General features: G+C 34.7%; 59 protein-coding genes (2 of these 59 cut by a window edge). 51 read left to right on the top strand and 8 right to left on the bottom strand.

Annotation, left to right across the window (positions count from 1 at the left end):
* The 4 genes from C1Y58_RS11395 to C1Y58_RS11380 all read left to right on the top strand — a co-directional run.
* Positions 1-198 carry the 3' portion of a phosphotransferase family protein gene (locus C1Y58_RS11395; RefSeq protein WP_157950055.1) on the top strand. The gene continues 672 nt to the left of window position 1, outside the view, so only the last 198 of its 870 coding nucleotides appear in the window; its start codon lies off the left edge, out of view; its stop codon occupies positions 196-198.
* A gap of 194 nt (positions 199-392) precedes the next feature.
* Positions 393-2,135 carry an ABC transporter ATP-binding protein gene (locus C1Y58_RS11390; RefSeq protein WP_105616165.1) on the top strand — a complete coding sequence of 581 codons (1,743 nt, stop codon included), beginning with the start codon at positions 393-395 and terminating at the stop codon, positions 2,133-2,135.
* Positions 2,136-2,276: 141 nt separating this feature from the next.
* Positions 2,277-2,906 carry a class I SAM-dependent methyltransferase gene (locus C1Y58_RS11385; RefSeq protein WP_105616164.1) on the top strand — a complete coding sequence of 210 codons (630 nt, stop codon included), beginning with the start codon at positions 2,277-2,279 and terminating at the stop codon, positions 2,904-2,906.
* Positions 2,907-2,922: 16 nt separating this feature from the next.
* Positions 2,923-3,516, top strand: a complete 594-nt coding sequence (locus C1Y58_RS11380) for a zinc ribbon domain-containing protein (RefSeq protein WP_105616163.1) — start codon at positions 2,923-2,925, stop codon at positions 3,514-3,516.
* A 13-nt stretch (positions 3,517-3,529) separates the two neighbouring features.
* On the opposite strand, the gene C1Y58_RS11375 is transcribed toward C1Y58_RS11380, so the two are convergent.
* Complete coding sequence (locus C1Y58_RS11375) at positions 3,530-4,210, bottom strand: HesA/MoeB/ThiF family protein (RefSeq protein WP_105616162.1); 681 nt, start codon at positions 4,208-4,210, stop codon at positions 3,530-3,532.
* 208 nt (positions 4,211-4,418) lie between these two features.
* Between C1Y58_RS11375 and C1Y58_RS11370 the strand changes: the two genes are divergently transcribed.
* Positions 4,419-6,320, top strand: coding sequence for an ABC-F family ATP-binding cassette domain-containing protein (locus tag C1Y58_RS11370; protein WP_105616161.1), 1,902 nt, complete (start codon positions 4,419-4,421; stop codon positions 6,318-6,320).
* 151 nt (positions 6,321-6,471) lie between these two features.
* Here the strand turns inward: C1Y58_RS11370 and C1Y58_RS11365 are convergent, their stop codons facing one another.
* On the bottom strand, positions 6,472-7,545 hold the full coding sequence (locus C1Y58_RS11365; RefSeq protein ID WP_334293836.1) for an NAD(P)H-dependent flavin oxidoreductase: 1,074 nt from the start codon (positions 7,543-7,545) through the stop codon (positions 6,472-6,474).
* Positions 7,546-7,754: 209 nt separating this feature from the next.
* Between C1Y58_RS11365 and C1Y58_RS11360 the strand changes: the two genes are divergently transcribed.
* The 5 genes from C1Y58_RS11360 (at position 7,755) to C1Y58_RS11340 (ending at position 13,986) form a co-directional block, all read left to right on the top strand.
* On the top strand, positions 7,755-8,135 hold the full coding sequence (locus tag C1Y58_RS11360) for a zinc-ribbon domain-containing protein (protein ID WP_105616159.1): 381 nt from the start codon (positions 7,755-7,757) through the stop codon (positions 8,133-8,135).
* A 224-nt stretch (positions 8,136-8,359) separates the two neighbouring features.
* Positions 8,360-10,171 (top strand): translational GTPase TypA, encoded by a 1,812-nt coding sequence (gene typA / locus C1Y58_RS11355; RefSeq protein WP_105616158.1) that lies wholly within the window; start codon positions 8,360-8,362, stop codon positions 10,169-10,171.
* A 386-nt stretch (positions 10,172-10,557) separates the two neighbouring features.
* A complete protein-coding gene (locus C1Y58_RS11350) occupies positions 10,558-11,202 on the top strand; it encodes a bifunctional 2-keto-4-hydroxyglutarate aldolase/2-keto-3-deoxy-6-phosphogluconate aldolase (RefSeq protein WP_105616157.1) in 645 nt (214 codons plus the stop codon).
* A gap of 21 nt (positions 11,203-11,223) precedes the next feature.
* Positions 11,224-12,249 (top strand): sugar kinase, encoded by a 1,026-nt coding sequence (locus tag C1Y58_RS11345; RefSeq protein WP_105616156.1) that lies wholly within the window; start codon positions 11,224-11,226, stop codon positions 12,247-12,249.
* 207 nt (positions 12,250-12,456) lie between these two features.
* Positions 12,457-13,986 (top strand): MGH1-like glycoside hydrolase domain-containing protein, encoded by a 1,530-nt coding sequence (locus C1Y58_RS11340; RefSeq protein WP_207655740.1) that lies wholly within the window; start codon positions 12,457-12,459, stop codon positions 13,984-13,986.
* Positions 13,987-14,064: 78 nt separating this feature from the next.
* Here the strand turns inward: C1Y58_RS11340 and C1Y58_RS11335 are convergent, their stop codons facing one another.
* On the bottom strand, positions 14,065-14,895 hold the full coding sequence (locus C1Y58_RS11335; protein WP_105616154.1) for a helix-turn-helix domain-containing protein: 831 nt from the start codon (positions 14,893-14,895) through the stop codon (positions 14,065-14,067).
* A 203-nt stretch (positions 14,896-15,098) separates the two neighbouring features.
* Here C1Y58_RS11335 and C1Y58_RS11330 point away from each other — a divergent pair, with 203 nt between their 5' ends.
* From C1Y58_RS11330 to murA, 7 genes are all read left to right on the top strand, one after another.
* The gene (locus tag C1Y58_RS11330; protein ID WP_105616153.1) at positions 15,099-15,950 is read left to right on the top strand and encodes a sugar phosphate isomerase/epimerase family protein; all 852 of its coding nucleotides are present in this window, start codon (positions 15,099-15,101) and stop codon (positions 15,948-15,950) included.
* Positions 15,951-15,969: 19 nt separating this feature from the next.
* Positions 15,970-17,133, top strand: coding sequence for a Gfo/Idh/MocA family protein (locus C1Y58_RS11325; protein ID WP_105616152.1), 1,164 nt, complete (start codon positions 15,970-15,972; stop codon positions 17,131-17,133).
* A 63-nt stretch (positions 17,134-17,196) separates the two neighbouring features.
* Complete coding sequence (locus C1Y58_RS11320) at positions 17,197-18,195, top strand: Gfo/Idh/MocA family protein (RefSeq protein ID WP_105616151.1); 999 nt, start codon at positions 17,197-17,199, stop codon at positions 18,193-18,195.
* A gap of 32 nt (positions 18,196-18,227) precedes the next feature.
* Complete coding sequence (locus tag C1Y58_RS11315; protein WP_105616150.1) at positions 18,228-18,989, top strand: sugar phosphate isomerase/epimerase family protein; 762 nt, start codon at positions 18,228-18,230, stop codon at positions 18,987-18,989.
* A 172-nt stretch (positions 18,990-19,161) separates the two neighbouring features.
* Entirely contained in the window at positions 19,162-19,614 is a 453-nt protein-coding gene (locus tag C1Y58_RS11310) for an NfeD family protein (protein ID WP_242985382.1), read from the top strand.
* A gap of 19 nt (positions 19,615-19,633) precedes the next feature.
* A complete protein-coding gene (locus C1Y58_RS11305) occupies positions 19,634-20,596 on the top strand; it encodes an SPFH domain-containing protein (RefSeq protein ID WP_105616149.1) in 963 nt (320 codons plus the stop codon).
* 123 nt (positions 20,597-20,719) lie between these two features.
* The gene (gene murA, locus C1Y58_RS11300) at positions 20,720-21,976 is read left to right on the top strand and encodes a UDP-N-acetylglucosamine 1-carboxyvinyltransferase (RefSeq protein WP_157950054.1); all 1,257 of its coding nucleotides are present in this window, start codon (positions 20,720-20,722) and stop codon (positions 21,974-21,976) included.
* A 64-nt stretch (positions 21,977-22,040) separates the two neighbouring features.
* Here the strand turns inward: murA and C1Y58_RS11295 are convergent, their stop codons facing one another.
* On the bottom strand, positions 22,041-23,225 hold the full coding sequence (locus C1Y58_RS11295) for a glycosyltransferase family 4 protein (RefSeq protein WP_105616147.1): 1,185 nt from the start codon (positions 23,223-23,225) through the stop codon (positions 22,041-22,043).
* A gap of 585 nt (positions 23,226-23,810) precedes the next feature.
* On the opposite strand from C1Y58_RS11295, the gene C1Y58_RS11290 reads away from it, so the two are divergent.
* Together C1Y58_RS11290 and gltA are read left to right on the top strand one after the other, a co-directional pair.
* Positions 23,811-24,644: a sulfide/dihydroorotate dehydrogenase-like FAD/NAD-binding protein gene (locus tag C1Y58_RS11290; protein ID WP_105616146.1), complete on the top strand. Its 834-nt coding sequence runs from the start codon at positions 23,811-23,813 to the stop codon at positions 24,642-24,644.
* The gene (gene gltA, locus C1Y58_RS11285; protein ID WP_105616145.1) at positions 24,637-26,025 is read left to right on the top strand and encodes an NADPH-dependent glutamate synthase; all 1,389 of its coding nucleotides are present in this window, start codon (positions 24,637-24,639) and stop codon (positions 26,023-26,025) included. The genes C1Y58_RS11290 and gltA overlap by 8 nt, the downstream gene beginning before the upstream one ends.
* Positions 26,026-26,138: 113 nt before the next feature.
* Here the strand turns inward: gltA and C1Y58_RS11280 are convergent, their stop codons facing one another.
* Positions 26,139-27,524 (bottom strand): sulfatase family protein, encoded by a 1,386-nt coding sequence (locus C1Y58_RS11280; protein WP_105616144.1) that lies wholly within the window; start codon positions 27,522-27,524, stop codon positions 26,139-26,141.
* A 113-nt stretch (positions 27,525-27,637) separates the two neighbouring features.
* Between C1Y58_RS11280 and C1Y58_RS11275 the strand changes: the two genes are divergently transcribed.
* The 19 genes from C1Y58_RS11275 (at position 27,638) to C1Y58_RS11185 (ending at position 43,425) form a co-directional block, all read left to right on the top strand.
* Complete coding sequence (locus C1Y58_RS11275) at positions 27,638-28,474, top strand: helix-turn-helix transcriptional regulator (protein WP_105616143.1); 837 nt, start codon at positions 27,638-27,640, stop codon at positions 28,472-28,474.
* Between the two features lie 100 nt (positions 28,475-28,574).
* A complete protein-coding gene (locus tag C1Y58_RS11270; protein WP_105616142.1) occupies positions 28,575-29,990 on the top strand; it encodes a rhamnulokinase in 1,416 nt (471 codons plus the stop codon).
* Between the two features lie 76 nt (positions 29,991-30,066).
* Positions 30,067-30,825 carry a DeoR/GlpR family DNA-binding transcription regulator gene (locus C1Y58_RS11265; protein ID WP_105616141.1) on the top strand — a complete coding sequence of 253 codons (759 nt, stop codon included), beginning with the start codon at positions 30,067-30,069 and terminating at the stop codon, positions 30,823-30,825.
* A 242-nt stretch (positions 30,826-31,067) separates the two neighbouring features.
* Positions 31,068-31,853, top strand: coding sequence for a class II aldolase/adducin family protein (locus C1Y58_RS11260; RefSeq protein ID WP_105616140.1), 786 nt, complete (start codon positions 31,068-31,070; stop codon positions 31,851-31,853).
* Between the two features lie 19 nt (positions 31,854-31,872).
* A complete protein-coding gene (locus C1Y58_RS11255; protein WP_105616139.1) occupies positions 31,873-33,537 on the top strand; it encodes a propanediol/glycerol family dehydratase large subunit in 1,665 nt (554 codons plus the stop codon).
* A gap of 12 nt (positions 33,538-33,549) precedes the next feature.
* Positions 33,550-34,161: a propanediol/glycerol family dehydratase medium subunit gene (locus tag C1Y58_RS11250; RefSeq protein WP_105616138.1), complete on the top strand. Its 612-nt coding sequence runs from the start codon at positions 33,550-33,552 to the stop codon at positions 34,159-34,161.
* Entirely contained in the window at positions 34,158-34,556 is a 399-nt protein-coding gene (locus C1Y58_RS11245) for a diol dehydratase small subunit (RefSeq protein WP_170311578.1), read from the top strand. The genes C1Y58_RS11250 and C1Y58_RS11245 overlap by 4 nt, the downstream gene beginning before the upstream one ends.
* Positions 34,557-34,565: 9 nt before the next feature.
* Complete coding sequence (locus C1Y58_RS11240) at positions 34,566-36,383, top strand: diol dehydratase reactivase subunit alpha (RefSeq protein WP_105616137.1); 1,818 nt, start codon at positions 34,566-34,568, stop codon at positions 36,381-36,383.
* Position 36,384: 1 nt separating this feature from the next.
* Entirely contained in the window at positions 36,385-36,702 is a 318-nt protein-coding gene (locus C1Y58_RS11235) for a glycerol dehydratase reactivase beta/small subunit family protein (RefSeq protein WP_157950053.1), read from the top strand.
* Between the two features lie 10 nt (positions 36,703-36,712).
* Positions 36,713-37,687, top strand: a complete 975-nt coding sequence (locus C1Y58_RS11230; RefSeq protein WP_105616135.1) for a cob(I)yrinic acid a,c-diamide adenosyltransferase — start codon at positions 36,713-36,715, stop codon at positions 37,685-37,687.
* Complete coding sequence (locus tag C1Y58_RS11225) at positions 37,687-39,090, top strand: aldehyde dehydrogenase family protein (protein WP_105616134.1); 1,404 nt, start codon at positions 37,687-37,689, stop codon at positions 39,088-39,090. The genes C1Y58_RS11230 and C1Y58_RS11225 overlap by 1 nt, the downstream gene beginning before the upstream one ends.
* Positions 39,091-39,126: 36 nt before the next feature.
* A complete protein-coding gene (locus C1Y58_RS11220) occupies positions 39,127-40,341 on the top strand; it encodes a zinc-dependent alcohol dehydrogenase (RefSeq protein WP_105616133.1) in 1,215 nt (404 codons plus the stop codon).
* A gap of 60 nt (positions 40,342-40,401) precedes the next feature.
* A complete protein-coding gene (locus C1Y58_RS11215) occupies positions 40,402-40,710 on the top strand; it encodes a BMC domain-containing protein (RefSeq protein WP_105616132.1) in 309 nt (102 codons plus the stop codon).
* Positions 40,711-40,747: 37 nt separating this feature from the next.
* Positions 40,748-41,026, top strand: coding sequence for a BMC domain-containing protein (locus C1Y58_RS11210; protein ID WP_105616131.1), 279 nt, complete (start codon positions 40,748-40,750; stop codon positions 41,024-41,026).
* Between the two features lie 11 nt (positions 41,027-41,037).
* On the top strand, positions 41,038-41,316 hold the full coding sequence (locus C1Y58_RS11205) for a BMC domain-containing protein (protein ID WP_105616130.1): 279 nt from the start codon (positions 41,038-41,040) through the stop codon (positions 41,314-41,316).
* A gap of 143 nt (positions 41,317-41,459) precedes the next feature.
* Positions 41,460-41,732 (top strand): BMC domain-containing protein, encoded by a 273-nt coding sequence (locus tag C1Y58_RS11200; RefSeq protein ID WP_105616487.1) that lies wholly within the window; start codon positions 41,460-41,462, stop codon positions 41,730-41,732.
* A 43-nt stretch (positions 41,733-41,775) separates the two neighbouring features.
* A complete protein-coding gene (locus C1Y58_RS11195) occupies positions 41,776-42,423 on the top strand; it encodes a phosphate propanoyltransferase (protein ID WP_105616129.1) in 648 nt (215 codons plus the stop codon).
* Positions 42,424-42,580: 157 nt separating this feature from the next.
* On the top strand, positions 42,581-42,847 hold the full coding sequence (locus C1Y58_RS11190; RefSeq protein ID WP_105616128.1) for a EutN/CcmL family microcompartment protein: 267 nt from the start codon (positions 42,581-42,583) through the stop codon (positions 42,845-42,847).
* A gap of 26 nt (positions 42,848-42,873) precedes the next feature.
* Complete coding sequence (locus C1Y58_RS11185; RefSeq protein ID WP_105616127.1) at positions 42,874-43,425, top strand: BMC domain-containing protein; 552 nt, start codon at positions 42,874-42,876, stop codon at positions 43,423-43,425.
* Between the two features lie 87 nt (positions 43,426-43,512).
* Here C1Y58_RS11185 and C1Y58_RS11180 read toward each other — a convergent pair whose 3' ends face one another.
* The 3 genes from C1Y58_RS11180 to C1Y58_RS11170 form a co-directional block, all read right to left on the bottom strand.
* On the bottom strand, positions 43,513-44,733 hold the full coding sequence (locus C1Y58_RS11180; RefSeq protein ID WP_105616126.1) for a NupC/NupG family nucleoside CNT transporter: 1,221 nt from the start codon (positions 44,731-44,733) through the stop codon (positions 43,513-43,515).
* A 105-nt stretch (positions 44,734-44,838) separates the two neighbouring features.
* Entirely contained in the window at positions 44,839-46,593 is a 1,755-nt protein-coding gene (locus C1Y58_RS11175) for a S41 family peptidase (protein WP_105616125.1), read from the bottom strand.
* Between the two features lie 124 nt (positions 46,594-46,717).
* Complete coding sequence (locus C1Y58_RS11170; protein WP_105616124.1) at positions 46,718-47,437, bottom strand: MBL fold metallo-hydrolase; 720 nt, start codon at positions 47,435-47,437, stop codon at positions 46,718-46,720.
* 130 nt (positions 47,438-47,567) lie between these two features.
* Here C1Y58_RS11170 and C1Y58_RS11165 point away from each other — a divergent pair, with 130 nt between their 5' ends.
* The 13 genes from C1Y58_RS11165 to C1Y58_RS11105 all read left to right on the top strand — a co-directional run.
* Positions 47,568-48,218, top strand: a complete 651-nt coding sequence (locus tag C1Y58_RS11165) for a hypothetical protein (RefSeq protein WP_105616123.1) — start codon at positions 47,568-47,570, stop codon at positions 48,216-48,218.
* 186 nt (positions 48,219-48,404) lie between these two features.
* Positions 48,405-48,797, top strand: a complete 393-nt coding sequence (locus C1Y58_RS11160) for a YjdF family protein (RefSeq protein ID WP_105616122.1) — start codon at positions 48,405-48,407, stop codon at positions 48,795-48,797.
* A gap of 60 nt (positions 48,798-48,857) precedes the next feature.
* The gene (locus C1Y58_RS11155; RefSeq protein ID WP_105616121.1) at positions 48,858-50,336 is read left to right on the top strand and encodes a S41 family peptidase; all 1,479 of its coding nucleotides are present in this window, start codon (positions 48,858-48,860) and stop codon (positions 50,334-50,336) included.
* A 22-nt stretch (positions 50,337-50,358) separates the two neighbouring features.
* Positions 50,359-50,820 (top strand): GNAT family N-acetyltransferase, encoded by a 462-nt coding sequence (locus C1Y58_RS11150; RefSeq protein WP_105616120.1) that lies wholly within the window; start codon positions 50,359-50,361, stop codon positions 50,818-50,820.
* Positions 50,821-50,855: 35 nt separating this feature from the next.
* Positions 50,856-51,695 carry a PhzF family phenazine biosynthesis protein gene (locus C1Y58_RS11145; RefSeq protein ID WP_105616119.1) on the top strand — a complete coding sequence of 280 codons (840 nt, stop codon included), beginning with the start codon at positions 50,856-50,858 and terminating at the stop codon, positions 51,693-51,695.
* A 52-nt stretch (positions 51,696-51,747) separates the two neighbouring features.
* On the top strand, positions 51,748-52,272 hold the full coding sequence (locus C1Y58_RS11140) for a cysteine hydrolase family protein (RefSeq protein WP_105616118.1): 525 nt from the start codon (positions 51,748-51,750) through the stop codon (positions 52,270-52,272).
* Between the two features lie 32 nt (positions 52,273-52,304).
* Complete coding sequence (locus tag C1Y58_RS11135; protein ID WP_105616117.1) at positions 52,305-52,781, top strand: ASCH domain-containing protein; 477 nt, start codon at positions 52,305-52,307, stop codon at positions 52,779-52,781.
* Complete coding sequence (locus C1Y58_RS11130) at positions 52,778-53,356, top strand: DJ-1/PfpI family protein (RefSeq protein WP_105616116.1); 579 nt, start codon at positions 52,778-52,780, stop codon at positions 53,354-53,356. Before C1Y58_RS11135 ends, C1Y58_RS11130 begins: the two co-directional genes overlap by 4 nt.
* A gap of 73 nt (positions 53,357-53,429) precedes the next feature.
* A complete protein-coding gene (locus C1Y58_RS11125; protein WP_242985390.1) occupies positions 53,430-54,155 on the top strand; it encodes a class I SAM-dependent methyltransferase in 726 nt (241 codons plus the stop codon).
* A 46-nt stretch (positions 54,156-54,201) separates the two neighbouring features.
* Positions 54,202-55,254 carry a hypothetical protein gene (locus C1Y58_RS11120; protein WP_105616115.1) on the top strand — a complete coding sequence of 351 codons (1,053 nt, stop codon included), beginning with the start codon at positions 54,202-54,204 and terminating at the stop codon, positions 55,252-55,254.
* A 153-nt stretch (positions 55,255-55,407) separates the two neighbouring features.
* Positions 55,408-56,385, top strand: a complete 978-nt coding sequence (locus tag C1Y58_RS11115) for a substrate-binding domain-containing protein (protein ID WP_157950052.1) — start codon at positions 55,408-55,410, stop codon at positions 56,383-56,385.
* Between the two features lie 63 nt (positions 56,386-56,448).
* The gene (locus tag C1Y58_RS11110; protein ID WP_105616113.1) at positions 56,449-57,006 is read left to right on the top strand and encodes a DUF3267 domain-containing protein; all 558 of its coding nucleotides are present in this window, start codon (positions 56,449-56,451) and stop codon (positions 57,004-57,006) included.
* A gap of 39 nt (positions 57,007-57,045) precedes the next feature.
* Positions 57,046-57,671, top strand: the 5' portion of a protein-coding gene (locus C1Y58_RS11105) for a GNAT family N-acetyltransferase (protein ID WP_105616112.1). It continues 172 nt past the right edge of the window; 626 of the gene's 798 nt are visible here — the first part of the coding sequence; its start codon is at positions 57,046-57,048; its stop codon lies beyond the right edge, outside the window.

Here is a 57,671-nt window from a genome sequence, read left to right as displayed (position 1 = left end):
GATATTGCTTCTATGATAGGACCCTTTGGCTATGGTGAAGATTTTATCCATAAGATGATTGACATATATCCTCAGATTACAAAATACCTTAAGAGAGCTAAGTTTTATGCGGGTACATTTGCCTTGCAGGAAGCATTGTTTGGTATTCAACATAATGATCAAAGTGCATTTAATGATGGGATAGCTTATTATAGATAATTTTAATCTATAGTAACATAAACATATTTATTTCGTGATAACAAAATATTATGGGGATGGAGAGATGTTATGAAAAAACGATTAAACAAATTGTGATCTTGACACGTTGTAAGGTGGAAGTCTTCAAGATTCTACCGAGGACCTCCTTAAGAAATTTGTATGAATGAACATATAAATTTTAGGAGGAAAGAAATATGATATATTTATTTAAAATAGCATGGAAATATGCAGAAAAAGAACGTTGGAAGTTAGCAGTCAGCTATGTATTGCATACGATATCATTTTGTGGTCAATTGCTTCAACCATATGCCTTTGGCCAATTCATTAACACACTGCAATTACATGGACTTAACCAACTATCAAGAGCCTACCAATGGATTGGTATCTACTTAATAGGTTTTTTTATTTTTCAATTATTTCATCATTCAGCTAGATATTTCGAGATGACAAGTGCTTTAAATAATCAAAAGCGCTTTGTTGGAAGTATGTATAAAAAAGTGTATAAGTTACCAATGAAATGGCATATAGATAACCATTCAGGCGAAACAGTTAATCGTATTAATATAGCAGGGCAAGCAGTTAGAGATTTCTGTTTTAGTCAGTATAAATATTTAGAGAATATATTTATGTCATTAGGTCCTATCATTATGCTAATGATTATTTCCTGGGAGATTGCCTTAATCAGTTTAGTGCTTACAAGCATCAATTTATTAATAGCAGCACGCATGAACAAAGCTATTCATCCAATATTAGGACGTATCAATGAATCCTTTCATAAGCTTACGGCACAGCTCATTGACTTTGTTGGTAATATAAAGACAATTATCATGTTTCATCTAGGTAAGAGTACAAAAGAAGAGATAGATAAGAAGTTCAACAGGTATTATAAAGAATTCATGAATGAGTTTAGAATCAATCAACCCAGATGCTTTATTATTGCTTTTGGTGGAATTTTAACAGAGGTTGTAGTGATCCTCTTCTACATCAATAGTCACCGCTCTATTAATGAAGTGATTATGATTGGATCTTTAGTGATTATAGTTAATTATTTCAAACAGATGCGAGAAGCATTCTTTGAAATGACAAGTAACTTCTATGAGACTTTACGATGGAAAGCTGCTATACAATCTGTTAATCCTATTCTAGAAGCTTCCGAAACTCAACGATTGACTAAGAAACAAGATGATGTAAATACTTGGGAGATCTTAAGTTTTCAAAATCTTAACTACATCTATGAAAATAGTAAAAGGGGAATTAAGGGTTTAGATTTTAATATTCATAAAGGTGAAAAAATAGCAATTGTTGGCTTAAGTGGATCAGGAAAAAGTACGTTATTGAGTATCTTATCAGGTCTTTTTCAAGCAGATGATAATTACATCATTGAGAATAAAGGCAAGAGAATTGATTTAGGAACTCTAACAGAATCCACACTAATGATAGCTCAAAATCAAGAGATTTTTGAAAATACTCTTCTCTATAACATCACATTTGGTTATGATGCATCACAAGAAAAGCTTAATGAAGTAATAGAACTTGTGCAACTTCAAGATGTCATTAAGCGATTACCAGAAGGGATTCATACCGATGTACGTGAAAGAGGTGTCAATCTATCAGGTGGAGAAGGACAACGCTTAGCATTAGCTAGAGGATTATATTTTGCTAAGGATAAGCAAATTATTCTGCTTGATGAGGCAACAAGTCATCTAGATGCTAGTAATGAGAAGAAAATCATTGAAGGATTATTCAAGAAATATAAAGAGCGTTGCGTACTTGCCACAATGCACCGTTTAAATGTATTAGATCTCTTTGATAGCATATGGGTTATGGAAGAAGGTCAAATAGTTCAGCAAGGATCATTTGAGAAACTTAAGAATATTGAGGGACCATTTCATGATTTATGGAATGCATATAAAAGTAAGAATGAAATAATGAAATAATAATAAACCTCTGCTTTACTCCTTCTGGGTGAAGCAGAGGTTTTCTTATCCTAGTATAGGAAAGTTGATAAACTTTAAAGAGTGTTGTATACTGTGATAAATTGGCTATTTTTAATTACATGATTTATAGGGGGAAATATCATGAGTGAATATTGGAATAAGCGATTTGAAAATGGTGGAAGAGTTTGGGGTGACGAGCCCAGTTACTCAGCCTATGTAGCGGAAAAACTTTTTAAAAAAGAAGGGATAAAGAGTGTTCTCATTCCTGGTTCTGGATATGGAAGACATTCGAACTTTTTTTATAAGAAAGGTTTTCAGGTTGAGGGAGTTGAGATATCTAAAGAAGCTATTCGTTTAGCTACTGAAACAAATGACAAGATTCACTATTACCATGGTTCTATATTGGACTTGGATAATCAGAAAAAGTATGATGCTATCTATTGTTTTAATGTATTACATCTTTTTTTCGAAGAGCAGCGTCGATTGTTTATTGAGAAATGTGAATCTATGTTGAATGATAATGGTGTTGTATTTTTTACTGGATTTAGTGATCAAGAAGAAAGTTATGGCAAAGGACAGGAGTTCGAAAAGAACACTTTTGAACATAAAAAAGGAAAGCCCATACATTATTATACTGAAGATGATATGAGGAAAGAATTCAAGAGATTTGATATACGAGATACTGGTCTACTTCATGAACCAGAAAATCATGGTGAAGGTGAGCATGTACATATACTAAGATATATCTATGCAGCAAAAATGAGCTATTAGAAGAGAGGGCGATTTCATGGTATGTCCGAACTGCGGAGAGAAGATAGATATCCATTCAAGAAACTGTAAATTCTGTGGTACCTTTATTGCTAAAACTCATGAACTTAGTAGTCGATCAAAAACTATATCAAATGTATTCCCAACTATGGACACAGAAGAAATTAAGATTTGTCCTGAGTGCAGTGAAGTGAATAAATCACATGCCGTTTTATGTCAATATTGTCAAGCAAACTTAAGTCATATTGACATAGTGGAAAAAGATAGTAGTTACATTATAAAAAGTGCTGTAAAGGACATTAGAAAAGACAAAACAAGAAAAATCATTAATTGGTCTTTAAGCATACTATTACTATGTTTATACGTATTTGCACTTATTTATGGTACAAGCCATTCCACAAGTACCGACTTCATGCAGCTTTATTTTGGAGCAGTTATTACAGGGAGTTTTGGTTTACTCAATCTATTTGTACCAGAGCTATTTTTTTATCTGAAACACGGTCTTTGGATTGATAATGCGGAACCTTCGGATTTCTATTTGAGTTATGCAAGATTTGGTGGATATATATTTGTTGTTGTAAGTATTGGTGTACTTATACTAAGTATTTTATAAACTAACGCCATCCCTATCTCAAATCAATAATTGTACATCGATTACTTAGTAAATCCATGTGCATTATTTGATGACGTAGGTACTGGCCTTTACCAGTGATAACTTTAATAGCTTCTGAAACCTGCACAGAAGCGGCAAAAGCGGGACTAAAAGCAGGGTTGCCCATGGATTGAACATTAGTATCATCAGCTTTTTCATAAAGAATGTTTAATGTACGATCGCCAGGATAAATTGTACTCACCTGTGCACACCAACCGTTTATGGCACCATGAATCAAAGGTATATCTATTTTTTCACAAGTATCCTGTATTAATAATTTTGTACTTATACGATCAACAGCATCGATGACTAGATGATGTTGCTGCAATAATTCAATACTATTATCTTTGGTTAGTATTTTGTGAAGATAATGTACTTTTATATCTGAGTTGATCAAATGAACCCTTTCTGATGCAACAACTGCTTTAGACCTCGATAAATTAGATTCTAAAGAAAGTAATTGACGATTTAAATTATTTTTCTCAAAAACATCACCGTCAATGAGTGTTAAATGACCAATACCTATTCGTGCAAGCATTTCAATAAGGTAGCCACCAAGACCACCACATCCTACAACACAGATTTTTGCCTCTTGCAGGTTCTTAAAATCTTCTTGAGAAACAGCTGGATAATTACGTATAAACCTTTCATTCATTTTCTCACCTCATAGTTCAATTGACTCTCTCATTCATAAAGCCTCTATATAAATCATAAATGCTATTTTAAATACATGCAAGGATTTTTAGCAATCTAAAAAGTATGTCTAGACGAACAAAAGGAAAGATTGCTATAATAGAAAAGATGAGATGATAAAGAAACTAATAAATTATTTTATTTTAAATAGAATTGGAGACATAACGAGTATGCATATATTATCATTAGAAAACATTAGTAAAAGTTATGGTGAGAAAATATTACTGAATAATATCAGTTTAGGTATAGATGAGAGCGATAAAATTGGTATCATTGGAATCAATGGTACTGGGAAGTCTACTTTACTAAAAATCATTGCAGGCATTGAGACAACAGATGCTGGTCAGATTATAAGAAAGAATCAAATGCGAATTGAGTACCTTTCACAAGATCCTGAGTTTGACCCAAAAGCAACGGTAATCGAACAGATTTTTAAAGGGAATAGTCCTGAAATGATCTTGATGAGACGATATGAAAGTATTCTTGAGAAAATTGAAGTCGGTGATATGAGTTATAATGATGAACTATTAAAACTTCAAAATAAAATTGATGAATTACATCTTTGGGAATTAGAAAGTGCTGCAAAAACAGTCTTAACAAAGTTGGATATAAAAGATTTTGGTCGACAAATGGGTGTTTTATCCGGGGGGCAGAGAAAAAGAGTTGCGTTAGCTTCAGCGTTAATTGCTAATAGTGATTTATTGATTCTTGATGAACCAACTAACCATATGGATAGCGATAGTATTACTTGGTTAGAAGAGTATCTTAATCGACGTAAGGGCGCTGTAATTATGATTACACATGATCGTTATTTCTTAGATCGCGTTACGAATCGTATCATTGAATTAGATGGGGCAAAGTTATATTCTTATGATGGGAATTACAGTCTTTTTGTTGAGAAAAAGATTGAAAGAGATGCCATTGAAGAAGCTTTAGAACGTAAGAAGCAAAATCTATATAGAACAGAACTAGCATGGATTAAAAGAGGAGCTAGAGCACGTTCGACCAAGCAAAAAGCACGTATTCAACGATTTGATTCATTAAAAGAAAGTTTGAACACCGCTAAAAAGGACGAAATGGATATATCAGTATTGGGGTCCAGACTGGGGAAAAAGGTTATTGAGTTGGAGCAGGTTTGCAAATCCTTTGAAGATATAACGTGTATTAAGAATTTTAGCTATATATTATTAAGGGATGACCGAATTGGAATACTTGGACCTAATGGAATCGGTAAATCCACATTAATGAATTTAATTGCTAATCGTTTACAACCTGATTCTGGTACAGTTGATAGAGGAGAAACAGTTAAGGTAGGCTATTTTTCACAAGAAACTTTTCATTTAGACAATCAAATGCGAGTATTAGATTTTGTACGAGAAATAGCTGAGTATTTGCCTCTAGCTAATGGACAGCGTATATCTGCATCAAAGATGCTTGAACGCTTCTTGTTTCCATCTAACCTACAGTATAGTTTGATTGGCAAGTTATCTGGGGGTGAAAAAAGAAGGTTGCATCTACTCAGTGTCTTGATGGAAGCTCCTAATGTGTTATTATTGGATGAGCCTACCAATGATTTAGATATTGCAACTCTTACAATTTTGGAGGATTTTATTGACTACTTTAATGGACCTGTTATGGCTGTATCCCATGATAGGTATTTCTTAGATCGAATATGTGAAAAAATATTTTCCTATAAAGGTAACGGGGATATTGAGATCTATCCTGGTAATTATACGGACTATATGGAAAGAATAGCTAACCAAGCGATAGAAGGTGTTATAAAACCAGAACAGACTGGTAAACAGAATTATAAAAATAAGGATGAAAAGTTAAAGTTCAGTTATAAAGAGAAAATAGAGTTTGAGGAGATTGATGATGTCATCGAGGTCCTAGAGCAAAAACTATTACAACTTGAAGAGGAAATGGAAATTCACGCAACTCAATACACAAAAATTCAAGAACTCATGGAAGAAAAAGCTGCTACAGAAAAGATGTTAGAAGAAAAAATGGAGCGATGGTCTTATCTTAATGTACTTGCCGAGAAAATAGAAGAGCAAAAGAACAAACAATAAAGGTGTGGACTTATATCCGATAATTAAGGGTATAAGTTCTTTTGTTTCTAAAAATTTGATGGAGAAAGCACATGTTTAATATATATCAGCATGAAGTCCAAACAAAAGGGGGGAGGGACCTATTAAACATGTGCTTTGTATAGAGAATCAATTAATGATGGTAAGCAAGTATTTCTTGTTCAAGTGATGCCATTAATTGATCTACTTTTAAAATTTCTTTGACCTCATGAACACGTGCTCCTGAGAATACAAGACCATTCTTCCCTTCAACGGCATCAATTAATGCTTGAGATATACAATAAGGTGTTGTTTTAGGATCACAATGGCCAATACAACGAAAACACTTTTTGACTGGAATATTACCTTGATCTGTTTCTTCAATGAAATTATTGTATATCGCTCGACCAGGCAAACCAACAGGACTCTTAATTAAGCGTACATCTTCTTTTTTAGAGTTAACATAAGCTTCTTTAAAGCTTTGATCTGCATCGCATTCATCTGTAGCGACAAAGCGAGTACCCATTTGCACACCTTTTGCACCTAAAGATAAGATTTTACCGATATCGTTACCATCCATAATACCACCTGCTGCAATAACAGGGATCTCAACATTGTACTCTTGCTCTAACGGCTTAATTACTTTAAGAACATCCTGTACAATCTCTTCTAAAGACTGGTTACTCTTATTTTCAAGCTCATCTGCTTTGAAACCTAAGTGTCCACCTGCTAGAGGACCCTCAACAACAACAGCATCAGGTAAGCGATCTTGTTTTAGCCACCTTTTAATGATGATTCGTGCAGCTTTACCTGAAGAAACGATAGGTGCAATTTTAGTTTTTGACCCTTTTACTAATTCGGGTAACTGAATTGGTAGTCCAGCACCTGAAATAATTAAATCTATTTTTTCTTTAACGGCTGCTTTAACAACTTCATCATAATGACGCATAGCAACCATGAAATTGACTCCAATGATTCCTTCTGGACTTAACTTACGAGCGCTAGTAATTTCTTCTTTTAGTGCTTTTAAGTTATTTTTTAGTGGATCTAATGAAAAATCCTTAGCTTTATAGCCTATTTGAACACCTGAAATAATGCCGATTCCACCAGCATTAGCAACGGCTGAAGCTAATTTTGCTCCGGATACACCAATACCCATTCCGCCTTGGATAATTGGCAGTTTAGCTTTTAAATCGCCTATTTTTAAACTTGGTATATTCAAGTTCATTCCTCCTACATAATAAGTAAATCAAATAATTTGATAATCAAAGTATATATGAAAATCATGTTTTTGTCAAATTAAATACCAAAAATAAGCAACATGAATGTTGCCGTTTTCATACCCACATATGATGAGTTGAGACAATATATATTGTCTAAAATGGTAATTAGCGTTAAAATGTATGGTATGTAGAGTGTTATATTGGAGGTGATTTAATGATTTACATGTGGGGAGCTAGATATCCTTATACGACCTATCATTATTATCAATCAACCACATTAATTAAATGCAAAAATTGTGATTATAAGGGTAACGCTTATGTCTGTAAAATAGGAAATTGGTTCAATTTCGTTTTTATCCCACTATTTAAATATCATATTGAATATTATTCTGTCTGCCCACAATGTGGTGGTCATCAGCGACTTAATGACAGCAAAGGTAAACAGGTAGTGCAAGATAAAAAGCCAAGGTTCAAGTTTAATAACTGGGAAGATGAACATATCTATCTTGATAATACTCCTAGCAATTTTGCAAGTCTAGACCTTTACCTCATATTTAACGCCCATATTAAAAATATTCAAAGTAAAAGCACATGAATTGAGAATTGTGTACTTCCTATTTTAAAGCAGAATACAACTGGTAAAAAAAACAACCTATATTAAGGTTGTTTTTTTTGTGCATAATATTGATAACGATGACAAATTTGAACTAGAATAGATTCAAAATGACAAATCCTAACTAAAGACTTGATAAATTACGGATTTACATGTACTATTATATAGGCGTTATAATACGCGTTTAATATGGAAGGAACGATAAAATGTCTAAGAAAAAGATTATCAATATAGCAGTAATAGCCCACGTTGATGCAGGGAAATCTACATTAGTAGATGCTTTTTTAAGTCAAAGTGGGGTTTTTAGAGAAAATCAAGAAGTAGTTGATTGCGTAATGGATAGTAATGATCTTGAGCGCGAGAGAGGTATAACTATCTATTCTAAGAATTGCTCTATAGAATATAATGATTATAAAATTAATATTGTAGATACACCAGGTCATGCTGACTTCTCATCGGAAGTTGAACGAATCATCAAAACTGTTGATACAGCGATCCTATTAGTTGATTCCAGTGAAGGACCAATGCCTCAAACACGATTTGTATTAAAGAAATCTCTTGAAAGAGGATTAAGACCAATTCTCTTTATAAACAAGATTGATAAAAAAGATCAGAGGGCTGAAGCAGTAGTTGATATGACTTTTGATCTTTTTGCAGATTTAGATGCTAATGACGAACAGTTAGATTTCCCAATTGTTTATGGTATTGCTAAAGACGGTATTGCTAAAAGAGATATGGTTGATGACAGTCAAGATTTAGAGCCTCTTTTTGAACTATTGGTCAATCATGTAGAGGCCTATGAAGATAAGGATGATGAGAACCTTCAAGTTCAAATTTCTTCATTAGCATATGATGATTACATTGGAAGACTTGGGATAGGTCGTATTACAAAAGGCACAATAAAGAGTGGTCAACAAGTTTCAATTTCTAAAAGAGACGGTTCTGTTGCTACTGGTAAGATTACCAAACTTTTTGTATATGAAGGACTTAATCGTGTAGAGAAAGAAGAAGCGTTTAGTGGTGATATTGTTGTTATAGCAGGGATTGCTGATATATCAATAGGTGAAACAATTTGCGATATTTATAGCATTGATCCTCTTGAAATGATTGAAATCGAAGAACCGACTTTATCAATGAATTTTCTTGTTAACGATTCACCCTTTGCTGGTAAGAGTGGAAAATATGTAACGACGAGACATATTCGTGCTCGATTAGAAAAAGAACTAGAAGTTAATGTAGGTTTAAAGGTAGAGGAGTTAGAGAATTCAGATGGGTATAAAGTATCAGGTAGAGGAGAATTACATCTTTCTATCCTTCTAGAAAACATGAGACGGGAAGGCTATGAGCTCTCAGTATCCAAGCCAGAAGTTTTAATGAAAAGAGATGGTGGTAAGTTATTAGAACCTATTGAGCGTGTTATTGTCACCGTTCCAGATGAGTATTCAGGTACAGTAATTAATAAACTTAACCTGCGTAAAGGTCTTATGGAGTTTATGGAGACTGATAATGGATATACACGAATAGAGTTCCTAGTACCGACAAGAGGATTACTTGGTTATCGAAGTCAATTTATTAATGATACAAGAGGAGAAGGTACTCTAGTACGATCTTTCGAGAGTTTTGAACCTTATAAAGGTGAGATACCAAGACGTGGTAATGGTGTTTTAATATCACAGTTAAATGGGACAACTATGGCATATTCTTTATTTAATTTGAGTGATAGAGCTGTTATGTTTGTTAACCCAAGTACAGATGTTTATGAAGGTATGATCATTGGAATGAACAGTAGAAAAGAAGATATGACGGTTAATCCATGTAAGAACAAGAAATTAACCAATACAAGAGCTGCTGGGTCTGATGATGCTATCAAATTAATATCTCCAAAGATCTTTTCCCTTGAAGAAGCATTGGAATTTATAGAAGATGATGAATTAGTTGAAGTAACACCTGATTCTATTCGTGTAAGAAAAAAAATCCTCTCTGAAGGTGATAGAATCAAAGCTAGCAGAAAAAAATAAGCCCATTACGGGCTTTTTTTTGTGTAGGAAAGTACTGCGTTTTGCTAATAAAAGCAATGAGGCATCGAACCTCATTACTTTTGATACATTTAGTTACACGAAATGATCAAGCAAGGTACCATACTTTCCTGCACATACTTGAAACGTGACGCTAGTCACTTTTCTTGGTGCAATCATTTTGCCCAGAAAAAGATGGTGTTGAAAGCCATTTATATGGGTTTCATTTTGATGCAGTAAGATGAAAATAGAAGATATAATAAGTATAATGGAGCAAAATAAAGCTAATCAGGATTAGTGGTATATTTGACTATTAGATTAGTCTTGCATTATGAAACAACATTCCGTATAATGAAACCATAATTCACGATATGAAACGAGGTGCAATAATGATTCCTAAAATTGATACGTTAAATAGAATCTCTGAAGTTGGGATTGTAGCTGTTGTAAGAGCAGAATCAGAAGAACAAGCTACTAAAATTGCAGAAGCTTGTATTAAAGGTGGTATCCCTGCTATAGAAGTTACCTTCACAGTGCCAGGGGCGCATAAAGTTATTGAAGCTTTAAAAGGAAAATTCTCTAAAGAGGAGTTAATTGTTGGTGCAGGTACTGTCCTAGATAGTGAGACTGCTAGAATAGCTATACTTGCAGGTGCCGAATACATAGTTAGTTCATCCTTCGATGAAGAGACTTGTAAGTTATGTAATAGATATCAAATACCTTATATGCCAGGATGTATTACTCCTAAAGAGATGGTTACAGCTATGGAAGCTGGAGCTGACGTTATTAAAGTATTCCCTGGAAACTTGGTCGGACCAGATTACATTAAGGCTGTAAAAGGACCAATGCCTCAAGCCGTTTTAATGCCAACAGGTGGCGTAAGTATTGATAATGTTGATCAATGGATTAAAAATGGATGTGTAGCAGTTGGTGTTGGTGGACAATTAACTGCAGGAGCAAAGACAGGTAATTATGAATTAATCACTGAAACAGCTAAAGCGTTTATTAAGAAAATAAAAGAAGCAAGAGCATAAACATCTATGAGGAGGAAAAACATGAATAAAAAAGTTGTAACCATGGGGGAGATTATGTTACGTCTATCCACTCCCGGCTATGAAAGATTCATACAATCAGATTCATTTGATGTAATTTATGGTGGTGGAGAAGCTAATGTTGCTGTTTCATGCGCAAACTATGGTTTAGATGCCTATTTTGTTTCGAAATTGCCTAAGAACCCTATAGGAGATGCTGCTGTCAATAGTTTGCAACGTTTTGGAGTGAATAACGATTATGTTGCTCGTGGTGGTGAGCGTGTAGGTATTTACTTCTTGGAAACAGGAGCATCTATGCGTCCTTCTAAAGTTGTTTATGACCGAGCTCATTCAGCAATTGCCGAAGCAGATGTGGAAGACTTTGATTTTGACGCAATCTTCAAGGAAGCAGATTGGTTCCATTTTAGTGGTATTACACCAGCTATTAGTGATAAGGCAGCTGTTTTAACTGAAGAGGCTTTAAAAGCTGCAAAGCGTCATGGGGTAACTGTATCTGTTGACTTAAATTATCGTAAGAAATTGTGGACACCTGAAAAAGCTAAAGAGATCATGACAAATCTTATGCAATATGTGGATGTTTGCATTGGAAATGAAGAAGATGCTGAGAAAGTCCTTGGATTCAAACCTGGGGAGACTGATGTCACAAAGGGTGAACTTGAATTAGATGGATATAAAGATATATTCAAGCAAATGAAAGACCAGTTCAATTTTAAATATGTTGTAACAACTCTTAGAGAAAGTTATTCAGCTTCCGATAATGGTTGGTCTGCTTTAATTTATGATGGTAATGAATTTTATCGATCAAAGAAATATGACATTCGTATAGTAGATCGCGTTGGTGGTGGCGATTCTTTTGCTGGAGGGCTAATTTATAGTCTGGTAACAGGTAAAGACTATAAAGGTGCGCTAGAATTTGCTGTTGCAGCATCAGCATTAAAACACACTATACCTGGTGACTTCAACCACGTAACAGTGGATGAAGTTGAAACACTCGCAAATGGGGATGCATCAGGTAGAGTACAGAGATAACTTTATTTAGCTTGCTCATTATTTCATATATATAACACTTTGCCAAAGGGAGGACTCCGTAAAAGGATTCCTCCTCCCTTTTATGGCATAAAAAATACTACTTTTTACTCCTAGTTTTGTACTTAAAAAACATCTTGACTTTATTTAACCATACTATAATTATGTGTGATGCAACCTGTTGATAAACTTTGGGAAATGGGGATCGAAATGATACTTAATTTAGAAATGTTTAAAGACTATATTACATTATTCAATAAAAATGATGAGGAAAATGTCATTCAACATATAAACAATGATTCAGCTTTTAGATGGCTAGAAGAAAATATACCCTTGTTAGAGTGTCCTGATAAAGAAATTGAAGAAGCTTATTATTTTAGATGGTGGGTATTTCGTAAGCATATCAAGCAAACTGAGGATGGATTCGTCATTACAGAGTTTCATCCAGATGTACCATGGGCAGGAAAGTATAATACGATTGTCTGTCCTGCTGGACATCACTTTTATGAGGGGCGCTGGCTTCATGATTCAACCTATTTAAGTGACTATGCCAGATTTTGGTTTGCTAAAGGTGGAGATTTACGTTCTTATAGTACATGGTTATCAGATTCAGTCTGGAAGCAGTGTTTAGTTAGTGGTGATTTTTCTCTAGCAGAAGAATTATTACCTCAATTTATTCAAAATTATTATGAATGGGAAAAGAGCCATCTTCATAGTAGTGGCCTGTTTTGGTCAATTGATGACAGAGATGGAGGCGAGTTTTCCATCAGCGGAAATGGTTTACGACCTACACTCAATTCCTATATGTTTGCAGATGCAATGGCTATTGTGAATGTGGCTGAAATAGTAAATTATCAAGGAATAGCAGATGAATTTCGAGAAAAGGCATTAGCTATTAAGCAATCTATCGAAGAGAAATTATGGGATTCCAGGGATGAATTTTTCAAAGTATTCCCTCTAGACTCAAAAGATGAAAAGATAGAAGGCTGGTCTTTCAATAGTATTAATGAGGAACATAATGTTCGTGAGTTACATGGCTATATTCCTTGGTATTTTGAAGTGCTTGATGAGAAATATGATGTTGCTTGGAAACAATTGATAGACTCAAAAGGGTTCTATGCTCCCTATGGACCGACTACTGCAGAACAGAGACATCCACGTTTTATGTTTGAAGCTAAGCATCAGTGTCTGTGGAATGGACCTTCTTGGCCTTTTTTAACTTCATTTGTGATTGGTGGATTAGCTAACTTATTAAATCATCATCAGTGTACTTATGTCAATAAAAACGATTATTTTAAGCTATTGAAAATCTATACGAAGTGCCATAAAAGAAAGAAAAATAATGGAGAAACTGTCTCTTGGATTGATGAGAATCTAGATCCTTATACTGGTGAATGGTTAGCAAGGTCAATACTAGAAAAGAGAGGCTGGCCTGATAATAAAGGTGGACAGGAAAGGGCAAAAGATTATAATCACTCCTCTTATTGCGACCTGATTATTAATGGTCTAGTTGGTTTAAAACCTCACCATGATAACAGGATTGAGGTAAATCCATTAGTACCAGAAGATACATGGGACTACTTTAGCTTAGATAATGTACTTTATCATGGACGTGTTATAACAATTTTATATGACAAAAAAGGTGATCATTATAAGAAGGGGCAAGGGTTACAATTATATATAGACGGAGAATTAGTAGCCAAGTCTTCAGAACTTAAGAGATTAATCTGCCGAATATAGGTCATGGTTTGGTAATAACCATTTTTAGATAGTTAAAAAGAACTTGCTAGAATATAGCAAGTCTTTTTGATGTATACCTTATTTTCTTTTTTTCTCAGTATCTGCTTTTCTATATTTTGCAGGTGATTGCTTAGTAGCACGTTTGAAACTTTTATAGAAATTGGAGTAATCGTTAAATCCTGATTCATGGGCTACATCTGTAGCTGACATACCTGACTGAAGCAAATTCTTAGCTAATAGAATGCGTTTATGTGTAATGTATTCCATAACAGTCATACCTGTCATCTCTTTAAAGAGATGGCTTAGATAGTATTTATTCACAAAGCATTCTTCTTGAATAATGTCTAGAGTCAGCTTATCACTTAAGTGATTATTAATAAAATGTATAACTTGATCCAGTTTTTCATCTTTGGCATAACCTTTTGTAAACTTCTCATTCTCTTTTTTAAAGATTTTATTCAGTTGTAATAACAGCTGAATAAAATATGTCTTAGCTAATAGTTGGTCTTCAATGTTGTCATTCTTTATACTTCCCAATATATTAATGAAGTAATTATGAATGTTGTGCTGAAGAACAAACTCCCCTTCAATTTTATTACCATGTCCTAACTTACGATTCTCAAAACAATAAGTTAGGTTGTAATCTGAAAACTGCGGTTTCACATAAGATTCATCAAAATTGACGATTATTCTCTCATAAAGAGCATCTGAATGGAAGATGGGTTTATGAATTTCTCGGTTATTGATCATCAACAGATCATGAGGATTTATTTCATAAACATGACCTTCAATATAGTAAGTTATATCTCCTGAAAGAAAATAGAAGATTTCATAATTATTATGGGTATGTGGGCGTGAGTTATAAAGTCGTTCACTTTTATTATGAGATATGCTAAATCCTTTTGCCATCCTTTTCACCTCTTTGACTAATTACCAATCTTAGATAAAAAAAGTTGTAGAAACTCTATTATTTTTATTATAAAGGATTAAGCAAGATTTGCAATGTTTTTAGCAATAATCGAAATGTTTTTTGATTATATTTCGTTATAATTAAGATATAAATAAGTTTTTAGTTAAAACACAAATTCATTTAATTAATAGGAGGGCATAAGATGGCTAAATTTACTTTATCAGCTTTTGCTGATGAAATCGATGAAAATTTAAAAGTTCAAATGAATGTTCTAGAAAAAAATAATATAACATATATCGAGATGCGTGGCGTGAATGGGAAAAACGTATCTGACTTAACCATTGAAGAAGCAAAGAACATCAAGAAAGACATGGATGAGAGAGGGTTTAAGTTATCTTCAATTGGTTCACCTATCGGAAAGATTAGTATTGTCGATGATTTTGAACCCCATTTGGAGAAATTTAAACATACATTAGAATTGTCAGTCATTCTAGATGCACCTTATATTAGAATGTTTAGTTTTTTAATTCCTGAAGGGGATACACCTGAGGAGCATAGAGATGAAGTCATGAGGAGATGGAATGCTTTTCTTGATGCAGCGAAGAAGTATGACGTTACTTTATTGCATGAGAATGAAAAAAGAATTTATGGTGATACTGCTGAGCGTTGCTTAGACCTGGTTGAAACCTTGAAGAATGATCAAATGAAGTTAATTTTTGATCCAGCCAACTTTATTCAATGCGGTGTTGAAACTTATCCTCATGCCTTTAATCTATTGAAAGAGCATATTGTTTATTTTCATATTAAAGATGCATTGGATGATAGTGGAAAAGTAGTTCCATCTGGTTATGGTAAAGGTCATATTGAAACTATTTTAACAATAATGAAAGAAGCTAATTATGAAGGGTTTTTATCCCTTGAACCTCACTTAGGTAATTTTACAGGATTTGCGGAACTTGAGGATGTTGATATTGATGAGACATTAGAAAACAGTGGTCCTGCTAAATTTGAAGTAGCAGCTAATGCTTTGAAAGCGATATTAAATCGATTATAGTCAGTGGAGGGTTTAGAGAATGGATAAAGTAAGAATTGGTGTTATAGGAATTGGTAATATGGGTAGCGGTCATGCTAAAAACATTGTAGCTGGAAAAGTAACTAATGGTGAATTAGTAGCCATTTGTGATATCGATCAAGACAAGTTAGATAAGGCTCCAGAGATTTATGGAGAAAATATCAGTTTATATACGGATGTAGATGAGTTTTTGAAGGATGAGAAAATTGATGCAGTAGTAGTCGCTACGCCTCATTATGACCACCCTCCTTTAGCAATTAAAGCTATGAATGCAGGCAAGCATGTTCTTATTGAAAAGCCTGCTGGCGTTTATACAAAACAAGTTGAAGAAATGAATGATGTGGCTAATGAGACAGATAAAGTTTTTGCTATTATGTATAATCAGCGTACAAGACCAGCTCATATTAAATTAAAAGAATTAATTGATGGTGATGAATTAGGTGAAATTAGAAGAATAAACTGGATCATCACAAATTGGTACCGTCCACAAAGCTACTATAATTCAGGTGGTTGGCGTGCAACTTGGGCAGGAGAAGGTGGTGGAACTCTGATCAATCAAAATCCACATCAGTTGGATCTTATTCAATGGCTATGTGGTATGCCTAAACGTGTACGTGCTTTTTGTGCATTCGGTAAGATGCATGACATTGAAGTTGAAGATGACGTGACAGCTTATATGGAATATGAGAATGGCGCTACAGGTGTCTATATTACATCAACTTCTGATGCACCAGGTACGAATCGACTTGAGATTACTGGAGATAGAGGTAAAATTGTTTTAGAAGGTAATCAACTTACATTCTGGCGATTAAGAGTTTCTGAACGACAATTTAATGAAGAATTTAAAGGCGGATTTGGTCAACCTGAGTGTTGGAAGTGTGAGATTCCTATTGAAGAGTCTAAGGATCAAGAACATATAGCTATTTTGAAAAACTTCGTAGATGCTATACTAAATGGAAAAGAACTCATTGCACCAGGTATTGAAGGAATTAATGGATTAACTATTTCTAATGCTATGCATTTATCAACATGGTTAGATGATTGGGTTGAATTACCTATTAATGGAGATTTATTCTATGAGCATTTACAAGAATGTATTAAGACTTCCAAGTTTCAGAAAAAGGTTGAGAAACCTGAAGTACTTAACGTGGATGGTACATTCTAGTGATGCATAAATAAACTAGTAAAAACTTGTTGTTACTTATACTTGATAGAATCGAGGGACATTATGCTTGGTATTGGATTAATCGGATGTGGTGCTATATCAAACACACACCTAAAAGCTATAGAAGACAGTATTAATGGAAAGTTAGTAGCCTTATGTGATATTAAGGAAGATAAGGTGAAGAATCTAGCTAATCAATATAAGTGTAAAGCTTATAAAAACTTTAATGAGCTCGTTAAAGATGCTAAAGTTGATGTCATTCATATTTGTACACCTCATTACCTCCATAAAGAAATGATTATAGAAGCCATTAAGGCTAAGAAGCATGTCCTATGTGAGAAGCCTATTGTTATGAATATGCTGGATGCAGAGGAGATTAAGAATATTGGTCAAGAAAACAGTAAGATAGCTGTTTGTTTTCAAAATCGCTTTAATCCTACATCAATGAAAATAAAAGATGTTATTCAAGCACACACATTAGGAAAGTTGATTGGACTTAAAGGTTATGTTACTTGGTATCGCGATGAAAAATATTATAGGGAATCTGACTGGCGTGGCTGCTTTGCTACTGAAGGTGGAGGAGTATTGATTAATCAATCCATTCATACTTTGGATTTACTCCAATGGTTTGGTGGTGACATAGAATGGATAAAAGGTAATACATCAACAAGGTTGCTGAATGAGGTTATAGAGGTTGAAGATACTGCAGATGCCACAATTCAATTTAAGAATGGAACTATTGGCTTATTCTACGCCACTAATTGTAATGTGGTTAATAGCCCAGTAGAGTTAGAGGTTACTTTCGAAAATGGAAGTTTACGTATGTTTAATAACAGCCTTTACCTTATCCAAAAGGGTGAAATGAAAGAGCTCATTGGTGATCAAGTATCAGGAAATGCAAAATCCTATTGGGGTAAGAGTCACAGTATTTTAATTGACAAATTTTATCAAGCTATTATTAATAATACAGAGGATTATATACATTTTGATGATGGACTGACAGCTTTAAAAATGATAGATGGCATTTATCGGAGTAAAGGAAAAGAAGGCATAAAACTGTAAAAAACAATATATTATGTGTAGGAGGTAAAGAAATGAAAATTGCTGCGCAACTGTATACGATTAGAGATTACATCCAATCAAAAGAAGATATGGACCAATCTTTTACAAAAATAAAAGCAATGGGTTATGATGTTGTTCAAATGTCTGGTATGGGTGTTGTCGATGATGAAAAGGCTACATACATTAAAGAATTAGCAGAAAAGCACGGTCTAGAAATATGTGTTACTCATATGAGTTACGATCAGCTGATTAACGATTTGGATAACGTTATAAAGTATCATCAAATGTGGAATTGCAAGTATGTTGGTATTGGTTCAATGCCTAATGAATTACGTAGCATAGAAGGTTACTATACGTTTATTAAAGAAGCCAATCAAATTGGTGAGAAATTAGCTTCTTTTGACATGAAGTTTGTCTATCATAATCACCGATTTGAATACGAGAAATATGATGGAAAATCAGGTATGGAAATACTTTTAGAAGGATTCAATGAGCATGTTCAATTTTTACTAGATTTATACTGGGTTCAAGCAGGTGGAGCGAGTCCAGTAGCTTGGATCAATAAATTAGCAGGAAAATTAGATATCGTTCACTTTAAAGATATGGGTGTTAAGGATAATGAAAACTATTTTGCTGAAGTGGGAACAGGTAATCTAGAATGGAGTGCTATCATAGATGCATGTGAAAAAGCTGGTGTTAAGTATGCTGCCGTAGAAAGAGATTCTGGCGATGTAGGTGCTTTTGAGACACTTGCATTAAGTAGAAAATACTTAAAAGACCAGCACAGTCTATAAATTTAGTAAGTAACTGTACTGAAAAATACAGAAACTTGATTCAGATGTCATTCTGAACTATAAAATCGTCCTTCGGGGCGATTTTTTATCTGTTCTACGCTTTGACATTAGTGAGCTGTTATACTATAATTGAAGCATGGTAATAAAAGTTAAATGAGGGGAGGCAGTATATATGGAGTTTTTTTATAGCATGAATTTTGTTTGGCTTTTAATTATCATTATTGCATTAGCAGTTGAAGCAGCTACTGTAAGCCTTGCATCCATTTGGTTTTCTATCGGTGCAGTTGTTGCTTGGATTTCATCATTTTTTATTAAAAGCGTTCCAGTACAAATTGCAATATTTTTAATTGTATCATTAGTATTACTCTATTTCACTAGACCAGTTGCAATTAAGTATTTAAAAGTTGGCAAAGAAAGAACCAATGCTAACAGTTTAATAGGCAAGAAAGGGATTGTTATCATGTCAATTGATCCTTTGAAAAACGAGGGTCAAGTAAAAATTGGAGGACAGATTTGGTCAGCCAAAACCTCAGATCATGATAAGGTATCTAAGAATTCAGAAGTCATTATAAAAGGCATTGAGGGAGTTAAACTCATTGTCGAGAAAATTGCGGATGAAGAATAAATAAGAAAGAAGGTATAAAATGGGCGGAATATTTTTTATGGTTATTTTGGTAATTGTAATTTTATTATTTGTAACCAATATCAAAGTTGTACCACAAGCAAATGCATATGTTATCGAAAGACTTGGTGCTTTCCATCAAACATGGCAAGTTGGGCTACACGTTAAAGTACCTTTACTTGATAAGGTTGCAAAAAAAATTAACTTAAAAGAACAAGTAGTCGATTTCCCACCACAACCCGTTATCACAAAAGATAATGTAACTATGCAAATTGATACAGTTGTTTATTTCCAGATAACAGATGCAAAAGCATTCACATACGGCGTTGAAAACCCAATGCAAGCTATTTCTAATTTAACAGCTACTACATTACGTAATATCATTGGTGATCTAGAGTTAGACCAAACCTTAACTTCAAGAGACACTATCAATACGAAAATGAGAGCGATTTTGGATGAAGCAACAGATCCATGGGGTATCAAAGTTAATAGAGTAGAAGTTAAGAACATTATCCCACCATCTGAGATTCAAGATGCTATGGAAAAACAGATGAAAGCTGAAAGGGAAAGACGTGAATCTATCCTTAAAGCAGAAGGGGAGAAAAAGTCACGTATCCTTATTTCTGAAGGTAAGAAGCAGTCCATGATCTTACAAGCAGAAGGTGAGAAGCAATCTGCAATTCTTAGAGCAGAAGCTAAAAAAGAAGCTGTTATACGTGAATCTGAAGGTGAAGCTGAAGCGATTATTAAGGTTCAACAAGCGACTGCAGAAGGTTTAAATATGATCAAAGGCGTTCAAGTTGATACAGGTGTTATATCACTTAAAAGTCTTGAAGCATTTACTAAAGCTGCAGATGGTAAAGCTACTAAGATCATCATTCCTTCTGAGATTCAAGGACTTGCAGGGTTAGTTACATCTGCAGTTGAGTTAACAAAAGATGTAAAACCAGAGATAGTAGAAAAGATTGAACAAGTAAAAAAATAATATATTTATTTGTGAGACGGCATAAAAATTGCCGTCTCTTTTAATTTTCTCACTTCTTCTATACTAAATTAAGAGGTTGGTCAATATAATAGATAATGAGATAACTTATGAAAGGAAATGTCTATGCCATCGTTGCTTGTCCAGCCTTCTAATAGATTAACTGGTCATATAAGAGTACAAGGAAGTAAAAATAGTTCTTTAGCCATCCTAATTGCCAGTTGCTTAACAGGAGATATCAGTGTTATTTGTAATGTACCAAACATAACAGATGTTGATACGGTCATCAGCATCCTTCAGGATTTGGGGGCAAAGATCAAACATCATGATAATCAAGTTATTGTAGATACAAGGGACATCAAAAGTGCAGTTATTAAGAAAGATTTATGTAAAAATGTCCGTGTTTCATATTATTTTGTTGGCGCATTACTTCATCACTTCAAGAAAGTAATTATCGGTAGTCCTGGTGGAGATAACATTGGAAAACGACCTATTGATCAACATATCAAGGGGTTAGAGGCTATGGGAGCTAAAGTGATTTATGAGGAGAACAACTATCACATCACTGCTTGTAATGGGTTAAAAGGTGCCAAAATATATTTTGATGTAGTAACTTGTGGTGCTACCATTAATTTAATGATGGCAGCTGTTTTAGCAGAAGGAATAACCGTATTAAATAATACTGCTGTAGATCCAGAAATTGTTGACTTAGCAGTGTTTTTAAATAAAATGGGAGCAAGAATAAAGGGGGCAGGTACCAAGAAAATCATAATTGAAGGTGTTAAATCATTAAAAGGTACTCATCATGACATTATCCCTGATCGATTAGTAGCTGGTACATTTTTGATTGCTTCTGGATTGACCCAAGGCGATATCACTGTTGAACATGTCATCCCCCAGCATTTAATGGCAGTCATAAATAAACTGCATGAGGTAGGGATAGACTTTGATATTGATGGGGATACAATAAGAGGATATAGAAAAGGTAAAGTCAGTATCTGTAGAACACTAAGCGGCATGTACCCTGCATTTCCTACAGATTTACAACAACCATTTACAGTACTACTTCTAAAGGGAGAAGGCAAAAGTAAACTTGTGGATACTGTTTTTCCAGATAGATTTAAAAACTGTTATGAACTCATCAAGATGGGAGCAGATATTGAAGTCAGACATGGACATATTCTTATTAACAAGTCTGATGAATTAAAAGGATGTAACGTTCAAGCCCATGATATACGAGGGGGGATATCACTAGTTCTTGCTGGATTAATTGCTGATGGTCCTACTACTGTAAAAGGGGTTGAACACCTATTGAGAGGTTATGAAAATTTAGAAGAACATTTTAGCGCTATTCGCGCAGATATTAAAATATTATCAGAGTAATGAGAAAAAATAAACACCTCCAGCTTGACATTAGAGGATAATAGACTAGCTGGAGGCTTTATATTTAAATAGCGATTTTTTCAATTGTATTCAAGCGTAGAACTTCCTGATAGACCTTCTCAGCATTCTCTCCGAAAGCTTCTTTAGATAGACTTTGAACAATGTCAAAGGCATGATGAGTCATTTGATTTGTCATATCTGGATGTCTGATGGCATCAATGATACAAGTGGTTAATTCTGATTCAGTGTTAAATAATCTTCCTGAGTAACCATTTATAACGATACCTTTGACATTATCATCATCATAGACAATTACAGGTAGCATAGAAGCCATGGATTCCATTATTGTGAGACCTTGTGTCTCAGTTTTAGAAGCACTTACAAAGACTTTTGCTAGACTGTAGTAATAAGAGACATCATCAAAAGGTACACGACCTACAAAATGAACACAATTATCTAAATTCATATCAAGTGTAAGTTTTTCAAGGGTCTGCCTATAGGGTCCATCTCCAACAATAATGAGCTTAGCATGAGGTTCATGGATAATGAGCCTTTTCATTTGCTTGATCGTCAAATCAATACTTTTCTCCTCAGAGATTCTTCCTAATGATAGTATGACATAATCATCTGGTTGAATACCTAACTCATTGCGAATTTCCTTTAACTTTGGATGATCTTGATCATGTTGATCAAAATGTTCAATATTAATACCAGTAGGGACAACATGTATGTTGTTAGTCACACCATAACCCAATAAAGCAGACTTAGTTTTATCAGTAGGCACAATAATTGCATCATATTTTTTTACGTAGAGTTTGCTGCCTTGTTTGATAAGCTTTCTTACCATATTCTTACCATATTTTGAGTTAAAGACATAATGGGTATAGTCTTCATACATCGTATGATAGGTATGAAGTATAGGGATATTTTGAACTTTGGCTAGATAACGTCCTAAATGTCCAATAGAAAACTCTGTATGTGTATGAATAAGATCTAAATTCAAGGATTTAACGGTCTTATAAGCTAGTGGTAGAAAAGGTACACCTATTCTAAATTCTTTCCATTTTGAAAATGGGACAGATTTTACCCGAATAACATGATCGGATTCTTCTATGTAACCAGGAATATCTACAGTAATAATCGTTACGTTGTGACCGCGCTTTAATAATTCTTCTTCTAAAATTCTGACTGAAGTCACAACACCATTAATTTGTGGGTAGTAACAGTCTGTAAAAATACCAATATTCATAAACACACCTCAAATCAAATGTTGATTACAGATAATGTAATATATAGCGTGTGAATCTATTAATGCCATTACCTATATATATTATAATGTATAAATATGTATTTTACATTAGAGTTTTCTTAGAATTAGATAAAATTTAGAAAAAAATTAGTTAGAGACTGAGTATTTTAGTTTATCATTATCTGTAAATGTATATACTTGACTGAGATATGTTTATTAATCTTCGATGAAATAATGTTAAAATGAGAGAATAAAGAAATGAGAGGCACAGGTTAGATAATTAAAAATATGATTAAGGAAGTTGACAGTGAAAAGAAAATTCATTATAATATCATAATATTATAATGAATTTTTAATAAAAAGGATGAGTGGAATATCCAGTATTTAGTGAAAAAATTATTAAGTTATTAAAGCAATTTTATTGAATATATAGTATAATGATAGGTAATAGCACCTATGTTGTCGTTGGATTAATGATATGAGTACAATTTAGGGGAGAATATGTACTTTGGCCCAGGAGATTTTGTTAAGAGAACATCAATAAGACAACAAGACATAGGCAGTTCAGTAAGGAGGTACTATTAGATGTATAAGATTATTGACAAGAAAGTATTGAATTCTACAGTTGAGCAAATGACGATATTGGCACCTTATGTTGCAAGAAAATGCGAACCAGGGCAATTCATCATTCTACGAGTTAATGAAGATGGAGAGCGTATACCCCTTACTATTGTTGATTATGACAGAGATGAGGAGTCCGTAACAATTATTTACCAAGTTGTAGGGTATTCCACAAGACAGCTGAGTAAGAAAGAAATAGGAGATCACGTTGAAGATTTTGTTGGACCACTAGGGCAACCAACACATCTTCAAAAGCACAAACGAGTATTAGGCATAGGTGGTGGAGTTGGTATAGCGCCGCTTTATCCACAGTTAAAAAAGCTTCATGAGATGGGTGTTGAAGTAGACGTTATACTAGGTGGTCGTAGTGATGAATTTATTATACTAGAAGATGAAGTGAAAGCATTTGCAGAGAATGTTTACTTTGCTACTAATGACGGTTCAAGAGGTAAAGAAGGTTTTGTTACAGATGTATTGAAAGAGTTATTAGATGAGGGGAATGTCTATGATGAGATTATTGCTATAGGTCCATTGGTAATGATGAAGGCTGTAGTTGATGTTACCAAACCATTAGGAATTGCTACAGGTGTATCCCTTAATCCTGTAATGATTGATGGTACAGGCATGTGCGGTGGATGTCGTGTCACAGTCGGAGGAGAAACTAAATTTGCTTGTGTAGACGGGCCAGATTTTGATGGTTTATTAGTAGATTTTGATGAATGCCTCAGAAGACAGAACATGTATAAGGAAGAAGAGCACGCTTGTCGAGTTGGATTAGGAGGGGAAAATTATGCCTAATATGAGTACTGTAAAAGTTGGAATGCCTGAGCAAGATGCTAAAGTTAGAGTACAGAACTTTGAGGAAGTTGCATTAGGGTATTCTTTGGAACAAGCTATAGAAGAAGCTGAAAGATGTTTGAATTGTAAACATAAACCTTGTATGAAAGGTTGTCCTGTGAATGTACCAATTCCTGAATTTATTACTCAAGTAAAAGAAGGTAATATCGAAGAGGCCTACAGGATAATAACGAGTGAAAATGGTTTGCCAGCTATCTGTGGACGTGTTTGTCCTCAAGAAAGTCAGTGCGAGGGTCTATGTGTCAGAGCTAAAAAGGGTGAACCTGTTGGCATTGGTCGTCTCGAGCGATTTGTAGCAGATTACCAGATGGCTAAAGGTCAGAAGATTGATATAGATATAACTAAGAATGGTGATAAAGTAGCTGTAGTTGGAGCAGGACCTGCAGGACTTTCATGCGCAGCTGATTTAGCTAAGTATGGTTATGAAGTTACTGTATTCGAAGCATTACATACACCTGGGGGCGTATTAATGTATGGTATACCTGAATTCAGATTGCCTAAGAAGTTAGTTGAAGAAGAAATAAGTAACCTTAAAGATCTCGGCGTTAAGATTGAAAAGAACGTTGTCGTTGGTCGTTCTATCACCATTGATGAACTCATTGAAGAGGAAGGTTATAAGGCAGTATTTGTTGGTACTGGAGCAGGATTACCTCGTTTTATGCGAATTGATGGTGAGAACCTTAATGGTGTTTATACAGCTAACGAGTTTCTGACCCGTTCTAACTTAATGAAAGCATATAGCTTCCCAAAGACACCAACACCTGTTAAAGTTGGTGAGAATGTAGCTGTAGTAGGTGGTGGTAACGTTGCAATGGACGCTGCTAGAACAGCACAACGTCTTGGAGCTAAGAATGTTTACATCGTATATAGAAGAAGTATGGAAGAACTTCCAGCTAGGGCTGAAGAAGTTGAACATGCTAAAGAAGAAGGAATTATTTTTAAACTGTTGAATAACCCTACAAGAATTATTGGTGAAGAAGGAAAAGTAGTTGGAATGGAATGTATTCAAATGGAATTAGGAGAACCCGATGATTCCGGTAGAAGACGCCCAGTTCCAATTGAAGATAGTAACTTTATCCTTGATGTCGATACAGTAGTTATAGCTATAGGTCAGACACCTAATCCACTAATTCGTCAAACCACAGAAGGTCTAGATGTAACTAAATGGGGTGGTATCATTGTTACTGATGAAACCATGGAAACAAGTATTGAAAATGTATATGCTGGCGGTGATGTAGTTACAGGAGCTGCTACAGTTATACTCGCCATGGGTGCTGGTAAAACTGCGGCTAAAGCAATATACGAAAAACTGAACAAATAATGTTTTCAATAAAAAGGTAATTCATATATGAAAAAGAATTACCTTTTTATAATGTAATGAAATTTTATTGATGTGTTAGTTAAGGTACCTTAATGAATAATAGCTGAGATTAATTAGTATTTATCCCAAAAGTCCTTACCAATTGGATGCTTGGTATCATTCCATTCTTTAGAAAACTCAAGAAGTTTACCAGTCAGTTCGCTGTATATGTAGTGAAATGTACTATCTTCACTTAAGTTAATCTTTTCTAATGGATCGTTAATCAAGTCAAATAATTGAGTCTCCTTCAGTTCTTCAGTACGATACTCAATCAATTTGAAACGATCATTCTTTATGGCGCGACAGCAATCACCATATCCAAAATAGAGATAATCTCTGATTTTATTGTCATGTTGGATAGCTGGAAGTAGGCTGCACCCTTCTACAGAGTCCGGTGCTTCAATTTCTAGTAGATCACAAATTGTTGGGAATATATCCAATAGATAGGCATAGGAATTACACTGTTTATTAACTGGTATAGATGGACCAGAGAATATAAGCGGTACTCGGATGCTATGTTCATAACAACTTTGTTTCCCCATTAATCCATGTTGTCCTAGAGCCAACCCGTTATCGCCTGCAAATACAATGATTGTATTATCATAGAGATCTTTTTCTTTTAATACAGAAATGACCTTACCTAACTCATTATCTAAGTGGCTAATCATACCATAATATTCAGCTATATGGCGTTTTATTTCAGATTTCCTGCGTGGATAGGGGGTAAGTAACTCATCACGTATTTCTGTTATACCAAAGTCAAATCTGTGCTCTTCCATGAAATTATTAGGTAATGTAATGGATTCAGGATCATACATGTTTAAAAATTCATCAGGCATACTGCGAGGATCATGTGGTGCCATAAATGATATGTACATATAAAATGGATTATCAGAATCGTACTCCTGTAGCCATTTAATAGAGCATTCGCTGAATAACTCACTAGAGTGCTTTCCTGCCGATATATGATCACAATCATGATGATCCACTTTGTTATTATATAACCAGTTGTTTATGAATTTTCTAGAGGCGTATTTTCCAGTTGGATCATAATGATAAGCTGGAACATTCCAATGATCATTCATACCTCCAAAGAATATCTCAGCACCATGGTTAAAACTTCGATTGAATGTAGATTTCCCATTATGCCATTTACCAGTACCAAAGGTTTCATAGCCATTCTCTCTTAGTGTTTCTCCAAAAATTGAGTGATTCTCTGGTATTGTACTGCCGTTATTTTCTAAATTAAAGAGGGTTCTTCCTGTGTGCAACATGGCTCTACTTGGCATACATACTGCTCCTACTGTACCGCCGGGTATGTGGGCATGGGTAAATGTTGTACCTGATTTCACTAATTCATCAAGGTTAGGGGTATGGATTTCTTCGTTGCCTAGAGCTTGAATGGTATCAAATCGCTGATCATCTGTGAAAAAGAATAAAACATTTGGATTATTTGTCATTTTATCATATCTCCTTTTAGACTACTTTATTATTTACTAGAGCAAAATATGTTATAATAGTATATTATAAAGGTTTTTCACAAAATAAAAAATGTCAAAAGGGAGTAGATGTGATGTCAATAATGGACAAGGAGATTGAAGATAGCTTTGAAGAAATGCTTCGAGTGATACCTCATAAGTACTTTTATAAGATTCACACAATATATAATCTAAAAGTATCTAAGGAGTGGCGAATAGAGAATCGTAAAAATCAAGATTTGCATTTAATATTTGTTAAAGAAGGTCATGGTTACTATGATGTGGAAGGTGAAGAGATTGAATTAAAACCAGGAAGGCTCATATTTGTCAGCCATGATTGCCTTCATAGTGCATACGCAGATACTCATCATTTGCCATCAATTATTCCAATACGATTCGGTATATATAACTTCAGCCAAGAATATATTCAAATGTTAAGAAAACCCTTTTATTATACAACGATCGTATATAATTACACTGAGTTTAAAGATAGATTTGAGAAGCTATATGACTATCATAACCGAGTAGATATGATTGGGAAAGAACATTTATGTCATGGTCTATTCTATCAAATATTTTCTGATCTGTTGATGAGGAGTAAGAACAATTACTACTCAAGAGATAAAATGATTAAGAATGTAAAGGAGTATATCGATAAGAAGGGCAATCATAAGCTGAAAATGGAGCAACTAGCTGCACTTTACGGTACGTCTAGTAAAAATGTGTATAGATTATTTAAAGATTACTATGGTATTACACCAAAACAATATTTGATTCAATCATTATTAGAAAAAGCTGATTATTATATTGAGAACACCTCATTAACACTTACTGAAATAGCCGTTAAATTAGGATATCCTGATGTTTATACCTTTTCAAAGCAATACAAACGATCAAGACTCATTCCACCAAGCTTAAAGAGAGGATGTTAATTTTTCTTGATTAGGGTAATGATTAATGCTATAATGAAGAAAAACAAACATAAAACAACAAAAATAATGCATGATCAACGTTTACCAAGGGGGTATTTTTATGGAGCAACCAATATATAATTTAGCTTTTGACTTTGGGGCATCCAGTGGTCGACTCATGTTATCGACTTTTGATGGAAAGAAAATTAATTTAGAGGAAATACATCGATTTGCTAACGAACCAGTAGGTATGAATGGGCGTTTGTTTTGGGATTTTCCTAGAATGTTTAATGAAATAAAAATAGGTTTAAAAAAGTTAGCCAAGAAAGGTATTGACCCATCAGGTATTGCTATTGATACTTGGGGTGTTGATTATGGGCTGATTGACAGAGAAGGGCATTTGATTTCTAATCCTGTATGCTACCGCGATGCACGTACTCACGAAGTGATCAATGAAGTAGAAGATATCTTACCTTTTAAAGAATTTTATAAGCGTATGGGACTTCAATTCATGGAGTTAAACACCGTTTACCAATTATACTTTGACGCCACAAGAAGACGTGATATAATGAAGAATGTTGATGCATTATTGTTTATGCCCGACTTATTTGGGTATTTTCTTAGTGGTGAAAAGTATTCTGAGTACTCTATTGCCTCCACTTCTCAGATGGTTAATGCTAGGGAGCGAACTTGGGATGATACAACTATTGAAAAATTAAATATACCTAAAGGCATTTTACAAGACATCATAATGCCAGGTACAGTTGTTGGTCATTTGAGAGCTGATGTTGCTGAAGAAGTTGGTCTTTGTCAAGTACCTATTATAGCTGTTGGAGGTCATGATACAGCTTCAGCTGTTTGTGCATCGCCGTTAACATCAGAAAATAGTGCCTATTTAAGTTGTGGAACATGGTCGTTATTAGGAGTGGAATGTGAAGAACCAATTATTAATGATCAATCCTATGAACATAATTTTACCAATGAAGGCGGTGTAGAAGGGAAGATACGTTTCCTTAAAAACATCACTGGATTATGGATTTTACAACAATTAAAGAAGAAGTGGTCAGAAGATTTACCTGATTTAGGTTATCCAGAAATTATCAATGCAGCTAAAAATGCTATAAGAAGAGACTTTGTGATTAATCCTAATGACGAACGATTCAATGCACCTAAGAATATGGTGAATGAAGTTAAAGCTTATTGTAGAGAACACCAAGGTATTGAGCCAGAGTCTATGGGTGAAATAGCTTTGGCTGCTTATAATGGTATTACTGATAAGTATAAAGAAGAAATTAAAGGAATAGAAGAGGTTACAGGACAAACCATTGATGTATTGCATATGGTTGGTGGGGGTATTCAAGATAAATTTTTATGCACTTTAACAGCTGAGAAAATAGGAAAAAGAGTTATTGCTGGTCCTATAGAAGCATCCGTGACAGGTAATGTTCTTATGCAATTAAAGGCTTTAGGGCATGTTAAGAATTTAAAAGAGTGCCGACAGATTGTAAGAGATTCCTTTGAGTTAGAAGAATATTAAAGTCACTACTCCATAGCACTCCTAAGATGCTTTCGGTATATATTGAAAGATAATTATTAATAAGCGAGGTGAGAATTTGCTTGCGATAGATAGAAGAAATGAGATATTAAAGAAAATACAAATTGAGAAAAGTGTTAAGGTACCTGAACTTAGTTCTCTCTATCAAGTGACAGAGGAGACCATACGTCGTGATTTAGAGAAGTTGGAAAAGGATGGTCATGTTAAGAGAACATATGGTGGTGCTGTATTAAGTGAAAGCACTAATGCGGATTTATCTGCTACTATTCGAGAAACGACTAACATGGATGGAAAGAATCGGATTGGAAAGAAGACAAGCGAAATGATCAAAGATGGAGCTACTGTCATCATGGATTCGAGTACAACAGCTCTTTATGTTGCAAAGTTTCTTAAAAACAAACATCATGTCATAATCACTAATTCATTGAAGATACCTAATGAATTGCTTGGTAGCGATGAAAGCCAAGTCATTCTTACAGGTGGAACGCTCAATGACAAATCCATGAGTTTCATTGGTCATTTAGCTGAGAGAGCTTTTGATAATTACTTTGTTGATGTAGCTATAGTGAGTTGTAGAGGTATAAGTCAAGATAAAGGTATAACTGAACCTAATGAGATGGAAGCGGAAATAAAACGTAGAATGATTAAGTCCGCTGAAAAAATTATTATGGTAGTTGACCATACCAAGTTTAACCATAAGGCATTTGTGAAGTCTTATGAATTTGAAGATGTTGACTACATCATTACAGATCAATCACTTCCAATAACTTGGCAAGAATTTTTTAAAGAAAAAAACATAGAAATCATATATGCATAAAGTGATTAAAACCCATGATTCTAAACGGATCATGGGTTTTTTATGATGACTATTACTAATAGTTTGCAAATAAGATATACTTCTGAAGATTTCTGTGTTTCAAAGAGAATACAATGAAAGCAAAACTATATGACAACAAAAAAACAAATAAATGTTGACTATAAAGATGAACCCTGTTAAAATAAAGATAAATCAAAGAAAAACAAATAAAAACCACAACATTCAAATTTAGGAGGTACATAATGTTTGGAGAATACGATATAAAAAAAGAAATTTGTGAAATAGGTAGAAGAGTTTATCAAAATGGCTTTGTTGCTGCTAATGATGGTAATATCTCTGTTAGAATTAGTGAAAACGAAGTACTCTGTACACCTACAGGTGTATCAAAAGGATTCATGACACCGGATATGATCTGTAAAGTAGATCTTGATGGCAAAGTCTTATCAGCATCTGGTGGTCATAAACCTTCATCAGAAGTAAAAATGCATTTACGTGTTTATAAACAACGTAAAGATGTCAAATCTGTGGTACATGCTCATCCGCCATATGCGACAAGTTTTGCTATTGCTGGTATACCACTTGTTCAACCTATCATGCCAGAAGCTGTTATTTCATTAGGATGCGTACCTATAGCTGAATACGGTACACCATCTACAGAAGAGATTCCAGATGCAGTTGAAAAATACCTTGATAATTATAATGCGGTATTACTTGAAAATCATGGTGCATTAAGCTGGGGAGATTCTTTGATGGGTGCTTACTTCAAAATGGAAGGTTTGGAGTTTTATGCGAAGTTATTAGCCATCTCAAAACAAATTGGTGGACCTAATGAGTTACCTGAAAATCAAGTTAAAAGATTGATTGATCTTAGAAAAAATTATGGATTAACTGAAGTACATCCTGGTATGCGTTGTTATGGTGGTGCTTGTAGCACTGAACCACAGAAAGCCGCAGTAACAAGTCAAGAGGCAGATATTAGTCAGATTGTAAGTGAAGTTACAAGAAGAGTTATTGAGCAAATGAAGTAATCTATGGAGAGTGAATGATATGAAACGCTCTAAAAGGTTTGAAATACTTGATAAACGTCCTGAAAATCAGGATGGTTACATTAAAGAATGGGCTGATAAAGGTTTTGTAGCCATGTCCAGTCCCCATGATCCTAGACCATCAATCAAAATTAGAGACAATAAAGTTATAGAGCTAGATGGAACTAAACGTGAAGATTTCGATTTTATTGATCAGTTCATAGCAGATTACGCCATTGATCTTTCAAGTGCTGAGGAAATGATGGCAATGGGTAGTTTGGATATCGCAAGAATGTTGACGGATATTCATGTTAGTCGACAAGAAATCTTACATATTGTTAGTGGCTTAACACCAGCTAAGATCGTTGAGGTTCTTAATCATTTAAATGTGGTAGAAATGATGATGGCGATGCAAAAGATGCGTGCAAGAAAGATTCCAGCCAATCAAGCCCATATAACCAATAAAAGAGATAATCCTGTACAAATTGCAGCTGATGCAGCTGAAGGAGCGCTTAGAGGATTTGCCGAAGAAGAAACAACCGTAGCTGTTGCTAGATATGCACCCTTTAATGCTATTGCATTGTTAATTGGAGCCCAAGTGGGTCGCCCGGGAGTGTTAACCCAATGTTCTGTTGAAGAAGCTGTAGAATTGGATTTAGGAATAAGAGGGTTTACAACCTATGCTGAAACCATTTCCGTGTACGGTACAGAAAATGTTTTCATAGATGGTGATGATACACCTTACTCAAAAGCATTTTTAGCTTCAGCTTATGCATCACGAGGTCTGAAGATGCGATTTACTTCAGGTTCTGGATCAGAAGTACTTATGGGGAATGCAGAAGGTAAGTCCATGTTGTACTTAGAGGTACGATGCATCATGCTAACAAAAGGTGCTGGTGTCCAAGGTCTACAAAATGGTTCGGTAAGTTGTATCGGTATTCCTGCTTCTGTTCCAAGTGGTATTCGAGGTGTTTTGGCAGAAAACTTAACAGCAGCAATGTTAGATCTAGAAGTAGCATCTTCAAATGATCAAAGCTTCACTCACTCAGATATGCGACGGACTGCCAGAACCATGATGCAGTTTTTACCAGGAACAGACTTTATTTTCTCTGGTTATAGTGGTACACCCAATTATGACAATATGTTTGCAGGATCAAATTTTGATGCTGAAGATTTTGATCTGTACAATATCCTTCAAAGGGACTTAATGGTTGATGGAGGGTTAAAACCTGTTAAAGAAGAAGAAGTCATTAAAGTTAGGAATAAAGCAGCAAAAGCTGTTCAAGCTGTCTTTAAAGAACTAAGTCTAGGGATTGTGACAGATGCAGAAGTTGAAGCGGCTACATATGCTCATGGCTCTGACGATATGCCCGACAGAGATGTAGTGATGGATATTGCAAATGCTGAAGAGTTATTGCAAAGAGGCATTACAGGAATTGATATTGTTAAAGCATTATACCGTTCAGGTTTTAAAGGAGTCGCCGAGAATGTTTTAAATATGCTAAAGCAAAGAATTTCTGGTGACTATTTACAGACTTCTGCCATACTCAATAAAGAATTTCATGTTATAAGTGCCATTAATCAACCTAATGATTACAGTGGACCAGGTACAGGATACCGTATTTCTAAAGAACGTTGGGAAGAAATCAAAGACATTCCACATATCATCGAAGTTGATGAACTGTGAGGTGGTGAATAAGTGGAAATATCCAATCAATTAATAGAACAAATCACAGAGCTTGTAGTACAAGAGCTTAAGAAGATAGAAAGTTTGGATGATCTTTCTACCGAGAAGAAGGCGATCAAGGGGAAAGATCCTAAGGAAGTAGTCATTGGTCTTGGTCCAGCATTTCTTAAGACCATCAACAAGACCATCAATGGATTACCCCTTTCACAAGTGATTAAAGAAATCATGGCAGGCATAGAAGAAGAAGGTATGGTACCTAGAGTGATAAGAGTTCATAAGACTTCTGATGTAAGCTTTATTGGTAAAGAAGCAGCTGTACTGAGTGGTTCTGGAATAGGTATAGGTATACAATCAAAGGGAACGACGATTATTCATCAAAAGGACCTCTATCCATTAACAAATCTTGAATTATTCCCGCAAGCACCTCTATTATCACTCGAGACTTATCGTGCCATCGGAAAAAATGCTGCCCGTTATGCTAAAGGGATCAACGTGAAACCTATTCCAACTGAAAACGACCATATGGTGCGTGCGAAATATCAAGTAAAAGCTGCATTAATGCACACCAAAGAAACAGAACTTGTACGTAAAAATGCTGGCTCAACTCAGGAGGAAATATTATGATTAAATATCCTTTATCTGAAAACCATACTGATACATTAACGTCGAGAACAGGTAAAAGACTTTCTGAAGTATACATTGAAGATGTTTTAGCTGGAACGGTCACAGCTGAAGATATTAAAATTTCTAAGGATACCTTGAAAATGCAGGGAGAAGTTGCCAAAGATCACGGTAAGAAGCAGATGGCTAGAAATTTCACTAGAGCTGGCGAACTTGTAGAAGTAAATGATCAGTTGATATTAGAAATATACAACAAACTTAGACCCAATCGATCAACAAAAAAAGAACTCATGGATTATGCTGTACATCTTGAAACAAAATACATGGCTTTTGAAACAGCTATGCTGGTGAGGGAGGCGGCAGAGGTTTATGAGCGTAGAGGAATTTTGATGGCGTAGGTGATCAATATGGCTATTATTGCAGGTGTTGATATAGGAAATTCTACAACAGAGATTTGTTTAGGTTCTTATAGGAATAAGGAACTTCAGTTCTTAGGTAGTTCTGAAGTAAAGACAACTGGAACCAAGGGAACATTGGAAAATGTTCACGGAGTTTTGCATGCCTTAAAAAAAGTTCTTCATCAATTAAACTTAAAAACAGAAGATTTAGATGTTATTCGGTTAAACGAAGCGGCACCTGTTATAGGAGATTCTGCAATGGAGACGATAACTGAAACAGTCATAACAGAATCGACCATGGTTGGTCATAATCCAGATACACCTGCAGGAGTTGGATTAGCTGTTGGCTATACAGTGGATATTCTGGATCTTGATAAGAGTGCCATAGATAGAGATTATCTGGTTCTAGTTAATGAAATGGATTATGAGAAAGTTGCATGTAAGATCAATGATCTTACTAAAAAGGGCTATAGAATTAACGGGGCTATCTTAAAAAATGATGAAGCCGTTTTAGTATCTAATCGGCTAACACATATGATACCTATTATTGATGAAGTTAAAGGGCTTCACAAAATTCCTATTAACATGCTAGGTGCCATTGAAGTAGCAACAGAAGAACGTACTATTAAGATGTTATCCAATCCTTACGGTATAGCAACTATCTTTAAGTTGGATCAGGAAGCAACAAGGTTGATTATCCCTATTGCAAAAAGTTTAGTTGGTAATCGCTCTGCTGTTGTTATACGAACACCAGAAGGAAAGGTAGCAGAACGTAGCATACCAGCTGGAAAGATTCGTCTTATGACTGAAAATAAAAGTAGCGTCATTGATGTGGACCATGGTGCAGAAATGATCATGGAAGCAGTTAATGGACTCAACGAGCTCTTAGATGTTAATGGCGAAGAGAATACCAATGTAGGCAACATGTTCAGTCGTATGAAATCAGGTATGGCAAAGTTGACTAATAAAAAGGTTAAAGATATCCATGTAAAAGATTTATTAGCTTTAGATACTATTCTTCCAATAACAGTTCAGGGTGGTATAGCTGGGGAAGTAGCCATGGAAAAAGCAGTCGCTATGGCTGCAATGGTAAAAACCGATTATTTACCCATGGAACAGATAGCTACGGCAATAAAAGAAACCACGGGTATTCATACAGAAGTAGCTGGTATTGAAGCCGTTATGGCATCAATAGGTGCATTGACGACACCTGGAACTGGTCTTCCACAAACAATATTAGATCTTGGTGGAGGGTCAACAGATATTGCGTATTTAAATCAAGAAGGTAAAGTTCTTTCAGAGCACTTTGCTGGTGCAGGACAAATGGTAACCATGCTAATCAACTCAGAATTGGGTTTAGGAGATTTATATCTGGCTGAAAATATCAAAAGATATCCTGTTGCAAAAGTGGAAAGTTTATTTCATATACGACTAGAAAATGGCACAGTTAAGTTCTTTGATCACCCCTTTTCACCTCATTTATTTGGTAAGTTGGTTGTACTTGAAGAAAACAATATGATACCAATCAATCAATCCTTAACGATGGATAAAATAATCCACATTCGAAAGGAAGCTAAAAAGAAGGTCTTCATTACCAATGTACTAAGAGGACTCAAAAAGTTAGTTCAAGAAGATTTACAGCCACATCATATTGTCTTAGTTGGTGGATCAACTTTGGATTTTGAAATCCCTGGATTAATTTTAGAAGCTTTATCATCAAAAGGATATGTGGTCGGTAGTGGCAACATTCGTGGAAGATGTGGACCAAGAAATGCTGTTGCTACAGGATTAGTTCTGTCCTATAAGAATGATAGTGAAGAGGAATAATATGAATAAGCAACCAGTCATTATAATCTATTATGATAAAGATACTAGGCTTTTAAGAGAAGTAAAGGCAGGGATTGAAGAAGAAAGTGTCTATTATGAAGTATTAAAATATGAAGGACTAAACTGTGAAGCACTTGCTAGTGAGGCTTCTAGGAACTCATTATTAGGAATTGGGATAGGTATAAGATATAAAGAAATTAATCTTTCTGTTGATAAGATAAGTGACCCGCTCATAAAAGTTCCTAATGCAGAGTTGAAAGAAGCAAGGCTAATTGGATGTAATGCTGCTAGATACGCTAAAGGACTTCCCTTGAAATGAAGGTGATAGGATGAAAGTATATACAAGATCTGGAGATAAAGGTCAAACGAGTTTATGGAATGGTGAAAGATTAAGTAAAAATCAAGCCCACATAAGACTTCTAGGAGATATTGATGAACTGACTTCTGCTCTGGGTGTTGCAAGAAGCCATTTAACAGATGAGAACATGAAAAAAGAAATTAAGCTCATCCAAGAACAATTAGTTCTCGTTATGGGAGAAATAGCAAAACATGAAACTTCCATAGGTAAGATCACGATGGTCCATGTGAAAAGAATTGAGAATGCTATCGATAACTATCAAAATCGTTCTTTAAAACATGAAACCTTTATTACGCCTGGTGATTACCAAAAGTCGGCATTTCTCGACTTGGCCAGAACCGTAGCTAGACGTGCTGAAAGACAGCTTTATGAGGTGGATCAAAATGATGAGATATCGGATAGAATAAAGCAGTTTATTAACCGTCTATCAGATCTCTTATATACAATGGCTAGATATAACGATTTTATAGAAGAGGTAGAGGAAAAGGTCAAGCAACAACTGAGTAATCGAGAGGTTAAACTCGTGAAACAACATGTACTCAATCTTAATAAAGCCACTGAGCTTATAAGAATAGTAGAATATGAAGCAGAGAAAAGAGGTATTCCTGTTGTCATTGCTGTCTCTAATTCAGCAGGGCATACCATTGCAGTTCATTCTATGGATCATGCATTGATAGCAAGTTTTGAATTAGCAGTAAATAAAGCTTTTACAGCAGTAGCCGTTAAAATGTCTACAGAAAAACTTGGTGAACTATCCAATCCTAAGCAACCACTCTATGGGATTCAATTTTCTAATAATGGTAGAATTGTTAACTTTGGTGGAGGTATTCCATTATTTCAAGGTAATGAATTAGTAGGGGGGATTGGAGTAAGTGGCGGTTCAGCACACCAAGATATTGAACTAGCAGAGTTAGGAGCTAGAGTATTTAAGGAAGGAGGGATTTAATGGCAATAACAGATGTAGATGTACAGAATATTGTTAAACAAGTTTTAAACCAATTGTCAGATACACCAAGTAGGTCTATACAAGAAGAGACTGGTATTTACCATAATATTGATAGTGCCATAGCAGCAAGTATCCGTACACAGAAGATACTGCATCGTATGCCAATGGAGTTCCGAGAAAAAATCATAGCAAATATCCGTAAAAAAACCATCCAGAATGCAACCAAGATGGCTGAGTTAGGTGTCATGGAAACTGGTATGGGTCGTATCGGTGATAAAATTATTAAACATCAATTAGTTGCAGAAAAAACGCCAGGTACAGAAGATATAGTCACAACAGCTTGGTCCGGTGATCGAGGGTTAACGCTTATCGAACAAGGACCCTTTGGTGTTATAGGGGCAATAACGCCATCAACTAATCCAAGTGAAACTGTTATCTGTAATGCCATAGGTATGTTAGCTGGAGGGAATACTGTTGTATTTAATCCTCATCCAGGTGCTATTGGTATATCAAATTTTGCCGTCCAACTCGTTAACGAAGCCTCAATAGAAGTTGGTGGTCCAGATAACATAGCTACATCCATATTAAAGCCAACTCTTGAGAGTGCAGATATATTATTTAAACACCCTGAGGTGCCGTTGCTTGTTGCCACTGGTGGACCTGGTGTTGTAACAGCTGTACTCTCATCCGGGAAGAGAGCCATTGGTGCAGGTGCGGGTAATCCTCCAGTTGTTGTAGATGAAACGGCTGATATAAAGAAGGCAGCAGCTGATATTGTTAATGGCGCTACGCTAGATAATAATTTACCATGTATCGCAGAAAAGGAAGTTATTGTTGTGGGTGAAGTAGCAGATGAACTCATGTATTACATGGAGCAAAATGATTGCTATAAAATAGAAGATCAACTCATTGAAAAATTGGCTGAGACTGTTCTTGTTAATAAAAATGGCAAGTATGTCATTGATAGAAAATGGGTTGGTAAAGACGCTTGGAAGATATTAAGAGCCATTGGCGTTGATGCTGATGAATCAGTAAGATGTATTATTTTTGAGGCTGGTGCAGATCACATCTTAGTTGAAGAAGAATTAATGATGCCTATACTTGGTATTGTAAGAGCTAAAGATGTGGATGAGGCGATAGAAATAGCTATAAGGTTAGAACATGGTAATCGACATTCAGCACATATGCATTCCAAAAATGTGGATCATCTTACACGTTTTGGTCAGCAAGTAGATACAGCCATTTTTGTCAAAAATGCACCTTCTTATGCGGCTTTAGGTTTTGGTGGTGAAGGGTACTGTACATTTACCATAGCCAGTCGTACTGGAGAAGGGCTTACATCTGCAAGAACATTTACAAAAAGTAGAAGATGTGTTATGGCGGAAAGTTTGTGTATTCGTTAAACGATTCCATACTGTAATAAGAAAGGAGCGCTGAGATTGGAAATTAGTCATATCAATATTGAAGATATAGTCAAGCAAGTTGTATCTGAGCTTAAAGTTAATTCAGTTCAAGACACTGGCATGAAAAATAATCAGTTTTCTGCGGTACCACAAATGGCAAAGGCAGCTGTTCTTGTTGATAAGAAACGAATAGACGTTAAGGCATTTAATATACCAGAAATCAATGATGATGAAATGCTCGTTAAAGTTGAAGGTTGTGGAATATGTGGTACTGACGTTCATGAGTATAAAAATGATCCTTTTGATCTAATACCAGTAGTCTTAGGTCATGAAGGAACAGGTGAAATCGTTAAGATAGGAAAGAACATCAAGAAAGACACCATGGGACAATCGTTACAGCTAGGTGATAAAATTGTAACATGTACCATACCATGTGGTGAATGTGATGCATGCCTCAACATGCCAGAAAAAGACAACCTGTGTGAGAATTCTGGTATCTATGGTTTGATTCCAGATGATGATGTTCACTTAAATGGGTGGTTTGGTGAGTACTTAGTTATACGTAAAGGCTCTACATATTTTAAAGTTAATGATATGAATCTAAAACAAAGAATCTTAATAGAGCCTGCTGCTGTCACTGTACACGCTGTAGAGCGAGCAAAATCAACTGGTCTCTTAAGTTTTAATTCATCTGTTCTTGTTCAAGGTTGCGGTCCTATTGGACTTATGTTACTAGCTGTTGTAAGAACCATGGGTATTGAAAACATCATTGCTGTAGATGGTGATGAACAACGTTTAGCTATGGCAAAGCGATTAGGAGCTAAGTATACAGTTAATTTTAAGAATTACAAAGATAATGATGAAGTGACTCGTCGTATCAAAGAGATAACCAGTGGTCGAGGAACAGACTTTGCATTCCAATGTACAGGGGTTCCAGCAGCTGCATCGAACATATGGAAGTTCATTAAACGTGGCGGCGGGCTCTGTGAAGTTGGGTTCTTTGTTGACAATGGTCATTGTAGTATTAACCCGCATTTTGATATTTGTAATAAGGAAATAACAGTAGTAGGTTCATGGGTTTATAAAGTAACGGATTATCCTATCACATTTGATTTTATAAGAAGAGCAACAGGTATTGGTTTACCAATTGAAGAACTTATTACTCATGAGTACGGCTTAAACGAGTTGAATGAAGCTATGGCAACTAATATGAAACAGGCAGGTATTAAAATAGCCTACATTAACAAGTAAAAGCTTTAGATTATTTTGAATACCAAATACAGAATGGATGATCAAAAGGAGCACGAACCGATGGGTCAGGCAATTGGATTATTAGAAGTTTTTGGTCTTGCATGTGCTTTTAAAGCAGCTGACGCAGGCTGCAAAGCTGGTAATGTGACCATTGATGCATTTGATAAGAATAAGCCTTTAGGGGCAGATAAACTTCCTGTACCACTGTTAGTATGCATCAAATTTAGGGGAAGCGTAGAAGATGTAAAAGCTGCAATGGATGCGGCGATTGTAGAGGCAGAGCAAATGACAGGTGTCTATCAAAAGCATATCATTGCGCGACCAGAAGGAAATATCGAACCATTTTTAGAATTGAACTGTTTAAAATAAATGATATTAATATCTAAGAAAAATGAAGGAGGAATTTATGATGAATGAAGCATTAGGAATGATTGAAACTAGAGGGTTAGTAGCAGCAATAGAGGCGGCAGATGCAATGGTTAAAGCTGCAGACGTAAAACTAATTGGAACAGAAAAAATAGGTTCAGGTCTTGTAAGTGTCATGGTAAGAGGTGATGTTGGTGCAGTAAAGGCTGCAACGGAAGTTGGTGGGTCCGCTGCCTCTCGTTTAGGAGAATTAGTAGCAGTTCATGTTATCCCACGACCAAACTCAGACGTAGAAAAAATCTTACCAACACTTAAATAAGGTAGGTATACATGAAAGCTATAGGACTTATAGAAATCAGGGGGTTAGTCCCTGCCATAGGTACAATCGATACCATGACTAAAACAAGCGACGTTGAATTTTTAACATGGGAAAAGAAACTTGGAGGATGGTTAGTGACGATTATTATTGAGGGTGAAGTATCTGCTGTACAGATGGCTATAGAAGCAGGTGCTTCAAATGCCATTGGAAAAGTTGCAGCAACAGCAGTCATTCCTAATCCTCATCCTGAAATAATCAAGCAAATCAAAGTAAGTAAAAGTAAATTATAGAAGGTGAAGAAATGCCTCGTAAAAAGGAAGTAAAAGATACTACAAATGCAGTAGAAGAGAAAACGAAAGATGTAAAAAAAGTAAAGGTCATTGATATTGATCAAGATAATAAAAAAGGCAAAACAATCAAGGAGGTCCATAAGATGGAAGCATTAGGTATGATAGAAACAAGAGGTTTAGTAGCAGCAGTTGAAGCAGCAGATGCAATGGTGAAAGCTGCAAATGTTCAATTAATTGGAACAGAAAAAATAGGTTCAGGTTTAGTAAGCGTTATGGTTAGAGGCGATGTTGGAGCTGTTAAAGCAGCTACTGAAACAGGAGCACAAACAGCAGGGCGCTTAGGCGAAGTTGTAGCAGTTCATGTAATCCCACGTCCTCATGCAGATGTAGAAAAGATTTTACCAGCTATTAAATAAATCCAAATTAATATCAATAATTGGATAAGAAAAGGTGAAATAAATGGATAAAGAAAAATTAATTGCTGATATATCAAAATTAGTATTGCATCAGCTTCAAGAGAAGGATTGCAATACCAACGATAACCTTATTCCAGTCGGTGTTTCAGCTAGACATATCCATTTATGCAAAGAAGATTTAGAGAGATTATTTGGCGAAGGACATGAATTAACACCTATGAAGGAATTGATGGGGGGACAGTTCGCTTCCAGAGAATTAGTGACCATCATAGGTACTAAGTTAAGAGCTATTGAAAATGTCCGTGTACTTGGACCGATACGCTCAGCTACACAAGTTGAGGTTTCTAAAACAGATGCTATTCGATTAGGTGTTAACCCACCAATTCGTCCATCTGGTGATATAAGTGGTTCTGCTCCTTTAACGGTTGTAGGACCAAAGGGGGCTATTAACCTCAAGGAAGGGTGTATAGTAGCTCAACGTCATATACATATGACACCAGAGGATGCCAAAAGACTTGGAGTGGAGGATAATGAAATCGTCAAAGTAGAAGTGCTGGGAGGGAGAGGAGGCTCTCTCTCTCATGTCCAAGTTAGAGTTCATGAATCCTTTAGATTGGAAATGCATTTGGATACAGATGAAGCCAATGCAATGGGAATTAAGTGTAATGATCCTGTAGTAATCATTCATTGAATTTAAAGAATAGCTCTATAGAACTCCTTATATAGGTTCTGTACCTATCATGTTAAGTAAATGAATAAGGAAAGTTATGCAGATAAAATATAACATGGATATTAAAGAAGATGGGCTTGAAGCCCAGAATTTCTTATAAGAAAATGAGGTGATAGCCTTGATTCTTGGAAGAGTTATAGGAACAGTAGTTTCAACAAGAAAGCATGATACCTTAACAGGATGCAAGTTTCTAATTGTAGAAACTATTGAGGAAATGGGGCAACAACGTATGGTAGCAGTAGACACTGTTGGGGCAGGTATTAGTGATCTCGTTATGGTGGCACAGGGAAGTAGTGCTCGTATAGCTCACTATAAAGAGCATGCTCCTATTGATGCTGCCATTATTGGAATCATTGATAATGAGAATGAAATTGTCATTAAATAGAGATAGAATAATTCGGGGTGTTAGTCATGGATAGAGCTTTAGGAATGATCGAATTTAAAACAATAGCTAAAGGCTTAGAAGCGTCAGATGCCATGGTCAAAACTGCTGAAATTAAAGTGGTATTAGCTCAGACCATGTGTCCAGGTCGATTTCTCATCCTAGTAAAAGGTAAACTTGGAGCAGTAAAAGCTGCTATTGAAAAAGGTAAAATGTTATATGATACAAATGTCCGCGATTCCTTCATTTTGGGTAATCCTCATGAAACCCTTTACGATGCACTTGATGGAAAGTATACGTATGAAAAGGTGGATGCTATGGGAATTATTGAAACCAGTGCGGTACCCTCTATACTCTTTGCAGCGGATCAGACAGCTAAAGCAGCTGAAGTAAAGCTCGTAAAAATAGCATTGGCGAATAACCTTGGTGGAAAAGGGCTCATTATCTTTACAGGTGAAATAGCAGCTGTTGAAGAATCTATTCAAGTTGCAGCCTTGAATTGTGAAAACAATGGTACTCTGATAGACTTCTCTCTTATACCAAACCCTGATAAGAAAATATGGGATGCTATTTGCGATTAATTCTAATATCCAATATAAACCCCGAGCTAATTAATATAGCTCGGGGTTACTTATTATGGTGATTGGAGTCTTTGGCTTTATTGAATATTATATTAAGATACCAGCAACAGTTGCTGTCATGAAGGCAGCCAGAGATCCGCCTATTAAGGATCTGATGCCTAGTTTAGCAATATCAGATCTTCTCTCAGGAGCTAAGGAACCGATTCCACCTACCTGAATACCAATAGAACTGAAATTAGCAAAACCACATAAAGCATAGGTTAAAATAGTAATTGTTCTTGGTTCTAAAGCATTATTCTTAATGAGCTCACCTAAACTTGCGTAGGCAAAAAATTCGTTAATAACAACTTTTTGGCCTAATAAGTTTCCAGCTTCTACAGCATCGCCAAGAGGGACACCCATGACATAAGCTAATGGTGAAAATAAACGACCAAGAATCCATTCAAGACTTAAAAAGTCCATACCAATTAGAGTACCTACCCAGCCTATAAGGGCATTAACTAAGGCAACAATGGCAATGAAAGATAATAACATAGCACCAACGTTAAGAGCAAGTTTTAAACCTTCACTTGTTCCTCTTGCAGCAGCATCGATAACATTAGCATCTAGTTCATCCATCTTAATATTTACTTTTCCTTTTGTAACAGGAGTTTCTACTTCGGGTACCATAATCTTTGAAATGATTAAACTTGCAGGCGCTGACATAATACTCGCGGCTATTAAGTGTCCAGCTTCAACACCCATTGTCACATAACCAGCCATAACACCACCAGCTACTGTAGCCATTCCACCTGTCATAACAGTTAATAGTTCTGATTTTGTCATAGATTTGATAAAAGGTTTTATAACAAGTGGAGCTTCCGTTTGACCAACAAAAATATTTGCAGCAGCTGATAATGATTCAGCACCACTAGTACCTAATAATTTTGACATAACCTTGGCTAAAACAACTATAATTTTTTCCATAATACCTAGATGGTATAAGACAGCCATAAGTGCTGAGAAAAATATGATAGTCGGTAAAATTTGCAATGCAAATATGAACCCAAAACTTTCTGTGTTCAATAAATCACCAAATAAAAAGGCAGTACCTTCTTTTGTGAAGTTCAGAAGTTGAGTTACTAAGTCATTCAATACTTCGAAGGCTGCTTGTCCTGGTTGCCATTTTAAAATCAAGAGGCCGAAAACAATTTGCATGGCTACACCAGTGATAACTAATTTCCAATTGATTTTTTTCTTGTTATCTGATATTAAATAAGCAATTAAGATCATTACTAATAGTCCAAATAAACTTATAATTTTCTCCATGATGTCATCCCTTTCTAGTCAATCATATGTATAAGCCTTTCCTCATACACACACTCGTACTATTTTAGTAGATGCAATTTAAAAAATCAATTGGAAATATATTGGTTAATCTATTTTTTCGTTCTCAATCTTTTGAAATTCATTAAGCTGTAATTCGAAGGGAATGTCTCTATCACTGTAGGAAAGTATACCTTTTATCGTGTAACTAATTATCTTGTCATCCTTTTGAATACCATAAATTTCTGTTATTGTAACATCTTTATATTGTCCATATACGGATAACTGCTCCGTTCTGCTGTCAACAAATGCTGATAACATTTCCTCAGTAACATTTTTTTTATTATCTTCGCTGATTAATTCTAACAAAGTATCACAATCACCATTATCATTACTTGTATAGTATATTTCTGCTACATTAATGAGAGATTGATAAGTTATTTCACTAAATTCCTCGATATGCTTAATGTTCTTTCCAACACCTTGATCTTGAGGATCATACAGTTGATCATAATCTTCTATGATAAATTCTTTAGCAAATTCTATAACAGTATCTTTATTGTTGACTTCATCATCAATAGACTGTATAAGTTCAAGGTGTGGGATAACACCTGTAACGATTTCCTTACCATTTGGGCGTGTTAAGAATTTGGATGATACACAATAATTAAGATCAGTATAAGGTAAATTAGAAAAATAAATATTTCCAAATTGGGAGGCTAAGCCACCTGTTTCTTCACCTATAAGGATACCTAGATTATAATCTTTTATGGTTGATGCAAACATACTAGATGCAGAGAAACTTCTTCGATTAGTAAGCACACATACATGACCATTAAATCGATTACTTATGTCAGGCAAATAAGTAAAACTTCCTTCTTTGACAATGATGTCTCCAATATCACCATATCGCATATTCACTTGTTCAGAGACTTTTATATCTATTCTACTAACCTGTGAGAATGGTTGATCGTAGATATAGGATATTAATAAATTACCTAGGCGATCAGTACCTCCTGGATTATCCCTAATATCGATAATAAGATTTGTTATCTGATTATCTTTGATGACTTGAAACATTTCCTCGAGTAAAAGCTGAAAGGAAGCATAATCCCTAAATCTGTTAATATCCAAATAACATGTGTTATTTTCTAAAATTTTAAAAGTGTGCATATTATCCAAGTCTAATAGTTGATCAAAATAGGCTTTAACGATATCCTTTGAAACACCTTCAACATTCTCTGTTAAAGTGAAATTATTATAAGTATAGGTGATTTCATAATCATCGCCCATGCCATAAACTAAATTTAAAAGGTTATAGAACTCTTCTTCAAGATAAACTTCTTTATATGCATCTCTCATCCCTGGCATGTAATCCATTAAAGTATTAAGGATATCTGTGGTCTTAATACCGTTAATGGATACAATATTTGAGCCCGTTGGAATATTGATATTTTCATTAAGAACTTCTATGGTAGTCATTTGGTTATCTCTAACTTCAATAACTAATGGAAATTGCTTATTGTTAATAGAGGCTAAGTAAGAATCTGTTAAACCGATGGCAGTATGACCGTCATGAAGTAGATTAATCAAAGGTGCGACAGTTTTATAGAATTCAATTCCACTCATTGGCTGGTCTATTTTAGACTGAACAACATTGAGTTCACGATAAAACATATCTTTTCCTATGTATGCATATGGATTAGGATGAACTTCTTCGATTGTATGAACTAAAAATTTTAGATCATCGTGTAACTGACTCACAGGAAATTGTTCATTCAATTCAGCAGCTGTCGATATACTGGTTGTGGTGGTGCAGAAAATAAATGTTAATACAGATAAAAATAAAGTTAACGTTCTCATTCAAATATCCTCCATGTGTATAATTATTTACCCTCATTATAATTTCAAAGCATAAGAGTTTTCCATCGCTTTAGGTTACATTTTACAAAAGTATGTGACAATTTTGTAACCTATAAAAGAACCCCTATATAAGAAGTTCTTTCGCATTGTTAAAACCATATTGCTTAATGAGGTCGTCATTTAATAAAGAGTCCAAATGCATACAATAAACTTGCTTTCGTTTATCAGATGGAATGATTTCAGCTAACTTACCGATATATAGATGAGCTGTTTCACCGCTCTTATAACCTGTAACATCTTGATAAAGTATTTGAATATTACTTTTCAGGAATGCCTCTATTATACTAGGAGGGATGCTATTACTATCACCACTATAATAAATGGATTGTTGCTGATAAGAAAGTAGATAACCACAACATAAGCCAATGTTGTTGCTGTGTTTTGTTTGATAAGGGGTAAGATTTAAATCACTAAAGTCACTATTGATATTGTAAGGTGACGATAGGGGGATGCTCCTTGCGTCGCAGACATGTTGATTAACACCGGTTATTTGAAAAAATTCTGGAATTTTAATTGTTTCAGGGTAAATGATAACTGGACGGAGCTTTAGTATATACCAACAATAAAAGATCAAGTCAGGAAGAGAACCTACATGATCTGTATGCATATGTGTTATAAGAATATAAATCTTTTTTACACCTGATAATAGATTATTTTTAACTATTTGAGAAAATACAGAGCTACCGCAGTCTATTAGCAAAAAAGAACTACCTTTTCTCATATAAGCACTAGTATTACCTAAAAGTGGATTTAAACAAGAGCCAACACCTAAAAATTTAAGCATGAAAGGACACCCCAAAGTAAATTCTATTATGACTTAGTTTATAGAATATGCGATTTCTATAATTGCTATACCATGTATAGATATCACTTGATTATTGTAAATTCAAGCTATATAATGGAAGTTAGGTGAAATGGTACCATTCATTTGTAATCAGAAGAAGTCTTGGGAGGTGATTAAAGTAGCATCAAGAATCATACATTTAGTTATTTCTAAGAAGGTAAGTCAAAATTTTGATTTCGATGCCCTAAAATTCAGTGTTGGTAACTTGCTTCCAGATTGTCATGAAAGAAATAATGAGGCTAAATATATGTCTCATTTTCGTATTAGAAATAGTCAATTTAATAGTAAGAGATTACTGGATTATAAAGAGTTTGCTAATAAATATTCAAATTACATAAAAGATGAAGTATATCTAGGATATTTCTCACATTTGATTTCAGATGAAATATGGTTAAAAGGTATTTATTCAAAATACATGCTTGATGAGAACTATTGTATTAAAGAAGAGAATAGAGGTACCTATTATAAAGATTATGGAAGATTGAATAGTTATTTAATACATAAGTTCCAGCTTAAAAATGATATAAAGCAAATAGATCCAGTAACTATTAATGAAATTGATCATAGCAAGATAAGTGATCTGTTAATAGGTCTAGATAGTGATTTTGATAAAAATGAATCGACTACTTGTGAGCTTAAGTTATTTAGTGAAAGTGACATACTGAACTACATTGAAGAAGCTGCAGATTGCGTTACTGATAAGATAAAAAAAGTATTGTAAGGAAGTAAGAAGAAATTATTAGTAAGTTATCTAAATCATTGTAACTGTTAATAGATACATGCTACGAATAGGTAACAATATTGAGTGATAGAAACACAGTACCGGTTGGTAGTTCGGTCCTATCGATAAGATAGCAGTAACCTTCCCTCCTCGGGTCGTCCATTCCTCAATAATTATTAATTAACCATCTCCTTTGAAAAACCTTTTTGGATAGGTATTTTTGAAAGAAAAGATGGAACTAATTATGAGGTCGCTCGAATGGTTTTTGGTTCAGAGCCAAAAGATTATGAAGTCTATGATTTCATTTTAAAGCATTATCACCAATTAAAATACTCTCTACAGATACCAATAGAAGAGGTAGTTGAAAAGAAAATTAATCCTAAAAGATTACAAAGAACCATTAACAAAGAAGTAGGGAATAGGGGAATAGGCACAAAAGCTCAACAAACTATCAGTTTACAAAGAGAAGCCTCGAAATTAAAGAAAAGAAAGCTTAGAAAAGATTATAAAGAAGTAGTTAAAAAAAGAAAGTTTGAATTAAAGCTGCAGAAGAAAAAGAAAAAACATAAAGGTCACTGATAATTGCTTTAAAAGGTAAATGAGAAAGTGACCAATTAGAAAGGTTCGGGTTCATTAAGAATGAGGGGAAAAAAGAAATTAATTATTTTTCTGTCATCAGTTCTAATAATTGCAATTTTAGTCTTATTATTTATTACATTAGCTATGGATAGAGGTTATGGTATCAATCAAAGAGAGGCTGTTTATTTGAACCATCTTGAAGAGGATATAAGCTCCTTATCAAAACAGGAACAGTTTATCATTGATTTTGACTTTTTATACAAAGAGTTAAAAGAGAATTATATACTCTTCGATTATAAGCAAGAGGCATTAGAGCTAAACTTAGAAGATGAATATCAAAAGTATAAAGAACAAGTAGTCAATGCCGTAAATGATCGACAGTTTTATAGGATATGTCTTCAATTTATAGGTCTTTTTAAAGATGGACATATGAACTTTAATACCTCTAACTACGATACCAGATACGCTATTAGAAGTAAAATTAATACAGATTACACGCAGCTTTTTGATTATAAAGTTATTGAAGGTCGACCAATCATTATAGCTGCTCAAAAGAGTTTTGATATAGTTGGTTGGGAAATAATTTCTTTGAATGGAATTCCCTTTACTGAGGTTGAAAGTAATATAAAAAAAGTTATGAATCCACAGAGTCAAATCAATGGCGAAATTCTTTCATACTTTTCACTGTTCTATGAGACAATTCCAGATCAAGTGGATATACTTCTTAAGAATAAAGAAGGAGCTCAGAAAACAGTAACTATTGACTTCCAAAAGAAATACACCATCGATAAGGAAAAGGGTAGCGAGAATATTAATTTTGGCTATTATCATGAAAATGATTTACCTAGCTATAATATACTTGATAAGAACATTGGCTATATCCTTATACCTTCTTTTGCTACTAGTCCTAAAGACATAATTAGGCAATTTGAAAAAATAGTCTTGAAGTTAGAAGAAGCGGATGTTAATGGTGTTATCATAGATCTAAGATATAATGGTGGAGGAAATGAGTCATTTAGAGATATTCTTGGGTATTTAACGGATAATGAAATCGATATATGTAATTTTAGATATAAGAAAACTGAGAGGTTTATGGATATTTATTATTTTAGAACGATAGCAGAATCTCAAAGACATACTAAGAGTAGAGATGCTGAAGAGGGCTATAGTCCATGGTGGACTTGGAGAATTCTGCCTAATGACAACCAATATCTCAATACATTGCCAGTAGTTATACTGTCCAATGAGTATACTTATAGCTCTTCAGATAGCTTTATAAGTGCCTGTTTGGAATATGATTTAGGGACTGTGATATCAAATAGGGTTGTGTTATCAGGAGGAGGTCTTCCTACAACAGTATCATTACCGAGTAAGAATTATCAAGTTAGCTATGGAATGTGGGAAGGTTGGTCCAGCGATTTTTCTTACCAAACGGAGGGAAAAGTGATGGAGCCTGATTTATTGGCTTTTCAATCTCTAGATGACTATTATAAGGATATTGATACCTTTGTTGAAAAGGCATTAGAGATTCTAAAGTAACAATTATAATGGAGGGGTTGTATTGGATACTAAGGCTATTTCAATTAGACCATATGAAAAAAGTGATGCTATAAAAGTATCCCATATAATAAGAGATAATCTCATAAAAGTAAATAGTAAAGACTACCCAGAGACGGTTATTAATTATATGACTAAGTTGTATACACCTGAATACGTAACTTTGCTGTCAGAAGATAGAGATATGTATGTTGCTTATGAAGAGAATGTTGTAGTAGGCACGGTTAGTTTAGAAGGGGATACCCTATATGCCTTATTTGTTGACGTAAAATATCATGGGCGAGGTGTTGGAAGAAAGCTACTGGAGTTTATTGAAAACATTGCTAGCAGTAATGGCATTAAAACTGTCCAATTACCTGCAAGCTTAACAGCCTATCAGTTTTATCAGAAATATGGTTATATACCTGTACAAGAGATTGAATCAGAGGAGTTTGGTAAAGCGTGTATAATGAAAAAAGATCTTTAAGCTTTTGATTTAGGTCAATTAAAGAGGTGAGCGTTATGTCTGAAATTTTTCGATTGCGTTCTTTTACTAAGAATAATAGAGGCGGTAACCCGGCAGGCGTTGTTTTAAATGCAGATCACTTAAATGATGATGCTATGCGTAAAATTGCTTCAGAAGTTGGTTATTCCGAGACAGCTTTCGTCATGGACTCAAATAAAGCAGACTTTAGAGTGAGATTTTTTACCCCTGTTGAAGAGGTAGACCTTTGTGGGCATGCTACCATAGCAACCTTTAGTCTACTAAGAGAACGAGGAATCATTGGTCAAGGATGTTATCAACAAGAAACAAAGGCAGGAATATTGAAAATAGTCATTGATGAGCACCACTTGGTCTATATGGAACAAAAGAAGCCACAGTTTCTTGAAACACTTAATAAGAATGAGTTATTGAGTTGCTTTGACTTGAATGATGAGTTAATCGATAATGATTTACCTATACAAGTAGTATCCACAGGAATAAGGGATATATTTTTGCCCATTAGAGATTTACATCTTCTTACGAACATGCAACCTCATTATAATAATATTAGTCAATTGAGCAGACAATATAATGTTACTGGAATACATGCTTTTACTTTAGAAACTAAAGAAGAAGCAAGTGCACATTGTAGAAATTTTGCACCACTGTATGGTATTGATGAGGAATCTGCAACGGGTACATCTAACGGTGCACTCGCCTGCTATCTAAGTAAGTACAAAGATAAGTTTCTTGTAAAAGATTACGTATTTGAACAAGGCTATAGTATGGGTCAACCTTCAGAAATAAGGGTAAGACTTAAATTACATGAAGATAATATTTCTGAAGTTGTTGTAGGTGGTTGCGCATCGATCTTATGATATAATAGAAGTTAGTATTTTATTAAATATTTAATTAAAGGTGGTTATTGAGATGGGTAATAGCGCATTAGTAATAATTGATGTACAAGTTGGGATATTTAATATTGCCAATTATCCGATTTATAATGAAAAAGAATTATTAGAAAACATTAAAAAACTTATCATGGAAGCTCGTGAAAAGGAAATTCCAATTATATATGTACAACATCATCATGATGAAGGTGGTATTCTACAGTATGGTTCTGAGGTTTGGCAAGTACATCAAGATATTAAACCCAAGGAAGGCGATATTATTGTTCATAAAAATAAACCAGATTCCTTCCAAGATACTACACTGAAAGACGAGCTGGAGCAGAGAAATATAAGTCATTTAATAATGACTGGACTTCAAACAGAATATTGTGTTGATACAACATGTAGACGTGCCTTTTCATTAGGCTATGATGTTAGTTTAGTTAAGGATGGTCACAGTACTATAGATAGTACATTAAAAGCGTCTCAAATCATTGAACATCATAATAAAGTTCTTGGTGACTGGTTTGCAGATGTTAAGTTAACAGAGGAAATAAAATTTTAGTCAAAGTATAAACATTATTAGGAGGCAACGACATGGACAAAGAGCATCAATCAGTACAGAAAATGTGGAGAGCATATCTTGATGCAATTAATGATGATAAATTCAATAGAGAGTATGAAGCATGGCATTTCTGCAATGATGAAGAGAGTGCAAATCATCTAGCTGAGTTAGTTAAATCAGGAGTTAAAATTGCTACATCATCGTTACACTATTGGTATAGTATGGAAGACGAAGAAATACCACAAATAGGTGACCTGAGTATTATAACCAATTGGGATGGCGAGGCTCAGTGTATTATTGAAACAGTAAATGTAAATATTGTACCTTTTAAAGAAGTACCAGAAGCCTTTGCTTATAAAGAAGGTGAAGGAGATAGAAGTCTAAATTATTGGAGAAAGGTACATAATCAATTCTTTGAAGAGGAACTTAAAGAAGTGAAGAGGGCTTTCTCAGAAGATATGCTAGTAGTATGTGAGGAATTTAGAGTAGTGTATGGAGGGGTAAAGTGAAAATACTCATGTATTTAGCTCAAGGAGTAGAATTAATAGAAATGAGTGCTTTTGTCGACGTTATTGGTTGGCATAAGCACTATTTAAAAGGTGATATCAATGTAATCACTTGCGGTAGAGCCAAAGAAGTACTTACTACATTTAATATTCCGCTAAAAGTAGACAGATTGCTAAATGATATAGACGTTAGGGAATATGAGGCATTAGCTGTACCAGGCGGTTTTGGTGATTATGGTTTTTACAAAGATGCTTATCAGGAAGATGTACTCCAATTAATAAGGGAATTTAATGCCCAAGGAAAAATAATAGCTTCTATATGCGTAGGAGCTCTACCTTTAGGTAAAAGTGGTATACTTAATAATAGAAGTGCTACAACATATCACCTTATGGGTGGTAGAAGGCAGAAAGAATTAATGCAATATAATGTAACAGTAATCAATGAACCAGTTGTAGTAGATCAAAATATTATAACATCCTGGTGTCCATCAACGGCTATTGACGTTGCATTTAAATTAGTTGAAATGCTGACTACGATTGATAATGTCAATCAACTTAAGACTATTATGGGTTATTAATTAATTAGCAAATAGGATAATATAGCTTAAATAAAGCGTATACTACATAGGCAAGGGGGAGATTTTGTTGAAAGTGAATTATAATGAACTTTCTAAAAAGTATGACAATGTGAGAGAATCAGACGTTGAGTTAATAAAGATGTTTCTTGATGAAGTTAATATGAATGCTAACAGTAAAATTTTAGACTTTGGTTGTGGAACTGGTAACTATATGAATAGTTTTCACAAGTTAACTGACGCACAGATCTACGGATTAGAACCTTCTGATGGTATGCGACAGAAAGCCATCAGAAAGAATCCTAATCTAATCATCACAAAGGGTAATCATGAAAAAATCCCTTATAATGATGACTTTTTTGATTTTGTTTATATGACTGATGTCATACATCACGTATTAGACCTCAAACTGATGTTTAAAGAAATAAGACGAGTTCTTAAAGAGTCAGGAAAGTTATGTATCATTACTCAATCACATTCACAAATTGAGAAGAGGTTTTATGCTTCTTATTTCCCATCAACCATTGATGTGGACAAAGAGAGATATCCTGATATCGATGAGATCCAACAAAAAGCCGAAGAAAGAAAGTTTAAGTGGTTAAAGAATGTGGAAAAACATAGAGGTAGAGGAAAGTTAATTACACCAGAGTTTATAAAATTGGTGGAGGATAAAGGATTTTCAATGCTTCATCTAATACCTGAAGGTGAATACATAAAAGGATTGGCAGATTTAAAAGCAGATGCTGGGAAAGAAAATGAGTTGACTACCGCAGGTAGTATGTTGGTATGGTTTGAGAAATAAAAGGAGATTGGATATTATCTATTAAAACAAATAAGGAGTTACACTAATGAGACGAAAAGCTTTAATTGCAGAAATGATGAAACGACAGTGCCTAAGTAACCAAATAGGAACAAAAGAAGATTATAAAAAACTTTTTAAGAAAATGCAGCCAGTAGCACCTAGGTATTTTAGTCGTCCCGGAGAAGCACCAAGCTTAGTACATAGAGCTAAATTTGATGATATTGCTCTTAACGATGACTTGCGGGGGAAAAGGATGATTGTAAAAGGTCGCTTTCAAGGTGGTAGTGTAGGTTATGTTTATGCAGAAAATATGGAACTTTATATGGCTGCATTCAAGAAAGATATGGGTATTATGACGTTTGAAGAAGCTCGCATACTTGATATACTTAAACAAGAAGGTCCACTAACAAGCAAGCAATTAAAAGAGATGACAGGTATGCTTAATAAAGAAATCATGCCTATATTGCATAAACTTCAAAAGGCTTTCATGGTATATGAAGATCAGATAGACGATGATTGGGAACGCGGGTGGTATGTTTTCGAGAATGAGTGGCAAGGTATTACTCCAAATCGATATACAAAAACAGATGCTATTTCTAAAATGATAATGGACTTTTTATATCTGAATGTCTTTGGTACAATTGATGGTATGAAGAGTTGGTTGAGATTACCCAAGAGAGATATTAAAGAAGCTATTGCTGATTTGGAAAAGAATAAGGTGATCACCTCTGTTGCTTTAGAAGACAGTGTTTATTGGATGCGCTCTGTAGATCTAAATTTAAAAGAAAGCGATGATATGACCATGGAACCATCAGTCTATGTTTTCCATAGATCAGACTTTTTGGTTAAATCACAAGAACATAATTTAAAAGAAAACTTCAAAGGTCTTGAGGTACTTCAGTATATTTTGATTGATGGCGAATTTAAGGGTGCTATCACCGGTCACTGGCGCCAAGGTCCCCATGATGTAGAGGATATCGTATTGAACCTAAATGATGAAGAAAGTGCAAAAAGAAAAGATGAAATTCTTGCGGCGGTATCTATCTTTTATGAACCACCATTTAGTCATATTAAGAAGTATAATGGAAAGGAAATATGAAATAGAGCTGGCTAAGATTACTTAGACGATAAGAAGTATAACTCCCCAATGTTTGTAAGACCTAGTTTGACATTATTAGAATTATTGATATAATTACAGTAGGGCTAAACGTTTAGCTTTAAAATCAATTTTAGTCAAACTTGGGGGGATAGGGTGAATAAAATAGTCAGTTTCATTCTGTTAATAAGTTGCGTTCTTTTGGTTTTATATTTAGTCATTGCTACACAAATTAATGGCGATGGAAATAATGAGAAAAAGATAGGTTTAGTTTTGAAAAGTGTTGAAGAAGATTTGGAGTTTTGGCAACTCGTTAAGATGGGTGCCGAAGTTGCTGCTGAAGAACTCAATATTAATCTTGAAATTCAAGGACCTACGGATGAATCGGATATTCATGGTCAAATAAGAATAATGGAGGATACTATTAAGACTCAACCAGATGCAATTATTTTAGCAGCATGTGACTATAAGTACTTGGTACCAGTTGCTGAAAAGGCTATAAAAGAGGAGATTACATTAATGACACTTGATTCAAATATTGCAGGTGGATTAGCTACCAGCTTTATTGCAACAGACAATGTCAATGCTACACGTGCTGTAGCTCATGAATTAGCTAAGTTAATCAAGGAAGAGGGAGAAGTTGCTGTAATAAGTTATGTGGAAGGTGCTTCAACTGCAATTGATAGAGAAAGTGGTTTTACAGAAGCTTTATCTGAGTATAAAAATATTAAAATTGTTGAGATTGCCTATAGTGATGGTTTAGAAGATAAGGCTTATGAAGAGACTAAGCGCATTATTAATAAGTATCCAAATTTGAAAGGGATTTTTGGAGCTAATGATCCATCAGCGCTGGGGGTAGCAAGAGCTGTAGAGGAATTAGGATTAGAAGGTGAAATAGTTGTTGTTGGGTTTGATTCATCCTTAGAGCAAATTCAGTATCTTGAGGATGATATTACGACAGCAATCGTTGTTCAGAGACCTTTTAATATGGGGTATATAGCTGTTAAGACAGCAGTAGACAGCCTTAGTGAAAAGGAGGTTGAATCCTATATTGATACTGGCTTTAAACTCATCAATAAGAAAACGATGCATGAAAAAGAGAATGAAAAATTACTCTTTCCATTTGTGAAATGATGGGATACTAGAGATAGATACATATGTTGACAAAGGATAAATGGGAAAGTAGGAAATAACTGAATGAATACTAATAAACGCGACATGACAATGTCAATAGATAAAGGTCAAATTGTAGGTACCATTGTCGGTATTATACCTAGTATGCTTGTTGTCATTCTTTATTATCAATTATGGAGAAAAGATATAACAGATGCATTACTCATATTTGATAATATTGTCATTGATATCTTACTTTATATTGCTATACTTGTAACATTGATTATTATTCATGAAGTTTTACATTGTGTAGGTTTTCTGACATGTAAAGAAGTTCAACTAAAAGATGTTAAAATAGATGTGTGGTGGAAGAAACTAACTCCTTTTGCAACCTGTTCGAAAGCAGTAGATATACGTACATATCGTTTTAGCATCATGTTACCAACAGTTATCTTAGGTATACTACCAGTTCTTTATGCACTATTGACTGGTAATAATTTTGTTATGCTTTATGCTATTATCATGCTTGCATCAGGAGGAGGAGATATGGCTGTTATGTGGATGTTAAGAAAAGAAAAAAGAGGAGTAACAGTTAAAGACCATCCGACTAAGATGGGATGTGAGTTATACGATAGCATATAAAAACGTCAAAGATACATAAGAGAAAAGGTGAAATTGTTAATGGATAAGAAGTTATTAGAAAAAATCAAAAATATGGCTTATAATTCTTTAATGTATGTTGATTTTGAAGATATAGAAGGTGCTAGAGTTTTTTTTAGTAATGAAAATTATGTTTTCTTAACAAAAGAAATTGGAGATCAATTACAAATCTTCTGGGGAGCAATCTCAAAGGAGGGTTTTATTAAAGGACTAAAGAAGCTCATTAATCAATCGGATCAAAAGAATTTTTATATTGAATTTATACCAGATGACTTTGAGGAAGAATTAAAGTTACTCGGATTCAGGATTGAAAGTGAATGGGTGGATTTTTGGATTAATGATCTAGATTCAGTTGAAATCAGCGAACCAAGTAAGAAAGTTAGAACATTAAAAGAAGAGGAATATAGTGAAGCTAGTCGTGTAACAAAAGCCTGTCAAGGAGAGTCAAGAGGATTTATAGGTGAAACGGGTCAATGGATTAAAGAATGGAATGGAAATGATAACTCTCATGTTTTAGTGGTAGAAGTTAATGATTACTTAGTAGGTATATGTTGTGTTAATCTCTATGGTTTTGAGAGTGAGAAAGGTCCTATTCTATGGATACGAGAAGTCGCTGTGGACCCAAATCACCAGTCTAAAGGTATAGG

It is taken from the genome of Vallitalea okinawensis (genome assembly GCF_002964605.1).
In the GTDB taxonomy this organism is placed as follows: Bacteria; Bacillota; Clostridia; order Lachnospirales; family PQDH01; genus Vallitalea_A; species Vallitalea_A okinawensis.
The sequence above is the reverse complement of the archived record's forward strand: the minus strand, read 5'-3'. Positions and strand labels throughout refer to the sequence as shown.

Bases quoted from the DNA above. Each gene is read 5' to 3' on its own strand.
- C1Y58_RS11325 (WP_105616152.1), top strand. From the start codon at position 15,970: ATGGATAAAGTAAGAATTGGTGTTATAGGAATTGGTAATATGGGTAGC.
- C1Y58_RS11260 (WP_105616140.1), top strand. From the start codon at position 31,068: ATGTTTGGAGAATACGATATAAAAAAAGAAATTTGTGAAATAGGTAGA.
- C1Y58_RS11365 (WP_334293836.1), bottom strand. From the start codon at position 7,545: ATGAACTTGAATATACCAAGTTTAAAAATAGGCGATTTAAAAGCTAAA.
- C1Y58_RS11155 (WP_105616121.1), top strand. From the start codon at position 48,858: ATGAGGGGAAAAAAGAAATTAATTATTTTTCTGTCATCAGTTCTAATA.
- C1Y58_RS11255 (WP_105616139.1), top strand. From the start codon at position 31,873: ATGAAACGCTCTAAAAGGTTTGAAATACTTGATAAACGTCCTGAAAAT.
- C1Y58_RS11235 (WP_157950053.1), top strand. From the start codon at position 36,385: ATGAATAAGCAACCAGTCATTATAATCTATTATGATAAAGATACTAGG.
- C1Y58_RS11305 (WP_105616149.1), top strand. From the start codon at position 19,634: ATGGGCGGAATATTTTTTATGGTTATTTTGGTAATTGTAATTTTATTA.
- C1Y58_RS11120 (WP_105616115.1), top strand. From the start codon at position 54,202: ATGAGACGAAAAGCTTTAATTGCAGAAATGATGAAACGACAGTGCCTA.
- C1Y58_RS11345 (WP_105616156.1), top strand. From the start codon at position 11,224: ATGAATAAAAAAGTTGTAACCATGGGGGAGATTATGTTACGTCTATCC.
- C1Y58_RS11170 (WP_105616124.1), bottom strand. From the start codon at position 47,437: ATGCTTAAATTTTTAGGTGTTGGCTCTTGTTTAAATCCACTTTTAGGT.
- gltA (WP_105616145.1), top strand. From the start codon at position 24,637: ATGCCTAATATGAGTACTGTAAAAGTTGGAATGCCTGAGCAAGATGCT.
- C1Y58_RS11360 (WP_105616159.1), top strand. From the start codon at position 7,755: ATGATTTACATGTGGGGAGCTAGATATCCTTATACGACCTATCATTAT.
- C1Y58_RS11280 (WP_105616144.1), bottom strand. From the start codon at position 27,524: ATGACAAATAATCCAAATGTTTTATTCTTTTTCACAGATGATCAGCGA.
- C1Y58_RS11175 (WP_105616125.1), bottom strand. From the start codon at position 46,593: ATGAGAACGTTAACTTTATTTTTATCTGTATTAACATTTATTTTCTGC.
- C1Y58_RS11275 (WP_105616143.1), top strand. From the start codon at position 27,638: ATGTCAATAATGGACAAGGAGATTGAAGATAGCTTTGAAGAAATGCTT.
- C1Y58_RS11335 (WP_105616154.1), bottom strand. From the start codon at position 14,895: ATGGCAAAAGGATTTAGCATATCTCATAATAAAAGTGAACGACTTTAT.
- C1Y58_RS11245 (WP_170311578.1), top strand. From the start codon at position 34,158: ATGATTAAATATCCTTTATCTGAAAACCATACTGATACATTAACGTCG.
- C1Y58_RS11290 (WP_105616146.1), top strand. From the start codon at position 23,811: ATGTATAAGATTATTGACAAGAAAGTATTGAATTCTACAGTTGAGCAA.
- C1Y58_RS11330 (WP_105616153.1), top strand. From the start codon at position 15,099: ATGGCTAAATTTACTTTATCAGCTTTTGCTGATGAAATCGATGAAAAT.
- C1Y58_RS11230 (WP_105616135.1), top strand. From the start codon at position 36,713: ATGAAAGTATATACAAGATCTGGAGATAAAGGTCAAACGAGTTTATGG.
- C1Y58_RS11145 (WP_105616119.1), top strand. From the start codon at position 50,856: ATGTCTGAAATTTTTCGATTGCGTTCTTTTACTAAGAATAATAGAGGC.
- C1Y58_RS11380 (WP_105616163.1), top strand. From the start codon at position 2,923: ATGGTATGTCCGAACTGCGGAGAGAAGATAGATATCCATTCAAGAAAC.
- murA (WP_157950054.1), top strand. From the start codon at position 20,720: ATGCCATCGTTGCTTGTCCAGCCTTCTAATAGATTAACTGGTCATATA.
- C1Y58_RS11180 (WP_105616126.1), bottom strand. From the start codon at position 44,733: ATGGAGAAAATTATAAGTTTATTTGGACTATTAGTAATGATCTTAATT.
- C1Y58_RS11210 (WP_105616131.1), top strand. From the start codon at position 40,748: ATGATGAATGAAGCATTAGGAATGATTGAAACTAGAGGGTTAGTAGCA.
- C1Y58_RS11240 (WP_105616137.1), top strand. From the start codon at position 34,566: ATGGCTATTATTGCAGGTGTTGATATAGGAAATTCTACAACAGAGATT.
- C1Y58_RS11110 (WP_105616113.1), top strand. From the start codon at position 56,449: ATGAATACTAATAAACGCGACATGACAATGTCAATAGATAAAGGTCAA.
- C1Y58_RS11340 (WP_207655740.1), top strand. From the start codon at position 12,457: ATGATACTTAATTTAGAAATGTTTAAAGACTATATTACATTATTCAAT.
- C1Y58_RS11270 (WP_105616142.1), top strand. From the start codon at position 28,575: ATGGAGCAACCAATATATAATTTAGCTTTTGACTTTGGGGCATCCAGT.
- C1Y58_RS11195 (WP_105616129.1), top strand. From the start codon at position 41,776: ATGGATAAAGAAAAATTAATTGCTGATATATCAAAATTAGTATTGCAT.
- C1Y58_RS11385 (WP_105616164.1), top strand. From the start codon at position 2,277: ATGAGTGAATATTGGAATAAGCGATTTGAAAATGGTGGAAGAGTTTGG.
- C1Y58_RS11320 (WP_105616151.1), top strand. From the start codon at position 17,197: ATGCTTGGTATTGGATTAATCGGATGTGGTGCTATATCAAACACACAC.
- C1Y58_RS11390 (WP_105616165.1), top strand. From the start codon at position 393: ATGATATATTTATTTAAAATAGCATGGAAATATGCAGAAAAAGAACGT.
- C1Y58_RS11215 (WP_105616132.1), top strand. From the start codon at position 40,402: ATGGGTCAGGCAATTGGATTATTAGAAGTTTTTGGTCTTGCATGTGCT.
- C1Y58_RS11225 (WP_105616134.1), top strand. From the start codon at position 37,687: ATGGCAATAACAGATGTAGATGTACAGAATATTGTTAAACAAGTTTTA.
- C1Y58_RS11205 (WP_105616130.1), top strand. From the start codon at position 41,038: ATGAAAGCTATAGGACTTATAGAAATCAGGGGGTTAGTCCCTGCCATA.
- C1Y58_RS11310 (WP_242985382.1), top strand. From the start codon at position 19,162: ATGGAGTTTTTTTATAGCATGAATTTTGTTTGGCTTTTAATTATCATT.
- C1Y58_RS11350 (WP_105616157.1), top strand. From the start codon at position 10,558: ATGATTCCTAAAATTGATACGTTAAATAGAATCTCTGAAGTTGGGATT.
- C1Y58_RS11165 (WP_105616123.1), top strand. From the start codon at position 47,568: ATGGTACCATTCATTTGTAATCAGAAGAAGTCTTGGGAGGTGATTAAA.
- C1Y58_RS11135 (WP_105616117.1), top strand. From the start codon at position 52,305: ATGGACAAAGAGCATCAATCAGTACAGAAAATGTGGAGAGCATATCTT.
- C1Y58_RS11200 (WP_105616487.1), top strand. From the start codon at position 41,460: ATGGAAGCATTAGGTATGATAGAAACAAGAGGTTTAGTAGCAGCAGTT.
- C1Y58_RS11295 (WP_105616147.1), bottom strand. From the start codon at position 23,225: ATGAATATTGGTATTTTTACAGACTGTTACTACCCACAAATTAATGGT.
- C1Y58_RS11185 (WP_105616127.1), top strand. From the start codon at position 42,874: ATGGATAGAGCTTTAGGAATGATCGAATTTAAAACAATAGCTAAAGGC.
- C1Y58_RS11140 (WP_105616118.1), top strand. From the start codon at position 51,748: ATGGGTAATAGCGCATTAGTAATAATTGATGTACAAGTTGGGATATTT.
- C1Y58_RS11375 (WP_105616162.1), bottom strand. From the start codon at position 4,210: ATGAATGAAAGGTTTATACGTAATTATCCAGCTGTTTCTCAAGAAGAT.
- C1Y58_RS11370 (WP_105616161.1), top strand. From the start codon at position 4,419: ATGCATATATTATCATTAGAAAACATTAGTAAAAGTTATGGTGAGAAA.
- C1Y58_RS11315 (WP_105616150.1), top strand. From the start codon at position 18,228: ATGAAAATTGCTGCGCAACTGTATACGATTAGAGATTACATCCAATCA.
- typA (WP_105616158.1), top strand. From the start codon at position 8,360: ATGTCTAAGAAAAAGATTATCAATATAGCAGTAATAGCCCACGTTGAT.